55 protein-coding genes, 1 tRNA gene, 1 other RNA gene and 1 pseudogene (1 of these 58 cut by a window edge) are annotated in these 56,350 nt (G+C 69.7%); 26 read left to right on the top strand and 32 right to left on the bottom strand.

Going from position 1 to position 56,350, the window contains the following annotated elements; all coding sequences use genetic code 11:
* The 3 genes in view from AB0H49_RS24510 to AB0H49_RS24500 are tightly spaced (at most 9 nt apart) and all read left to right on the top strand, a layout consistent with a single transcriptional unit that may run on beyond the window.
* Positions 1-1,019 carry the 3' portion of a M20 family peptidase gene (locus AB0H49_RS24510; RefSeq protein ID WP_357254644.1) on the top strand. 358 nt of this gene lie to the left of the window's left edge, so the window shows 1,019 of its 1,377 coding nt (coding positions 359-1,377); its start codon lies off the left edge, out of view; the stop codon is at positions 1,017-1,019.
* Entirely contained in the window at positions 1,016-1,855 is an 840-nt protein-coding gene (locus AB0H49_RS24505; protein ID WP_355000604.1) for a lysophospholipase, read from the top strand. The genes AB0H49_RS24510 and AB0H49_RS24505 overlap by 4 nt, the downstream gene beginning before the upstream one ends.
* Before the next feature lie 9 nt (positions 1,856-1,864).
* Entirely contained in the window at positions 1,865-2,332 is a 468-nt protein-coding gene (locus AB0H49_RS24500) for a 6,7-dimethyl-8-ribityllumazine synthase (RefSeq protein ID WP_355000605.1), read from the top strand.
* A 21-nt stretch (positions 2,333-2,353) separates the two neighbouring features.
* On the opposite strand, the gene AB0H49_RS24495 is transcribed toward AB0H49_RS24500, so the two are convergent.
* The gene (locus tag AB0H49_RS24495) at positions 2,354-3,808 is read right to left on the bottom strand and encodes a metallopeptidase (RefSeq protein WP_355000606.1); all 1,455 of its coding nucleotides are present in this window, start codon (positions 3,806-3,808) and stop codon (positions 2,354-2,356) included.
* Positions 3,809-4,080: 272 nt separating this feature from the next.
* Positions 4,081-5,022 (bottom strand): endonuclease/exonuclease/phosphatase family protein, encoded by a 942-nt coding sequence (locus AB0H49_RS24490; RefSeq protein WP_355000607.1) that lies wholly within the window; start codon positions 5,020-5,022, stop codon positions 4,081-4,083.
* A 108-nt stretch (positions 5,023-5,130) separates the two neighbouring features.
* On the opposite strand from AB0H49_RS24490, the gene AB0H49_RS24485 reads away from it, so the two are divergent.
* The gene (locus tag AB0H49_RS24485) at positions 5,131-5,403 is read left to right on the top strand and encodes a hypothetical protein (protein ID WP_357254641.1); all 273 of its coding nucleotides are present in this window, start codon (positions 5,131-5,133) and stop codon (positions 5,401-5,403) included.
* Positions 5,404-5,409: 6 nt separating this feature from the next.
* Here the strand turns inward: AB0H49_RS24485 and AB0H49_RS24480 are convergent, their stop codons facing one another.
* The 3 genes from AB0H49_RS24480 to AB0H49_RS24470 all read right to left on the bottom strand — a co-directional run bounded on the left by AB0H49_RS24480 (position 5,410) and on the right by AB0H49_RS24470 (position 11,635).
* Positions 5,410-8,421, bottom strand: coding sequence for a bifunctional [glutamine synthetase] adenylyltransferase/[glutamine synthetase]-adenylyl-L-tyrosine phosphorylase (locus AB0H49_RS24480; protein ID WP_357254639.1), 3,012 nt, complete (start codon positions 8,419-8,421; stop codon positions 5,410-5,412).
* Positions 8,422-8,456: 35 nt separating this feature from the next.
* On the bottom strand, positions 8,457-9,797 hold the full coding sequence (gene glnA, locus AB0H49_RS24475) for a type I glutamate--ammonia ligase (RefSeq protein WP_357254637.1): 1,341 nt from the start codon (positions 9,795-9,797) through the stop codon (positions 8,457-8,459).
* Positions 9,798-10,102: 305 nt separating this feature from the next.
* Positions 10,103-11,635, bottom strand: coding sequence for an alpha/beta hydrolase (locus tag AB0H49_RS24470; RefSeq protein WP_357254635.1), 1,533 nt, complete (start codon positions 11,633-11,635; stop codon positions 10,103-10,105).
* Positions 11,636-11,844: 209 nt separating this feature from the next.
* Between AB0H49_RS24470 and panB the strand changes: the two genes are divergently transcribed.
* From panB to AB0H49_RS24450, 4 genes are all read left to right on the top strand, one after another.
* Positions 11,845-12,702, top strand: coding sequence for a 3-methyl-2-oxobutanoate hydroxymethyltransferase (gene panB / locus AB0H49_RS24465; protein WP_355000612.1), 858 nt, complete (start codon positions 11,845-11,847; stop codon positions 12,700-12,702).
* Between the two features lie 160 nt (positions 12,703-12,862).
* On the top strand, positions 12,863-13,309 hold the full coding sequence (locus AB0H49_RS24460) for a hypothetical protein (protein WP_355000613.1): 447 nt from the start codon (positions 12,863-12,865) through the stop codon (positions 13,307-13,309).
* On the top strand, positions 13,309-14,271 hold the full coding sequence (gene pip / locus AB0H49_RS24455) for a prolyl aminopeptidase (RefSeq protein ID WP_357254849.1): 963 nt from the start codon (positions 13,309-13,311) through the stop codon (positions 14,269-14,271). Before AB0H49_RS24460 ends, pip begins: the two co-directional genes overlap by 1 nt.
* A 3-nt stretch (positions 14,272-14,274) precedes the next feature.
* On the top strand, positions 14,275-15,144 hold the full coding sequence (locus tag AB0H49_RS24450; protein WP_357254632.1) for a CHAD domain-containing protein: 870 nt from the start codon (positions 14,275-14,277) through the stop codon (positions 15,142-15,144).
* Between the two features lie 162 nt (positions 15,145-15,306).
* Here AB0H49_RS24450 and AB0H49_RS24445 read toward each other — a convergent pair whose 3' ends face one another.
* On the bottom strand, positions 15,307-16,743 hold the full coding sequence (locus AB0H49_RS24445; RefSeq protein ID WP_357254630.1) for an RNB domain-containing ribonuclease: 1,437 nt from the start codon (positions 16,741-16,743) through the stop codon (positions 15,307-15,309).
* An 11-nt stretch (positions 16,744-16,754) separates the two neighbouring features.
* Positions 16,755-17,087, bottom strand: a complete 333-nt coding sequence (locus tag AB0H49_RS24440; RefSeq protein ID WP_141812492.1) for a hypothetical protein — start codon at positions 17,085-17,087, stop codon at positions 16,755-16,757.
* A gap of 416 nt (positions 17,088-17,503) precedes the next feature.
* On the opposite strand from AB0H49_RS24440, the gene AB0H49_RS24435 reads away from it, so the two are divergent.
* Positions 17,504-17,890 carry a hypothetical protein gene (locus tag AB0H49_RS24435; protein WP_357254627.1) on the top strand — a complete coding sequence of 129 codons (387 nt, stop codon included), beginning with the start codon at positions 17,504-17,506 and terminating at the stop codon, positions 17,888-17,890.
* Positions 17,891-18,004: 114 nt separating this feature from the next.
* Here AB0H49_RS24435 and rnpB read toward each other — a convergent pair.
* Positions 18,005-18,420: RNase P RNA component class A (gene rnpB, locus AB0H49_RS24430), an RNA gene on the bottom strand.
* A gap of 64 nt (positions 18,421-18,484) precedes the next feature.
* Here rnpB and AB0H49_RS24425 point away from each other — a divergent pair.
* The gene (locus AB0H49_RS24425; RefSeq protein WP_357254625.1) at positions 18,485-19,372 is read left to right on the top strand and encodes an alpha/beta fold hydrolase; all 888 of its coding nucleotides are present in this window, start codon (positions 18,485-18,487) and stop codon (positions 19,370-19,372) included.
* Positions 19,373-19,516: 144 nt separating this feature from the next.
* Entirely contained in the window at positions 19,517-20,035 is a 519-nt protein-coding gene (locus AB0H49_RS24420; protein ID WP_357254623.1) for a TrmH family RNA methyltransferase, read from the top strand.
* Between the two features lie 94 nt (positions 20,036-20,129).
* Here the strand turns inward: AB0H49_RS24420 and AB0H49_RS24415 are convergent, their stop codons facing one another.
* The gene (locus AB0H49_RS24415) at positions 20,130-20,450 is read right to left on the bottom strand and encodes a hypothetical protein (protein WP_357254621.1); all 321 of its coding nucleotides are present in this window, start codon (positions 20,448-20,450) and stop codon (positions 20,130-20,132) included.
* 87 nt (positions 20,451-20,537) lie between these two features.
* Here AB0H49_RS24415 and AB0H49_RS24410 point away from each other — a divergent pair, with 87 nt between their 5' ends.
* On the top strand, positions 20,538-20,789 hold the full coding sequence (locus AB0H49_RS24410) for a hypothetical protein (RefSeq protein WP_357254619.1): 252 nt from the start codon (positions 20,538-20,540) through the stop codon (positions 20,787-20,789).
* 198 nt (positions 20,790-20,987) lie between these two features.
* On the opposite strand, the gene AB0H49_RS24405 is transcribed toward AB0H49_RS24410, so the two are convergent.
* Both AB0H49_RS24405 and AB0H49_RS24400 read right to left on the bottom strand, forming a co-directional pair.
* On the bottom strand, positions 20,988-21,371 hold the full coding sequence (locus tag AB0H49_RS24405; RefSeq protein WP_357254617.1) for an SgcJ/EcaC family oxidoreductase: 384 nt from the start codon (positions 21,369-21,371) through the stop codon (positions 20,988-20,990).
* A gap of 125 nt (positions 21,372-21,496) precedes the next feature.
* On the bottom strand, positions 21,497-21,901 hold the full coding sequence (locus AB0H49_RS24400) for a hypothetical protein (protein ID WP_357254615.1): 405 nt from the start codon (positions 21,899-21,901) through the stop codon (positions 21,497-21,499).
* A gap of 108 nt (positions 21,902-22,009) precedes the next feature.
* Between AB0H49_RS24400 and AB0H49_RS24395 the strand changes: the two genes are divergently transcribed.
* Positions 22,010-22,924, top strand: coding sequence for a helix-turn-helix transcriptional regulator (locus AB0H49_RS24395; RefSeq protein WP_357254613.1), 915 nt, complete (start codon positions 22,010-22,012; stop codon positions 22,922-22,924).
* Here the strand turns inward: AB0H49_RS24395 and AB0H49_RS24390 are convergent.
* From AB0H49_RS24390 to cobC, 6 genes are all read right to left on the bottom strand, one after another.
* Positions 22,838-23,527, bottom strand: coding sequence for a hypothetical protein (locus AB0H49_RS24390; protein ID WP_355001137.1), 690 nt, complete (start codon positions 23,525-23,527; stop codon positions 22,838-22,840). The two genes, AB0H49_RS24395 and AB0H49_RS24390, sit on opposite strands and share 87 nt — an antisense overlap.
* Before the next feature lie 288 nt (positions 23,528-23,815).
* Complete coding sequence (locus tag AB0H49_RS24385; protein WP_357254611.1) at positions 23,816-25,204, bottom strand: bifunctional RNase H/acid phosphatase; 1,389 nt, start codon at positions 25,202-25,204, stop codon at positions 23,816-23,818.
* Positions 25,205-25,241: 37 nt separating this feature from the next.
* The gene (locus AB0H49_RS24380; protein ID WP_357254609.1) at positions 25,242-25,979 is read right to left on the bottom strand and encodes a C4-type zinc ribbon domain-containing protein; all 738 of its coding nucleotides are present in this window, start codon (positions 25,977-25,979) and stop codon (positions 25,242-25,244) included.
* Between the two features lie 427 nt (positions 25,980-26,406).
* On the bottom strand, positions 26,407-27,051 hold the full coding sequence (locus tag AB0H49_RS24375) for a hypothetical protein (protein WP_357254607.1): 645 nt from the start codon (positions 27,049-27,051) through the stop codon (positions 26,407-26,409).
* 54 nt (positions 27,052-27,105) lie between these two features.
* Positions 27,106-28,230 (bottom strand): Nif3-like dinuclear metal center hexameric protein, encoded by a 1,125-nt coding sequence (locus AB0H49_RS24370; RefSeq protein ID WP_357254605.1) that lies wholly within the window; start codon positions 28,228-28,230, stop codon positions 27,106-27,108.
* 358 nt (positions 28,231-28,588) lie between these two features.
* Positions 28,589-29,632 carry an Rv2231c family pyridoxal phosphate-dependent protein CobC gene (gene cobC / locus AB0H49_RS24365; RefSeq protein ID WP_357254603.1) on the bottom strand — a complete coding sequence of 348 codons (1,044 nt, stop codon included), beginning with the start codon at positions 29,630-29,632 and terminating at the stop codon, positions 28,589-28,591.
* 44 nt (positions 29,633-29,676) lie between these two features.
* Between cobC and AB0H49_RS24360 the strand changes: the two genes are divergently transcribed.
* Positions 29,677-30,180: a low molecular weight protein-tyrosine-phosphatase gene (locus AB0H49_RS24360; protein WP_355000636.1), complete on the top strand. Its 504-nt coding sequence runs from the start codon at positions 29,677-29,679 to the stop codon at positions 30,178-30,180.
* Complete coding sequence (locus AB0H49_RS24355; RefSeq protein WP_357254847.1) at positions 30,180-31,073, top strand: SURF1 family protein; 894 nt, start codon at positions 30,180-30,182, stop codon at positions 31,071-31,073. Before AB0H49_RS24360 ends, AB0H49_RS24355 begins: the two co-directional genes overlap by 1 nt.
* A gap of 376 nt (positions 31,074-31,449) precedes the next feature.
* On the opposite strand, the gene AB0H49_RS24350 is transcribed toward AB0H49_RS24355, so the two are convergent.
* Positions 31,450-32,268, bottom strand: coding sequence for a class I SAM-dependent methyltransferase (locus tag AB0H49_RS24350; protein ID WP_357254601.1), 819 nt, complete (start codon positions 32,266-32,268; stop codon positions 31,450-31,452).
* A 158-nt stretch (positions 32,269-32,426) separates the two neighbouring features.
* Here AB0H49_RS24350 and AB0H49_RS24345 point away from each other — a divergent pair, with 158 nt between their 5' ends.
* On the top strand, positions 32,427-33,269 hold the full coding sequence (locus tag AB0H49_RS24345) for an alpha/beta hydrolase (protein WP_357254599.1): 843 nt from the start codon (positions 32,427-32,429) through the stop codon (positions 33,267-33,269).
* A 211-nt stretch (positions 33,270-33,480) separates the two neighbouring features.
* Here the strand turns inward: AB0H49_RS24345 and AB0H49_RS24340 are convergent, their stop codons facing one another.
* A complete protein-coding gene (locus AB0H49_RS24340; RefSeq protein ID WP_357254597.1) occupies positions 33,481-34,422 on the bottom strand; it encodes a cobalamin biosynthesis protein in 942 nt (313 codons plus the stop codon).
* Between the two features lie 128 nt (positions 34,423-34,550).
* Between AB0H49_RS24340 and sigJ the strand changes: the two genes are divergently transcribed.
* Complete coding sequence (gene sigJ / locus AB0H49_RS24335; protein ID WP_357254595.1) at positions 34,551-35,495, top strand: RNA polymerase sigma factor SigJ; 945 nt, start codon at positions 34,551-34,553, stop codon at positions 35,493-35,495.
* 148 nt (positions 35,496-35,643) lie between these two features.
* Here sigJ and ald read toward each other — a convergent pair whose 3' ends face one another.
* From ald to AB0H49_RS24320, 3 genes are all read right to left on the bottom strand, one after another.
* Positions 35,644-36,759, bottom strand: a complete 1,116-nt coding sequence (gene ald, locus AB0H49_RS24330) for an alanine dehydrogenase (protein WP_357254593.1) — start codon at positions 36,757-36,759, stop codon at positions 35,644-35,646.
* A gap of 176 nt (positions 36,760-36,935) precedes the next feature.
* Positions 36,936-37,073, bottom strand: a complete 138-nt coding sequence (locus AB0H49_RS24325) for a hypothetical protein (RefSeq protein ID WP_357254591.1) — start codon at positions 37,071-37,073, stop codon at positions 36,936-36,938.
* 301 nt (positions 37,074-37,374) lie between these two features.
* A complete protein-coding gene (locus tag AB0H49_RS24320) occupies positions 37,375-38,142 on the bottom strand; it encodes an MBL fold metallo-hydrolase (protein ID WP_357254589.1) in 768 nt (255 codons plus the stop codon).
* 71 nt (positions 38,143-38,213) lie between these two features.
* On the opposite strand from AB0H49_RS24320, the gene AB0H49_RS24315 reads away from it, so the two are divergent.
* The 3 genes from AB0H49_RS24315 to AB0H49_RS24305 all read left to right on the top strand — a co-directional run bounded on the left by AB0H49_RS24315 (position 38,214) and on the right by AB0H49_RS24305 (position 40,030).
* The gene (locus AB0H49_RS24315; RefSeq protein WP_355000647.1) at positions 38,214-39,209 is read left to right on the top strand and encodes a helix-turn-helix domain-containing protein; all 996 of its coding nucleotides are present in this window, start codon (positions 38,214-38,216) and stop codon (positions 39,207-39,209) included.
* Entirely contained in the window at positions 39,206-39,721 is a 516-nt protein-coding gene (locus tag AB0H49_RS24310) for a gamma carbonic anhydrase family protein (protein WP_141812470.1), read from the top strand. The genes AB0H49_RS24315 and AB0H49_RS24310 overlap by 4 nt, the downstream gene beginning before the upstream one ends.
* Positions 39,722-39,892: 171 nt before the next feature.
* Entirely contained in the window at positions 39,893-40,030 is a 138-nt protein-coding gene (locus AB0H49_RS24305) for a hypothetical protein (protein ID WP_245910181.1), read from the top strand.
* Between the two features lie 10 nt (positions 40,031-40,040).
* Here the strand turns inward: AB0H49_RS24305 and AB0H49_RS24300 are convergent, their stop codons facing one another.
* On the bottom strand, positions 40,041-40,850 hold the full coding sequence (locus tag AB0H49_RS24300; protein ID WP_355000648.1) for an SDR family oxidoreductase: 810 nt from the start codon (positions 40,848-40,850) through the stop codon (positions 40,041-40,043).
* 247 nt (positions 40,851-41,097) lie between these two features.
* On the opposite strand from AB0H49_RS24300, the gene AB0H49_RS24295 reads away from it, so the two are divergent.
* Positions 41,098-41,715 carry a TetR/AcrR family transcriptional regulator gene (locus tag AB0H49_RS24295; RefSeq protein ID WP_355000649.1) on the top strand — a complete coding sequence of 206 codons (618 nt, stop codon included), beginning with the start codon at positions 41,098-41,100 and terminating at the stop codon, positions 41,713-41,715.
* Between the two features lie 1,152 nt (positions 41,716-42,867).
* Here the strand turns inward: AB0H49_RS24295 and AB0H49_RS24290 are convergent.
* Positions 42,868-43,491: pseudogene (locus AB0H49_RS24290) on the bottom strand (N-6 DNA methylase); the annotation flags it as partial.
* 462 nt (positions 43,492-43,953) lie between these two features.
* Between AB0H49_RS24290 and AB0H49_RS24285 the strand changes: the two are divergent.
* The gene (locus tag AB0H49_RS24285) at positions 43,954-44,649 is read left to right on the top strand and encodes a nitroreductase (protein ID WP_355000651.1); all 696 of its coding nucleotides are present in this window, start codon (positions 43,954-43,956) and stop codon (positions 44,647-44,649) included.
* Positions 44,650-44,677: 28 nt separating this feature from the next.
* On the opposite strand, the gene AB0H49_RS24280 is transcribed toward AB0H49_RS24285, so the two are convergent.
* The 8 genes from AB0H49_RS24280 to aceE form a co-directional block, all read right to left on the bottom strand.
* On the bottom strand, positions 44,678-45,142 hold the full coding sequence (locus tag AB0H49_RS24280) for a helix-turn-helix domain-containing protein (protein ID WP_355000652.1): 465 nt from the start codon (positions 45,140-45,142) through the stop codon (positions 44,678-44,680).
* Positions 45,143-45,295: 153 nt separating this feature from the next.
* Positions 45,296-45,526, bottom strand: coding sequence for a hypothetical protein (locus AB0H49_RS24275; RefSeq protein WP_357254585.1), 231 nt, complete (start codon positions 45,524-45,526; stop codon positions 45,296-45,298).
* A 70-nt stretch (positions 45,527-45,596) separates the two neighbouring features.
* Complete coding sequence (locus AB0H49_RS24270) at positions 45,597-47,030, bottom strand: carboxyl transferase domain-containing protein (RefSeq protein ID WP_357254583.1); 1,434 nt, start codon at positions 47,028-47,030, stop codon at positions 45,597-45,599.
* 123 nt (positions 47,031-47,153) lie between these two features.
* Positions 47,154-48,404 carry a KasA/KasB family beta-ketoacyl-ACP synthase gene (locus AB0H49_RS24265; protein ID WP_355000655.1) on the bottom strand — a complete coding sequence of 417 codons (1,251 nt, stop codon included), beginning with the start codon at positions 48,402-48,404 and terminating at the stop codon, positions 47,154-47,156.
* A gap of 9 nt (positions 48,405-48,413) precedes the next feature.
* Positions 48,414-48,713, bottom strand: a complete 300-nt coding sequence (acpM, locus tag AB0H49_RS24260; protein ID WP_014982996.1) for a meromycolate extension acyl carrier protein AcpM — start codon at positions 48,711-48,713, stop codon at positions 48,414-48,416.
* Positions 48,714-48,837: 124 nt separating this feature from the next.
* Positions 48,838-49,752 carry an ACP S-malonyltransferase gene (locus tag AB0H49_RS24255; RefSeq protein WP_355000656.1) on the bottom strand — a complete coding sequence of 305 codons (915 nt, stop codon included), beginning with the start codon at positions 49,750-49,752 and terminating at the stop codon, positions 48,838-48,840.
* Positions 49,753-49,880: 128 nt separating this feature from the next.
* Positions 49,881-51,215: a helix-turn-helix domain-containing protein gene (locus AB0H49_RS24250; RefSeq protein ID WP_357254580.1), complete on the bottom strand. Its 1,335-nt coding sequence runs from the start codon at positions 51,213-51,215 to the stop codon at positions 49,881-49,883.
* An 11-nt stretch (positions 51,216-51,226) separates the two neighbouring features.
* Positions 51,227-54,025 carry a pyruvate dehydrogenase (acetyl-transferring), homodimeric type gene (gene aceE, locus AB0H49_RS24245; protein ID WP_355001138.1) on the bottom strand — a complete coding sequence of 933 codons (2,799 nt, stop codon included), beginning with the start codon at positions 54,023-54,025 and terminating at the stop codon, positions 51,227-51,229.
* Between the two features lie 404 nt (positions 54,026-54,429).
* Here aceE and AB0H49_RS24240 point away from each other — a divergent pair, with 404 nt between their 5' ends.
* The 4 genes from AB0H49_RS24240 to AB0H49_RS24225 all read left to right on the top strand — a co-directional run bounded on the left by AB0H49_RS24240 (position 54,430) and on the right by AB0H49_RS24225 (position 56,169).
* Positions 54,430-54,987 (top strand): hypothetical protein, encoded by a 558-nt coding sequence (locus AB0H49_RS24240; protein WP_355000658.1) that lies wholly within the window; start codon positions 54,430-54,432, stop codon positions 54,985-54,987.
* A gap of 117 nt (positions 54,988-55,104) precedes the next feature.
* Positions 55,105-55,527 (top strand): DUF3052 domain-containing protein, encoded by a 423-nt coding sequence (locus tag AB0H49_RS24235; protein ID WP_067786218.1) that lies wholly within the window; start codon positions 55,105-55,107, stop codon positions 55,525-55,527.
* A 73-nt stretch (positions 55,528-55,600) separates the two neighbouring features.
* The gene (locus AB0H49_RS24230; RefSeq protein WP_355000659.1) at positions 55,601-56,065 is read left to right on the top strand and encodes a peroxiredoxin; all 465 of its coding nucleotides are present in this window, start codon (positions 55,601-55,603) and stop codon (positions 56,063-56,065) included.
* Between the two features lie 32 nt (positions 56,066-56,097).
* A tRNA-Val gene (locus tag AB0H49_RS24225) sits at positions 56,098-56,169 on the top strand.
* Positions 56,170-56,350: the final 181 nt, after the last annotated feature.

The raw sequence follows: 56,350 nt of genomic DNA, 5'->3' as shown, positions 1-56,350 counted from the left end.
ACAAGAGCAGGCTGATCGCCATCCTGGAGGCGGTGGAGGCCGCGCTGGCAGCGGGCCTGCGACCCCGGCACACCGTCTACCTCGCGTTCGGGCACGACGAGGAGATCTTCGGCGACGAAGGCGCCGTCCGGATGGCGGAGCACCTGCGGAAGGGCGGGGTCCGCGCGGATCTGCTGCTGGACGAGGGCGGTGTCATCACCGAGGGAGTCGCCGACGGCGTGGACCGGCCGGTGGCCTCGATCATGCTGGGCGAGAAGGGTTATGCCACCGTGCGGCTGCGGGTCCAGGAGACGGGCGGGCATTCCTCGATGCCGGGCAGGCAGACCGCCGTCGGCCGGATCGCCAGGGCGGTGGGACGGGTCCAGGACCATCCGATGCCGTTGCGGCTGACGCCGGTGATCGCCGACATGCTGTCCCGCCTGCGCGCGGCGATGCCGGAGACGCGCAGGCGGCTGCTCGGGATCGCCGGTCTCGCGGGGCCCATGATCACCCGGATCATGGCCGCCCGTCCGCAGACCGAGGCGCTGGTGCGCACCACCACCGCACCGACCGTGATCAGCGGCGGGGTGAAGGCGAACGTGCTGCCCCAGCGCGCCGAGGCGCTCGTCAACTTCCGCATCCTGCCCGGCGATTCGGTGGCCGGGGTGCTCGCGCACTGCCGCAAGGTGATTCGCGATCCCGGCGTGCAGCTCGAGCTGGTCGGGATGTCGTCGGAACCGTCGCGGACCACCGCGCCGGGCCCGGCGTTCGAGTTGATCGCCAAGCTCGCCGAGCGCATCGTTCCCGGCATCGCGGTCACCACCGGCCTGGTGCCCGGCGCCACCGACTCACGCCACTACGACGACCTCGCCGCCACCCGGTGCAACTTCGCGCCGATCGTGCTGACCCAGGCCGACCTGGCGACAATCCACGGAACGGACGAGCGCATCTCCCGGGTGAACTACGCTCGGCTCATCGAGTTCAATCGACGGTTGATCGAGGAACTCGCGCACGGATCGACCCGAGAGGAGCGCAGGTGACCCGCACCGAGGATGGCGATTTCGAGGGCACGGGCAGCCGGATCGCTTGGCGCGCTTGGCTTCCCGAGACCACGACCAAGGCGGCGATCGTGCTGGTGCACGGTATCGCCGAGCATTCCGGCCGGTACGGCCACGTCGGGAAGCGGTTGGCCGAAGCGGGTTTCGCGGTCTACGCGCTCGACCACCTCGGCCACGGCAAGTCGGCGGGCAGCAAGGCGAACATCGGCTCGATGGACGGCTCCGCCGACAACGTCGAGGGCATGCTCGACATCGCCGCCCGCGAACACCCCGACGTGCCGAGGTTCCTGCTCGCGCACTCGATGGGCAGCTTGATCGTGCTCTACCTGGCCACCCGCGCGCCGATCGACGTGGCGGGCATCGTGCTCTCCGCGCCGCCGCTGGACATCGAGGTCGGCAACCCGGTGCAGCGACTGGTGGCGCCGGTGCTGTCCAAGCTGACGCCGAATCTGGGTGTGCTGAAACTGGATTCGTCGATGATCAGCCGCGACCCCGCGGTGGTCGCGGCCTACGACGCCGACCCGCTGGTCTACCGCGGGAAGCTGCCCGCGCGCACCGGCACCGAGATCCTGAACGCGACCGCCACGGTCAAGGGGCGGCTGGACAAGCTCACCGTTCCGCTGCTGGTGATGCACGGCACCGCGGACGCCCTCGCCGCGCCGTCCAGCACGGATCTGATCGAGCGCGAGGCGGGGTCGAAGGACCTGACCGTCATCCGCTACGAGGGGCTCTACCACGAGATCTTCAACGAGCCGGAGCAGGATCGAGTGCTCACCGATGTGGTGGCATGGCTGGAGGCGCACGTTACTCAGCCGTAAGATCCGGTCATGGGAACCACACCAACCGGATCCGTCGCGTTCGTCCGCGCCACCTGGCACAGCTCGATCGTCGGCAAGGCCCTGGAGGGCTTCACCGCCGAGTACACCGACCTCGGCTTCGACCCGGCCACCATCGATGTGTTCGAGGTGCCGGGCGCGTTCGAGATTCCGTTGCACGCCAAGCGGCTCGCCCAGTCGGGCAAGTACTCGGCGATCGTGGCCGCCGCCCTGGTGGTCGACGGCGGCATCTACCGGCACGATTTCGTGGCCTCGGCCGTGATCGACGGGCTGATGCGGGTACAGCTGGACACCGACGTGCCGGTCTTCTCGGTGGTGCTCACCCCGCACCACTTCCATGAGCACAGCGAGCACGTCGACTACTTCACCGGGCACTTCGTGACCAAGGGCGCCGAGGCCGCCCGCGCGCTGGCGACCACGCTCAGCTCGCTGCGCGCGCTGCCCGCCGCGACCGGATAGGTCCGGCCGCGGCGGAACGGCTCACTTGAACTTCGTCATGCAAGCCTGCTCGCCGTCGAGCACGCCGGTGCGGAACGCCTCGAGCCGCTGGTAGCCGCTCTTGACGACCTTGCCGTCCACGTCGGCGGCGGCGAGCCCGTCGGCGAGCAGGCCGGAGACGGCCTCGTCGAGGTCGTTCGCCGACAGGCGCGGGTCGCTGGTCGGCTCGCTCAGCTTGGTGGTGAACGCGCCGCTGAGGCAGGCGGTGCGCAAGCCCGCGGTCTCCGCGCCGGTCAGCGAAAGCTTGCGGTCCTGCTGGACGGCGAGCATGTAGCGGGAGACGAACACCACGAAGGCGTTGTAATCGCCCTGCACGACGGCAGACAACGGCTCGTCGTCGCCGTCGAGCGGACCGCCGCGCTCGGCCAGGTCGGGAACATCGGTACCGATCTTGTTCGAGCTCGGGCAGTACGACACCGGTTCGGTGGTGGTGACCTTCGAGCAGTTGCGCACCACGCCGGAGTAATCGAACTGCGGCGCGTCGGCGATCGGGAAGTTCTTCAGCAGCGCCTGGCTCACGCTGGTCAGCGAGGCCTGGTCGACCGGGAGCTGCTGGCTCTCCTCGTCGTCCACCTCGAAGGTCACGGGCAGACCGCCGCGGCGCTGCTCGATCTCCTTCCTGTCGATCTTCTTGCACGCCTCGGCGCCGTCGGTGTAACCGAGCTGCACGGCGGTCACCCGCTCGAACGCCGAACCGTGCACGTTGTCGGGATCGCTGGGATCGGTGTCGCGCACCGCGATGGTGGCGCCGAGCACGCCGTCCAATCCGTCGGTCATGTTCATGGTGAAGTGCGGGGAATCGCCCTCGGCGACGTGCCGTAGGAACACACCCGCCAGGCAGTCGGCCTGCTGCTCCTTGACCAGTCCGCCGGTGAACAGACCGGCGATCTTGGCCTGCCCCTGGATGGCGTGGCCGTACTCGTGCGCGAGCACCATCACCACCGACATCGGACCGTACTTGTCCTCCAGCAGCGGCAGCAGCACCCTGCGGTCCCAGCCGATGGTGTGGTCGAGCCCGCAGTAGGCGGCATTGACCAGCTTGTAGGTGTCGGTCTTGCAGAACTTCACCGACTGCTCTTTGGGGGCGCGCGCGTCCCAGGAGATGTACTTGTTCGCCGGCTTGAAGGCGCCGGGAAAAGTCTTGGCGTACTCGGCTTTCCAGAACTCCTCGATGTCGGCGATGGCATTGAGGGCGAGCCGGTCGACCGGTCCACCGTCGCCGTTCTCCGCGGTCAGCGGCGCGTCGGGGACGCCGGGACGCGGGCCGCTCGGCCCGGTGCTGGTGGCCGCGCCCGCGACCATCCACGGGTTGTTCGGATCGATGGCGGCGGCGTTCTCCGAGCTCGTCGTGTTCTGCGAACTCCCGCACCCCGCGAGCGTCGCGCCGACCGCCGCCAGCACCGCGATAGCGGCGAACCGCAGCCGTTTGGTCCTCATCAGGTCTTCCTCCCCGGTCCTGCGCGGGCACCCGCCCGCGCCGCCGCCGGACGGTGGTCTACCCACACCGCCGGTCGAGCGTTCACATGGTAATCGCTGATTCCCGCGGACGCGTATCCCATTGCGCGCCCTCACTTCAAGCGCGACCACACAAGCATCCACGCGCGCACCACCTACGCGCCGGTGCGACGCCACACACCTTGCGCACGCCTCACACAGACGACGCCTATGTGGGGCGTGCATACGGGGTGTGGGAACGGCAGATCGGATGCTCAGGCGTCGAGGCGCAGCAGCGCGAATACCGCGCGGTGGTCCGATCCGGGGATCGACAGGCTCTCCATCTCCTCGGCCGTACCGCCCGCGACCAGGATGTGGTCGATCCCGATCACCGGTCCCCAGGATCGGTCGGTGGGATAGGTGGGCAGCGGGCCCGCGCCCGCGAGGTCGGCGGCGGAATCGAACCGGCCGCGCACCAGGTCGCGGAAGGCCGAATGATCCCGTGTCGCATTGAAATCCGCGCCGACTACGGCCGGACCGGTTTGGGCGTCGAGGATTTCGCGGATGCGGCGCATCTCCCAGCTCCACGCCGCGAAGTCCAGCGGCGGCGGCATCGGATGGAAGGCGTAGACGGCGACGGGCCCGCGCTGCGGATGCTCCATGATCGCCGAGAGGTTGTTCATGACGAATCCGTCGTATTTCCTGGTGTCGCGCAACGGGTATCGGCTGAAGATGCCGGTGCCCGCGCCCCATTTCCCGGGTTCCAGGTAGTGGTACGGGAGGTCACCGGCCAATTCGGTGGTCAGCCGCGCGGCCGATTCGGGTGTCAGCTCCTCGAGGGTGAGCACGTCGACGCGGCGCTCGCGCACCTCCCGCACCACCACGGGCAGGTCGGCGCCACCGAACAGCAGATTCGACTGGAGCAGCCGAATCTCCGGCCCGCTCGCCGCCCGCCCGTCCGGTACGAACAGCGGCAGCTGCGTCCACAACACCCCGACCACGACGACGCCCGCCGCGGCCGCGCTGCGCCACCCTCGCGCGACGACGAACAGCAGCAGTCCCACCAGCGCGCCCAGCATCAGATACGACGCCCCCGAGGCGACGAGCACCGGCAGCCGCCGCTGCCAGGAACTGAAGTAGAGCACGACACCCGCGATTCCGACGACGAGGGCACACCAGCCCAGACCGAGCAGCACCCGGTTCACCCAAACACGCATGCGACCGACCCTAGGCGGGTTCTCCTGGAGAAACCTTTCGCGCCGCATAACGCCACAGGATCCGCACAATTCCTACACTGGCGGCATCAGTCGCGGAAGGGGTTGCAGATGTACGTCGAAGAATTCACGGCCGCCGGGCCGCTGTCCGCCGACGAAGCCCAGGAACTCGCGGACATCGCGGGTCGCTACAGCTCGCGCATCACCGTCAGCTGCGGCGGGCGCGACGTGCACGCTCTGGTCCTGCCGGTCGCGTGGGACGAGCTGCCGATGACCGCTGGCAGCCGGGTGACGGTGACAGTGGAGGGCGGACGGCAGGGACCGGAGGAGGACCGCCAGGCCCTGCGCGATTTCGTCTGCCGGATGCAGCACGTCGACGAGTGACCTACGTCAGGCCCCGAAGACCCTCTCCACCACCGCTTTCGCCCGCCGCGTGACCCGCATGTAGTTGTCCAGGAACTCGCTGCCGTCGTCGTTGCGCCACCCCGCCACGCGCGCGACCGCCGAGAGCAGACGCCCCGGGCCGGGGAGCTGATCGGTGGCCTTGCCGCGCACCAGGACCAGCGCGTTGCGGGCCTTGGTCGCGGTGAGCCAGGCGTCGCGCAGCAGCGCCACGTCCTCGGCGTCGAGCAGCTTGGTCTCCTCGATCACGTCGAGCGATTGCAGTGTGGAGGTGTTGTGCAGTGCGGGCACCTCGTGGGCGTGGCGCAGCTGCATGAGCTGCACGGTCCATTCGATGTCGGCCAGACCGCCGCGCCCGAGCTTGGTGTGCGTCGCGGGGTTCGCGCCGCGGGGCAGACGTTCGGAATCGACCCTGGCCTTGATGCGGCGGATCTCGCGCACCGCCTCGGCCGAGACGCCGCCGACCGGGTAGCGCACCTTGTCGATGACGTGCAGGAAGCGCAACCCGAGTTCCTGATCGCCCGCGATCTGGTGGGCGCGCAGCAGCGCCTGTACCTCCCACGGCTGCGCCCACTGCTCGTAGTAGGCGCGATAGGCGGCGAGGGTGCGCACCAGCGCGCCGTTGCGGCCCTCCGGCCGAAGGCCCGCGTCGACATGCAGCGGCGGGTCGGTGCTCGGTGCGCCGAGCAGGCGCTGCACCTTCTCGGCGACGCCGATGGCCCATTTGACGGCCTTGGTCTCGTCCTCGCCCGGACGCGGGTCGCAGACGAACAGCACGTCGGCGTCGGAGCCGTAACCGAGCTCCATACCGCCGAGCCTGCCCATGCCGATCACCGCGAAATCGGCGGGCGCCGGCGCGCCGGTCTCCGCCTCACTCGCTCGGATCACCGCCGCCAGCGATGCTTCCAGCACCGCAACCCACACCGAGGACAGGGCACGGCACACCTCAGGGACCTCGAGCATGCCGAGCAGATCCGCCGACGCGACCCTCGCCAGTTCGTGGCGGCGCAGCGAACGGGCCGCCGCCACAGCGCGTTTCGGATCCTCGTAGCGGGCGGCCGCGGTGAGGATGCCGCGCGCGACGTCTTCCGGCTGCGGTCCGAGCAGCAGCGAGCCGCCGGGACCGTCGGCGTACATGCGAATCGTTTCCGGTGCGTTGATCAGCAGATCGGGCAGGTACTCGGAGGATCCGAGCACGATCATCAGCCGCTGCGCGATCGCACCCTCGTCCCGCAGTTCACGCAGGAACCAGATCTGGTCGTCCAGCCCTTCCGACACTCGGCGATAGGCGAGCAGGCCCGCGTCGGGATTCGGTGTGTCGCCGAGCCATTCGAGCAGGGTGGGCAGCAGCAGCGCCTGGATGCGGCCCTTGCGGGAGACCCCGCCGGTGAGCGCCTTGAGGTGGCCGAGGGCGTTCTCCGGCGCCGCGTAACCCAGCGCGGCCAGCTGCCGGATGGCGGCGTCCGGGCTCAGCCGCAGCGCGGCGGAGTCCATCCGCGCGACCGCGTCCAGCAGCGGACGGTAGAACAGTTTCGCGTGTAATCGACGCACCCGCACGGCATTTCGGCGGATCTCGGAGGCCAGCACGCCGACCGCGTCCTGCCTGCCGTCGGGACGGATGTGCGCGGCGCGGGCCAGCCAGCGCATCCCCTCCTCGTCGTCGGCCGCGGGCAGCGTGTGGGTGCGCTTGAGCCGCTGCAACTGGAGGCGGTGTTCGAGCAGGCGCAGGAATTCGTAGGAGGCGGTGAGGTTCGCGGCGTCGTCCCTGCCGACGTAACCGCCCGCGGCTAGCGCGGTCAACGCCTCGACGGTGCCCTGCACATGCAACGACTCGTCCACCCGGCCGTGCACCAATTGCAGGAGTTGCACGGCGAATTCGACGTCGCGCAGGCTGCCGTGGCCGAGCTTCAGTTCGCGCTCGCGCAGGTCGGCGGGGACCAGGTCTTCCACGCGGCGGCGCATCGCCTGCACGTCGGCGACGAAATCGGGCCGCTCCGAGGCGGTCCAGACCATCGGCATCACCGCGTCCCGGTACTGATGTCCGAGTTCGAGGTCGCCGGTCATCGGCCGGTTCTTCAACAGCGCCTGGAACTCCCAGGTGCGCGCCCATCGCTTGTAGTAGGCGATATGCGATTCCAGGGTGCGCACCAGCGCGCCCTGCTTGCCCTCCGGGCGCAGCGCCGCGTCCACCTCGAAGAAGGCGAGGCTCCCCACGCTCATCGTCTCGGCGGCCAGCCGGGTCGCGGTGGCGTCGGCGGGTTCGGCGACGAACACCACGTCCACGTCGCTGACGTAATTCAGTTCGCACGCACCGCTTTTGCCCATCGCGATCACGGCGAGCCGGACCGGGCACGGCCCGTCCTTGCAGACCCGCGCGACCGCGACCGCGAGCGCCGCGGTGAGCGCCGCGTCGGCCAGATCGGTGAGATGCCTGCCGACGGTCTGATACGGCAGCACCGGCTCGTTCTCGACGGTGGCGGCCAGATCCAGCGCGGCGAGCAGCATCAACTGGTCTCGGTAGCGTCTGCGCAGCAGCGCCACCGCTTCGGGTCCGGCGATCCCAGCCCGGAACAACATGGGGCCCGCGTAGGGCCCTTCCTCGGGCACCGCGTCGATGGCGTCGAGCAGATCCGCGAGAATTTCCTCGCGCTTCGGCAGGTCCCCGCGGCGCAGCAGCTGCCACGAGGCGGGCTCGGCCACCATGTGGTCGCCGAAGGCGCTCGACGAGCCGAGCAGCGCGAAAAGCCTGCCGCGCAAGGACTTATTGGTGCGCAGCGCGGAATCCAGTGCGGCCCAGTCGCTTCCGAGCCCCTCGCGGAGGCGCATCAGGGTGCTCAGTGCCAAGTCGGCGTCGGGCGCCCTGGACAACGACCAGAGGACCGGGATACTTTCGACGTTGTCCCAGCCCAATTCGCGCAGCGAGGCTGCGGCCGTCGGCTCGAGCAATCCGAGCCGACCGACACCGGGAACAGCGGAGCGCGCAGACGGTGGCCGGACCATAGTCTTAAACTACATGCCCCGGCCGCGCGTCTATGTCACAGTCCGAGGTACTCCTTGAGCTCGAACGGGGTCACCTGGCTGCGGTAGTCGGCCCACTCCCGGCGCTTGTTGCGCAGGAAGAAGTCGAAGACGTGCTCGCCGAGGGTTTCGGCGACCAACTCCGAGCGCTCCATCGCCTGCAGCGCCTCGTCAAGGGTGCCAGGCAGCTCGCGGAAGCCCATCGCGCGCCGCTCGGCGGTGGTCAGCGCCCACACGTCGTCCTCGGCCTCCGGCGGCAGGTTGTAGCCCTTCTCGATGCCGCGCATACCCGCGGCGAGCAGCACCGCGAATGCCAGATACGGGTTGCAGGCGGAATCTGGGCTGCGGATCTCGACGCGCCGCGAGGACGACTTGTTCGGCGTGTACATCGGCACGCGCACCAGCGCCGAGCGGTTCGACCGGCCCCAGGAGGCCGCCGTCGGGGCCTCGCCGCCGTGGATGAGCCGCTTGTAGGAGTTCACCCACTGGTTGGTGATCGCGCTGATCTCGGGCGCGTGCTCCAGGATGCCCGCGATGAACGCGCGGGCGGTCTCGGAGAGGTTGATCGGGTCGTCGGGGTCGGCGAAGGCGTTGTTCTCGCCCTCGAACAGGCTCATGTGCGTGTGCATCGCCGAGCCCGGGTACTGCGCGAACGGCTTGGGCATGAAGGTGGCGCGCACGCCCTCGTCGATGGCCACTTCCTTGATCAGGTAGCGGAAGGTCATCACGTTGTCGGCCATGGACAGCGCGTCGGCGTAGCGCAGGTCGATCTCCTGCTGACCCGGCGCGCCCTCGTGGTGGCTGAACTCCACCGAGATGCCCATCGACTCCAGCGCATCGATCGCGTGGCGCCGGAAGTTGGGGGCCGAGTCGTGCACCGCCTGGTCGAAGAAGCCGCCGGAGTCGGCGGGCTCGGGCGGCGTGCCGTCCCGCGGGCCGTTCTTCAGCAGGAAGAACTCGATCTCGGGGTGCACGTAGCAGCTGAACCCGACATCGCCCGCCTTGTTCAGCTGCCGCCGCAGCACGTGGCGCGGGTCGGCCCAGGACGGCGAACCGTCGGGCATGGTGATGTCGCAGAACATGCGCGCGGAGTGCTGGTGGCCCTTGCTGGTGGCCCAGGGCAGCACCTGGAAAGTGGAAGGATCCGGACGCGCGACCATATCCGCCTCCGACACCCGGGCGAAGCCCTCGATGGCCGAGCCGTCGAAGCCGATACCCTCCTCGAAGGCGCCCTCGAGCTCGGCGGGAGCGATGGCGACCGACTTCAGGTAGCCCAAGACATCGGTGAACCAGAGCCGCACGAAGCGGATGTCCCGCTCTTCGAGCGTCCGCAGCACGAATTCCTTCTGGCGATCCATGTCCGCGAGCGTAAGCACCTGGCGTTAAATCCGTGTTACGTACGGCCTCGGGATTGCGTTTCGGGTCCGCGAGGGGCCGTTCGGGACGAAGTTCGCAGGCGTGCGGACCGGTCGGTGAGCAGTCTCCCGGGATTCGGCGTTCGCCGGGACGTTCGCCGCCGATCGTTCCGGAAGTGCTGTAGCGACAACGTCTGCGGGTGCGCACGGAACAGTATGACCACCGATCTCCGTTCGCACCGGACACCCCCGGCGACTTCGGTGCGGCCGCCGACCGGCACCGAGGGTGGCGACAAGTCGACTTGACGTCAGCAGGTCAGGCCGGGCGCGGGAACCTTCAGATCGACCAGGTAGGCGATCACGGCGGAGTCGAGGCACTGGTTGCCCGCCACCAGCGCGGCGGTGTGGCGGTTGCCGTTGAAGGTGATCAGCGCGGCGTCCAGCTGGGCGGCCAGGTCGACGCCCGCCTGGTACGGCGTGGCCGGGTCGTCGGTCGTCGAGACCACCACGACCTTCGGCAGACCTTCGACGGCGATCCGGTGCGGGTTGCCGCTGTTGGGCACCGGCCAGCTCGAGCACAGCTCCAGCGGGGCCTGGCCGGTGCCGCGGCCGTCGTCGAGGAACGGGGCGGCCTTGCGGTACTCGGTGTCCTGGCGGCCCGCGACCTCCGGATCGGTGACCCGCGGATCGTCGACGCAGCGGATGGCGTTGAAGGCGTCCTGGGTGTTGTTGTAGGTGCCGTCGTCGCGGCGGCCGTCGTACATGTCGGCCAGTTGCAGGAGGGTGTCGCCGCGGCCGTCGCGCAGTTCGTCCAGGCCGAGGGTCAGCACCTGCCACAGGTCGTCGGAGTAGAGCGTCTGGGTGACGCCGGTCATGGCGTCGTTGTAGCTGAGACCGCGCGGGTCGGTAGTCTCGGCGGGCCTGTCCACAAGCGGGTTCACCAGGTCGCGGAAACGGGCCACGGCCTGGGCCGGGTCGGTGCCGAGCGGGCAGTCCGGTTCGGTCGCGCAGGCCTGGGCGTAAGCGTCGAACGCGGTCTGGAAGCCCGCCGCCTGGCGCAGCGACTCCTGGACCGGATCCTGCGAGGAGTCGACCGCACCGTCCAGCACCAGCGCCCGCACCCGGTCCGGGAACTTCTCCGCGTACAGCGAGCCGAGCTTGGTGCCGTACGAGTAGCCGAGGTAGGTCAGTTTCGGGTCGCCGAGCACCGCCCTGATCACGTCCATGTCCTGGACCACCTCGCGGGTGCCGACATGCGCGAGCAGCTCGTCACCGGTGCGCTCGACGCACTTGTCCGCGTACTCCTTGTTCTCCGCCTCCGAGGCCGCGATGCCTGCGGGCGTGTTGTCCTCGGGGCGCTCGGCGCGCTCCGCGTCGGCCTCCTGCGGCGTCAGGCACGCGATGGCGGGCGTCGACGCGCCGACACCGCGTGGATCGAACCCGACCCGGTCGAAGCGCTCCGACAGCGGCGTCCGATTCGCGATGCTCGACATCGACAACCCCGACACCCCTGGCCCGCCCGGATTCATCAGCAGCGAACCGATCTTGGCCCCCGACGCGGGCACCCTGCTCAGCGCGACCTGCGCCGTCGGCCCCGCCGGATCCGCGTAATCCACCGGCACCGTGATCCGTGTGCACTGCGCGTTCGGCGGAAACCGATCATCCGCACTCGCGAACCCCGCGCACTCCCCCCACTCCGGCGTCTGCTGGTAGAACCGCTCCAACCCGGCCTGCGGTGCGGGCATCGGCCCCCGCGGCTCCGCCCGCTCGATCGCGCACCCGGCCGCGACCATGGTCAGCACCGCCGCCACCAGCACACCACACCCACGCCGCAATCCCATACTCCGATCCTGCCAGGAAGGGTTTGCCAGGCGGTTCCTCCCCCATCCGCGAACAGCGGCCATGTGCGCCCGAACCACCGCACGTCGCTGTGACCAATCGCACCGATCGACGCCCTTAAGCGACCGCCGAGACGGGTGGCACACTGGAACCGTCAGAAGACCCGGGGACCCGGCCAGGGCCTCGAGGCGACAACACGAAAGGGACGATGATGTCCGTATCCGATGCGGAAACCCCTGCCTACGGCGCGGCTCCGGCCGAGACCAAGAAGGCGCGGCGCAAGACGCGTGTCCCCCACCTTCAGCAGATGAAGGCCGACGGTGAGCGCTGGGCGATGCTCACCGCCTACGACTATTCCTCCGCGCGCCTGTTCGAAGAGGCGGGCATCCCCGTACTGCTGGTCGGCGACTCGGCCGCCAACGTGGTGTACGGCTACGACACCACCGTGCCCATCACCGTGGACGAGTTGATCCCGCTGGTGCGCGGCGTGGTGCGCGGCGCACCGCACGCGCTGGTGGTGGCCGATCTGCCGTTCGGCACCTACGAGTCCTCCCCGCAGCAGGCGCTGGCGACCGCGACGCGGTTCATGAAGGAGGGCCTCGCGCACGCGGTGAAGCTCGAGGGCGGCGAGCGAGTCGCCGAGCAGATCGCGCTGATCACCTCGGCCGGTATTCCGGTGATGGCGCACATCGGCTTCACACCGCAAAGCGTCAACACCCTCGGCGGTTTCCGGGTGCAGGGCCGCGGCGACGGCGCCGAGCAGCTCATCGCCGACGCCATCGCGGTGCAGGAGGCGGGCGCGTTCTCCGTGGTCATGGAGATGGTTCCCGCCGAGCTGGCCGGGCAGGTCACCCGCAAGCTGACCATCCCGACCGTGGGCATCGGCGCGGGCGCCGACTGCGACGCCCAGGTGCTGGTCTGGCAAGACATGGCGGGTTACACCAGCGGCAAGACCGCCAAGTTCGTCAAGCGCTTCGCCGAGGTCGGCGACCAATTGCGCTCCGCGGCAGCGGCTTACGCCGACGAGGTGCGCCGCGGAACGTTCCCCGGACCCGAACACAGCTTCTGATCGAATGACCGGTCGAGCGGCGCGGACTGCCTGTCCCGCCGCTCGATTCGTTGTAGGCGGCGCTCCTGCGTCGGGCGGCGCGGAAACGAGCGGTGCGGGCCGCGCGCGGCAAACAATGGCAGACTCGATGCCGACATTCTCGACACGAGCAGAGGTACCGATGCCGCACAGCCGTTGGATTTTCCGCAGCACCTCGCTGGTGGTCGCCGCGTTCGCCGCCGCGACACTGGCCGCGTGCGGGACGAACGGGAACCCCGAGCCCACCGGTAGCACGGGATCGACCACCTCGGCGCCCACGTCGGCGACCACGACCGTCCAGGCCACCGGCACCCAGAAGCCGACCCCGACGGTCACCGACGCCGCCGCCACACAGTTGTGCGACGCGATCCGCCCCGAGCTGTCCAACTTCCGGGTGCAGGGTCCCACGCTGGGCCGGGTCGGCCTCAACCTGATCGTGCACCCGTGGGGCCTGCAGAACGGCATCGACGTGCTCGGCAACAAGGCCGTCGTCGACACCGTCACCACCAAGAGCTGCCCGGACGTGCGCCAGCAGGCCATCGAGGCGCTCCAGACGCCGGACCTGGCCTCGATCATCGTCGGCCTGTGATGCGCACCCTGTATCCCCCGATCGAGCCGTACGAGTCGGGCATGCTCGACGTCGGCGAAGGTCAGTCGGTGTACTGGGAGGTCAGCGGCAATCCCGAGGGCAAGCCGGTGGTGTTCCTGCACGGCGGCCCCGGCGGCGGCACCGCGCCGTTCCACCGGCAGTTCTTCGACCCGTCGGCCTACCGCATCGTGCTGTTCGACCAGCGTGGCTGCGGCCGGTCCACCCCGCACATCGCCGACGGCGCCGATCTCGCGCTCAACACGACCTGGCACCTGGTCGCCGACATCGAGGCGCTGCGCGAACATCTCGGCGTCGCCCGCTGGCAGGTCTTCGGCGGCTCGTGGGGGTCCACGCTGGCGCTGGCGTACGCGCAGAAGCATCCGGAGCGGGTCACCGAACTGGTGCTGCGCGGCATTTTCCTGTTGCGACGCAAGGAGATCGACTGGTACTACAACGGCGCCGCGGGCTACGTCTACCCGGACGAGTGGGAGAAATTCCTCGCGCCAGTGCCGGAGGCCGAGCGCGACGGGGATCTGGTGGAGGCCTATCACCGGCTGCTGCACTCCCCCGATCCCGAGGTGGCGACGGCCGCCGCGATCGCGTGGTCGGTGTGGGAGGGTTCCACCAGTTCGCTACTGCCCCATCCGGATCGGGTCGCCGAGACCGGCGAGCCGCGGTTCGCGCTGGCCTTCGCGCGCATCGAGAACCACTACTTCCGGCACGGCGGTTTCCTGGAAGAAGGGCAGCTGCTTCGTGATGTGGACGCGATCTCGCACCTGCCGGTCGTCATCGTGCAGGGTCGCCACGACATCGTCTGCCCGGCCGTGAGCGCCTGGGATCTGCACCGCGCCTGGCCCGGCTCGCAGCTGCACATCGTCGACGACGCGGGGCACGCGGCCAACGAGCCCGGCATCGTCGACCGGCTGGTGCGCGCCACCGACGGCTTCGCGAAGGTGGGCTGAGCCGTGGCGGCCGCTGCCGGAGAAGCCCTGATCGCCGCGCTGCGGGACGACGTCGACCGGTTGCTGGCCGCCGAGCCCGAGGTGCGCGCGGACGCACCGGATTCGGTGCACCAGATGCGGGTCGCCACCCGACGGCTGCGCAGCGTACTCCGCTCGTATCGCGGCGTGTTCGAGAAGGCTCCGGCGGCCGAGATCGGCGCGGAGCTGAAGTGGCTGGCTACCCTCCTCGGCGTCGCCCGTGACGCGGAGGTGCGGGCCGACCGCTTCGCCGACCTGCTCGACGAGCAGGGCGAGGAAGTGCCGGAGGTGGTCGCCGAGCGCCTGGTCGGCGCCGAACGCGCACGCTACGACGCCGCGCACGCCGAGGTGCTCACCGCACTCGACACCGACCGCTATCGCGCGTTGCGCGAGCGACTGACCCGCTGGCGCACCGACCCGCCACTGCGCCCCGCCCGCGCCGCGGCGCCCGCCGCCGACTTCTTCGGCGTCGTGCTGCTGCGCGACCACGAACGGGTGGCGGCGCTCATCCGGCACGAGCCGACCGTGCCCGGTCCGGAACGCATCGAGGCGCTGCACGATATTCGCAAGAGCGCCAAGCGTTTACGCTATTCGTGTGAGGCCGCCGAACAGGTCATCGGCGAGTCCGCCGCCGATCTCGGCGGTCGCGCCAAGCGCCTGCAAACCGTGCTCGGCGACCACCGCGACGCGGTCGAATCCGGCGCGGCGATCATCGCGCGCGCGGCGGAAGCCGAGGCCGCGGGCGAGGACATGGACGTCTATCGCCGTCTCACCGTCGCGGAGAACGCCGCGGCCGACCGCGCCCTTGCCCGCTACCCTGAAGCCGCCGAAGCACTTTCGACCAGCCTCTGGTGACTTCGTGACTCCGGCGCGCGCCGCGGTGACAGCGGCTGCGTAGCAGGCAAACCATCCGCGAAGGGACAGCGACTGCGCAGAGCGCGAACGGTCCGCGAGGGGACAACGACTGCGCAGGGCGCTGAAGGCCTGTGACGGCGTCGGTGAACGCGCTGCGAGCAGTCAAGCGGGGAAGGCGAAGCCGACCTTGCGGGTGACCGGGTCGGCGGAGACGAGCCGCACTCGGACGGACGCGCCTTCCTTCGGGCTGCCGGTGCAGCGTCCGAGCACCGGAGGGTCGGCGATGAAGACCACCGCGGGCCGGTTGCCGTTGGCCTCGCGGATGACGACCGCGTCGAACACGGCGTCGGGTCGTTGGGCGAGCAGGCTGGCCTCGGTGAGGTCGATGCAGGCGCGGTCCACCTTGCCCGAGACGCCGTCGGTGCGCTTCATGGTGTCGGCGGTCGGCTCGAGCCCGTCCCGAACCCATTGCGGCACCGGCGTTCCCGCACAGTGGGCCAGGCAGATCTCGGTGGCGAAGCGGTCGGCGAGGCGGCGCAGCGGAGCGGTCACGTGCGCGTAGGGCGCGCCGATCCCGCTGTGCGCCAGAATCTCCGGCGTCGACCCGTTCACCACGGTGTACGCGGCGCCGCGCAGCAGGCCGGTGGCCTCCGACATGAGCACGAGTGCTGCGGGACTATTGGGATCGAGTCCGGCCAGCATGCGGCCGACCGGCTGATCCGCGGGCCAGGCCACGGCCAGCGCGGCGGCGGTGCGGCGCATGGAGGCGATGGCGGATTCGGAGGGCTGCGGCATGGTGCGCAGCAGGCCGATCCGCCGCCCGTCGGTATCGGCGCCGTCGAGCATGATGCGCGCCGCGCACATGCCGGTCAGCAGGGAGACCTGCTCGTTCCAGTCGTCGGCCGCGGTGCGCGGCTCCACGACGAGCCGCCAATGCCCGTCGTTCGCGTCGTCGCGGATGACGCTCTGAGCGGGCAGGCGCAGCCCGATCGCGCCGCGGGCCAGTCCGGCCTCGATGCGCCTCGTGCCGAATTCCGGCAGGGCCGCGATCGAGGGGTGCAGGGTGCCCGCGTCGGCGTCGGCTTGGACGCCCGCGTAGTCGAGTCGCGCGCGGGAGCGGACGGTCGCGCGCACCACCGAGTAGGCCAGCGGTTCGCAGTTCTCGTCCAGTTCGATGGTCCACAGGGCCGCGGGCCTGGTCTGGTCGGGCAGCAGGCTCGCCGCGCCCTCCGAGAGGACGGTCGGATGCAACGGCACCGTGCCGTCCGGGAGATAGAAGGTCTGGCCCCGGACGCCCGATTCTTTGGCGAGCGCTCCGTCGGGGGCGATCACGGCGCCGACGTCGGCGATCGCGTAGTGCAGTGTGAAGCCGGAGCCGGTGCGCTCCAGATGCAGGGCCTGGTCGAGATCCAGGGCGCCCGGCGGGTCGATCGTCACCAGCTCGATGTCGGTGCGATCGATCCGGTCGCCCGCGAACGCGTCCACCGCGCCGCGGGCTTCCACGGTGGCCTCGGCGGGGTACGCCGAGGCCAGACCGAATTCGGATCGGATGGCGCCGAAATCGACCGGCGCCGAGATGATCCGCTGGTGCAGTTCCACGTAGAAATACGTTACTGCAGTGCCAGCATCGTGCCGTTCAGCTCGTTGAACGGACCGAACACCGTGAACGTCACCCGCCCGGTCGGGTAGGTCGACGACAGGTCGGCCGCGGCGTCGAGCGCCTCACCGAACGACGCCGCCGACGGGTGCGGAAGACCGGCGAGCGTGCGGCCGAAATTGTTGTCGGCCACCCACCTGGTGTCGGCCGGGCTGAGATCGACCTGCACCCCGCCGGGAAGCGGAGTCACCGCGACCGCATTGGCGGACCCGGCGCCCAGCGCGGCGAAAACCGATGCGGCCCCGGCGATGAGCGCACCGGCGACCAATGAACGAACTACCCGCATAGAGTTGAGACCTGCTTCCGCAATCGAAGTATGAATGGCCCGCTGCTGCCCGGCATCGGGCCTGCCAACGGCGACTACTGTATGACGTCGGTCACGATCTAGGCCAGTTCCATACAAATCGCCCGGCCCGACTCGTCGTGTCGCGATCGACTGCTACTGTTCGGGGCCGGTGCGGGCCGTGATCTCGCCGCCCATTCCGAAGTGACCCCGTACGTCGACAATTGGGAGTTATGCACTGATGTCATCGATCATCTTCGACTACCTGATGCCGCTGCTCGGCCCGGAGCAGGCCGCATACTGGGCGCAGGTCTTCATGGTCGATCCCACCTGATCTCACAGAGAACGCCACACGCCGGTCGCCTTCCGTTAACCGTACGGAAGGCGACTTTCGTCCGGTGCCGATAGCATCCGGCACCGTGAGAAGAACTTCCGCCGCGATCGCGGTCACTACCACCCTGTTCGCCCTGCTCATCGCTGGTTGCGGCAGCGACGACAAGGACACCGCCGCGGCGTCGTCCACCTCCGCCTCCCCCGCCGCTCAGCCCAGCGGCGCCGCCGTGCCCGACAGCGCCAAGGCCGGCATGTTCGTGGTGAGCTACCGCAGCGCCTTCCCGAAGCTGGCCGAGGGCCGCAGCGACGCGCAGATCGCGGAGATCTTCACCGCCACGTGCAAGGATCTCGAGGACGGCAAGGCCGAGGACGCCATCGTGCAGTCCACCGTCGACCGCACCAAGTCCGGCCCGACCGCCGCGAGCAAGGAAGAAGCCCAGGCCATCTTCACCACGGCCAAGTACCTCTGCTGAACCGCGCCGCCGATGCGGGCCCGGAGCCCAGGGCGCGGCCCGCATCCGGCGGTTCGACTTCGTTCCGTCGACACCGATCCTCGCGGCTCGGCGCGGGCCACCCGGGGCGTGTGGCGGACGAGTTGGTCTGTAAGCCGGATCCTGTTCCCGGTTCGCACCGGGCGGCGACCATCCATCTGGGCACACCGTCGCCGGGTGCCTCGAGCGGCCCACCCGCAGGCTCGGGCGAGCAGCCCTCGAACGCCTGCGCAGCCGCACTCCGAGAAGTGCGACCTTCGACCTTGCTCCGGGCGGGGTTTACCGAGCCGCCCCGGTCACCCGGGGCGCTGGTGCGCTCTTACCGCACCGTTTCACCCTCACCGCGCGTCCCCGAAGGGACACGGGCGGTCTGTTTTCTGTGGCACTGTCCCGCGGGTCACCCCGGGTTGCCGTTAGCAACCGCCCTGCTCTCTGGAGTCCGGACTTTCCTCGGCGACAGGCGGCGGCACCGAGGTGCCCGTTCCCATCGCCGCGGCCGCCCGACCAACTCGTCCGCGCGTGCCAGGATACTCCCCGGCAGGTGAGCGGCCGCTCGCGCCAGTACGGTTAGACGTCATGGAACGTCTCGAGGTCAGTTTTCCCTCAAGTGGCCAGCAATGCGCCGCCTGGCTGTACCCTCCCGCAGGCGTCCCCAAGCCCCGTCCGCTCGTGGTGATGGGGCATGGTCTGGGGGGCACGCGGGACATGGGTTTGGACAGGTACGCCCGTCGATTCGCCGCGGCGGGCATGGCCGTGCTGGTGTTCGACTACCGACATTTCGGTGCGAGCCAAGGTGATCCGCGCCAGCTGCTGAACATCGCGCGGCAGCGGGAGGACTGGCGGTCGGCCATCGCGTACGCGCGCACGCTGCGCGGCATCGACAAGACCCGAATCGCGCTGTGGGGCACCTCGTTCGGCGGCGGTCACGTGCTGACGGTCGCGCCGGAGGACGATTACATCGCCGCCGTGGTCGCCCAGGTGCCGTTCACCAGCGGGTGGGCTTCGGCATGGGCAAAGGGGCCGATCAGCATGACGAAGGTCGCCACCCTCGCCGCCACCGATCTGCTCATCGGGCCGTTGCGGCGCAAGCCGATTCGCGTCCGGCTGGCCGGGCGCAAGCGGTCCGCGGCGCTGATGAGCGCCACCGACGTGCCGGAGGGTTTCGGCAGGCTGGCCGAGGAGAGCGAGACCTACGACCCGAAAGTGGCCGCGCGCGTGGCCTTTCCCGCGCTCTTCGACTCACCGGGTCGGCATGCCAAGGCACTGAAGATGCCGGTGTTCTACGCGGTGGCCGACAACGATTCCATCGCGCCTGCCAAGCCCGCGTTGAAGGCGGCCGAACGCACCAAGCACGCGGTCGTGAAGCGTTATCCCGTCGGGCATTTCGACGTGTACTTCGACGACGTCTTCGAGCAGGCGGTCTACGACCAGACCGATTTCCTGGTCTCGGTACTGCGGCCGTGAGTCTCGTCCCCGGCGCACTTTCGGTGCGCCGGGGCGGGTATCGTTTCTGGAACCGGATTCCTTCTGCGATGGCCCCGATGCGCCGCGAAGCATCGTCGTCATGAAACTCTCTGTCTCCCTTGGGAAGGGTCTTCCCGTCCACCGATGAGCGCCGCGCGGGTACGCACCCGCCCGGAACTGCGCCAGCAGCGGCGGCAACGCGCGCACGGCTGCTGGAACCATCTGATCGCCGCGCCGCTGTGGCCCAAGCACGGCGCCAATCTCGGCACCCTGTTGCGCACCTGCGACGCCGTCGGCGCGTGCCTCGCCGTGCCGCGCCGCCCGTGGGTGCCCGACGCGTTGAATCAAGGAAACACGTTGCGCCATCGGCAGTGTGTGCACTGGGTGGACGGGCGCGTGGACCGCTGGCTGACTCGGCAACGGGCGGGCGGTTCGGCCGTGGTCGGTGTGGAACTCACCGACGAATCCATCCGGCTGGCCGATCTGCCGACGGCCCGCAAGCGCACGGTCATGGTGCTCGGCCACGAGCTCGACGGGATTCCGCCCGAGGGATTGGAGTTGCTCGATGTGGCGGTGGAGATCCCGATGGTGGGCACCGGGCACAGTTTGAACGTGGCGGTGGCGGGGTCGCTGGTGCTGTACAAGCTTGCGGGGCTTTGCTGATGCACGATCGCGTGGGCGCAGGTGTCGGCCGCGTCGACGTGAGGTGCGCTGCGTTCGCCATCGACAAGCAGTCCGGCGCAGGGCAACCGGCGTGTCAGCGTGAACGGCGCAGGGTCCGCCACAGGATGAGCAGCGCGGCGAGGGTGGCCAGCGCGAACGGAAGTGGCTGTTGGCGGACGGCGGCGGCGATGTCGCGACCGCGCTCGGCGACCGGTTCGGGCAGCGCCTCCTCGCCGTGCTCGGCCGCGTCGCGGACCCGGGTCCTCGCACGGTCCACCAGATCGGTCGCGGCGAGCGCGGCCGCCGCGCTGCGGTCCTCGGCGCGGTGTTTGGCGTCGGTGGCCTTGTCTTTGGCGGTGTCGACGAGGTCGTGCAGCTTGTCGGTGTCCGGGTCGGTGGGGCGTCGCGGGTCCATGGGTACCTCCTTGTCGCTTCGAGGTCGCGTACCCGGGTGGGGGCGGAACAAACAGGTTGTCGGTGGCCGCCGCTACAGTCGCGGGCCATGAACGCAGCGACTGCCGCGGTCGCCGAGACCGTCCGCGGGATCGACCCGTGCGACGAGCTCGAGCGCGAGCACATCGCGACGACCCTGGACTGGCTGGCGTCGACCGACGACGTGTTCCGCAGGGAGAAACCGGCGGTGCCACCGCGGCATCTGGTGGCGTACACGGTGCTGGTAGACCCGGCGTCGCGTGCGGTGTTCCTCGGACGGCATCGGCTGGCCGGTTTGGACTCGGACCCCGTCCCGGCGTAGATCTTGGGCGATCGGCCGGGATCTACTCGGGTCGCCAGGTTGGCGAGAACCATACCCCCGCTCGCGAAGTCCCGCCTGATACCGACCGCGCGTCCCGCCTCGTCCATTAGGTCGACGGGGCAGGGCCTCGCGGTCGGTCGACGGCTGGGCGAGGGTCTCGGTCACCTCCCGCGTGACGAATCCTGACTGTGGCCGGTGTCAGGGTGCTCGCCAGATGCGGGTGTTCTGGAAGGACGTGAACAACCACTCTCCGTTCTCGCGCACTGCGATGCGGGTTTGGATCGAAAGGTCTTCCGGGCGGCAGGTATTCGCGCCATCCCGCAGCACACAGACGCCATTGGTGACCAGCACGGCCACATCCGGCGCCGGAAACCGGATCGTGGCTTCCCGCGGAGACGAGAGGCGCGTGCCCTTCATGAAGCCGTCGAATCCCTGCTGCATGACCTCGGCCAACTCGGCTCGGCCGCGGACGAATTCACCGATGACCGAGACGAAGTCGGCGTCCTCGGTGAACGTCGCGGCGAACGCCACACCGTCACCCGCGGCCCAGGCGGCGGCCTGTGCGGCCAGCAGTTCCAGCAATCGGCCTTCGTCCGCCGTATCCGTAGTGTTCGGTGCGGCAATCCCCGTGCGTTCCACCGAATCCGCTGACGCGGCCGTCGAACGCCCCACCGCGCGCTTCGATGCACGCTCGGCATCCGGGGCGCTCACAGCGCGACCCGTCGCAGCGCGTGGTATTCGGTCGCGGCGAAGGCGGCGACCACGGCGGCGCCGATCAGCATGAACACCACACCCAATCCGGTCAGCTCGACAACCCCCGAGAACGCCAACGTCACCATTGCCACCGCCGACAGGGTATTCACCGCCACGACCGCCTTCGCGTGCCGCGCGCGGATCCGCGGATACCCCGCGATCAGCAGGAGTGCCAGCGCACCGCCCACCATCGCGACCCCGAACGGAATCGACCACGCCGTCGGCAGCCCGAGCGGGTCGCGCAGCGCGCCGGCTCCGCCCAGCATGACGACGCCGAACGCCCCGGTACTCCAGCCGTCGACGCGCAGTGCGGTGCGCAACGGGTCGGCGGGTGGGGCGGCGAGTGCTGCCGTGCTCATGTCCATCTCCTGTCGGTCGATCGTGTCCGCCACCACGATGCCGGGGCGCGGTAAGCGTCTCAATAACCTCGGAGGTCATGTGAGCGGGGCGGTGGCTACCCTGCTGACGTGGAGAACGGTTCGCGGATCGGCCCGCTGCTGCGCGACTGGCGACAGCGCCGGCGGCTGAGCCAGTTGGATCTGGCGCTGGCCGCGGACAGCTCGGCCCGCCACGTGTCCTACCTGGAGAACGGTCGCGCGGCACCGAGCAGGGCGATGGTGCTTCGGCTGTGCGAGGCGCTGGATGTGCCGCTGCGGGAACGCAATACGCTGCTGCTGGCCGCCGGTTTCGCGCCCGCCTACCGCGAGTCCAGCCTCGACGACGCCGAGCTGACCGCGGTGCGCTCGGCGGTGGCGACCATGCTCGCCGCGCACGAACCCTACCCGGCGGTGGTGGTGGACCGGTGGTGGAATGTGGTCACCGGCAACTCCGCGATGTCGGTGCTCACGGCGGGCGTTCCGAAGCATCTGCTGACGCCGCGTCCCAACGTCTACCGGCTGGTGCTGCACCCGGACGGCCTGATCGCGCGGCTGGCCAATCCCGCACAGGTGCGCGAGCTGTTCCTGGAACGGCTGGGCCGCCAGGCGGACGCGACCGGCGACGAGCGCCTGCGCGCGCTGCACGACGAGGTGCTGAGCTACCCGGCGCCGTCCGATCCGGCGGCGGATCACGCGGCGCCGACGGGCCCGTTCCAGGTGCCGGTCCGGATCAAGACGCCGCTCGGTGAGATGGCGATGTTCAGCACGATGGCGACGTTCGGGGCGCCCGCGGACGTGACGCTCTCCGAGCTCGCCATCGAATTGTTCTACCCCCTGGACGAATTCACCGCCGCGGCCCTGCGCGGTCTGGGAGAGCAGCGCGGGGACGCGACGGTGAACGGTTCGGCCGGAAACGACTCAGATCGGACGGAATCCGGCGCCGACGCCACCGATGGCGTTGACGGCGGCGAGGATCACGTCGATCGGCGCGAAGAACGCCGGTGAGTGGATCGGGTTGGCCGCGGTGGTGCACGGCACGTCGAAGCCGATGCCCGCGAGGCCGGTCAGCCTGCCCTGGTTCATGCCGACCAGGCGGTCGCCGACCGTCACCGGACCGCCGGAGTCACCCGGCTTCGAGCAGGCCTGGTTCAAGGTGATGGTCTCGTCCAGGTTGCCCCAGACGACACCGCAGCCCGGGCCGCTGGTGCGACCGTTGGAGCACACGGTGGTGCCGGGACCCGGCGTCGGGCCGATCCCGTTGATCGTGGTGGCGCCGACCGTGCGAACCGGCGTCACCTTCGCCGGATCGAACTGCAACACAGCGAAATCCAGCCCCTCCCCGTTGTCGGAGTAGGCCACCACACCGACTCCGCCCACATCCAGCGCCGCCTCCGAGGCCAGCCGCGTACCGGCGGGCGCGCAGTGGCCCGCGGTGAGGCCCACCAGACGACCGGCGTTGTCGTGGCCGATGGCGGTGAGCGAGCACGCGGAGTTGTTCTCGAAGACGAGGCCGGAGCTTCCGCCCAGCACCGCACTCCCCGGAGCGGCCTGCGCGGCGCCCGAGACAGCGGCGCCCACACCCGCGACGACGGCCGTCACGGCCGCCATCCACCTGAATCTCACAGCAGAAACTCTCCTTCTCGAAAGACACAGGCCGACACTCGATTTCGATCGAGGAATCGACCCACCCCACACATCGTGCGGCATCGCACCGACATCAACGGTGACGCGATGCTCGTTCCGGCCCTTTCCGCGCGAAGGCGGAGCGAACCGAGTACGCGGCCTCGGTCGACTGTCGGTTACCTCAGCGTTGGGGTAGCGGCCGGTGCGCGCAATGCGATGTGTGCCGCGCCACCGTACCCGGAGACGGCCGCCGATGCGTCGGTAAGGGGGCGTTCAGGACAGGTAGGAGGTGTCGTTGACCAGACGCACCGAGGACCCGCCGTCCGGGTAGAACTCCGCGATCGACAGCGACGCCAGATCCAGGTGCAGCCGGTACAGCAGCGACGGACCCACCCCGAGCGCCAGCTGCAACAGCGTCTTGATCGGCGTCACGTGGCTGACCACCAGCACATTCCGGCCCGGATACAGCGCGACCAGGTCGCGGCGCACCGCCTCCACCCGTTCGCGCACCTCGTCGAAACTCTCCCCGCCTGGCGCCGCCACCGACGGGTCGCCGAGCCAGCGCGCGTGCAACTCCGGATCGCGTTGCGCCGCTTCGAGAAACGTCAGGCCCTCCCAGGCGCCGAAATCGGTCTCGATGAGCCCGTCGTGCGTGCGCACCGGCACATTCAGCGCGGCGCCCGCGGCCTCCGCGGTCTCCCGGGCGCGTCCGAGCGGCGAGCTCAGAACCGCGGCGATATCGCCTTTGGCCGCAATCATTTTCGCCGCGCGCGCGGCCTGTTCGCGACCGAGCGCAGTGAGCGGCGGGTTACCGCGGCCCGAATAGCGGCGTTGCACTGAGAGTTCGGTTTGGCCGTGGCGGAGCAGGAGCAGGCGGGTAGGGCGGCCGATCGCGCCGGTCCAGCCGGGGCTACTGGAGGCGGCCTCGGTGTTCGCGGGGTCTACGCGAGCCTCTCGGACTTCGTCGATCCAGCTGGGGCCATTCTGTTCGGCGCCGTGGGCGGAAGGCTCAGCGGCAGGGCCGCGATCACCGCTGGCTTGAAGCGCCGGGCGGTCGTGCGAGGTTTCCGCGGCGGCAGCGTGGTACACCGGGGCGTCTGGCTCGGCTACGGCGGCCGAACTCGCGGCGGCGTCCGCTTCCGACTCACCGTGCACTGTGCCAACGGATGTCCCCGCTGGCGCGCGACCGACAGTGTCGCGCAGCGGGGTCTCATGTCCTGCCTCGCGGGCCGCCCGCACCTCGTCGACCAGGGTGGCGTCGTCCATCGCCTCGTTGGCCAGGCGGTCGGCGTGCGAGTTCTGGGCGCGCGGAATCCAGGTGAAGCCGACCCGGTCGAAGCCCGCGACCAGACGGCGAGCTCGATCGGCCAGCGGGATCATCGCCGCGTGCTTGACCTTCCAGCGGCCCGACATCTGCTCGACCACCAGCTTGGAATCCATCCGCACGTCCACCGTGCGCGCGCCCAGCTCGGCGGCGGCCTCCAGGCCCGCGATCAGCCCGCGATACTCGGCGACATTGTTGGTGGCGATGCCGAGGCTTTCCCGCCGTTCGGCGAGCACCGCGACGTGGTCGGCGGCGAAGACGACCGCACCGTAGCCAGCGGGGCCGGGGTTGCCGCGCGAACCACCGTCCGCCTCGACGATCACGTGCTCGTAACTCACCGGACCTCCTCGGCATCCGGACGATCGGACCCGCAGGTCACAGACCGGATTCCTTGGTGCGCACCAAGATCGCGTTGCATTCGGGGCAGCGCACCACCACGTCGGGCGCAGTCTTCGCGATACGCGCGATCTCACCGCGGTCCAGCTCGATCCGGCACGCGCCGCACTTGCGCGCTTGCAGCAGCGCCGCGCCGACACCGCGTTCGGCCTTCTGCTTGTCGTAGGCGTTCAGCAGCTCCGCGGGGAACAGTCCGACCAGGTTGGAGCGATCGTCCGCGCAGCGCCCCTGCGCCACCTCCAGGTCCGCCAGCGCTTCGTCGCGCAGCCGTTGCGCCTCGGCGAGCTCCTCTTCGGTCTTGCTCAGCCGGGCGCCCGCGTGGTCGTGATCGGAGGCGGACGCCTCGCGGCGCTCCATCACCTCGAGCAGTTCGTCCTCCAGGACGCCGCGCCGCCGCTCCAGACTGCCCAGCTCGTGCTGGAGCTCCGAAAGCTGTTTGGCGTTAACGGAACCGGCCGTCAGCAAGCCGCGGTCGCGCTCCTCGCGCTTGCGGACCGCCTCGATCTCGCCCTCGAGTTTGCGGATGTCGCGATCGAGGTCGTCCAGCACGATCTCCACCGCCACCGCGGCGTCCTTGTGCTTGTTGCGCTCCCCCTCCAGCCGCGCCACCTCCTGCAGCTCGGGCAGCACGGTGCGCCGATGCGCGATCCGCGTCAGTTCGGCGTCGACAGCCGCGAGCTGAAGCAGCTTGGCCTGGATCGGTGGTTCGACATTCAACGCGGACAAACTCCTGAACACTGTGGACGGGCCGGGGGTATCCGCCGGGCGGCGAATGCCAGTGCTCAACCGTACCCCGGCCACGGGGCGGTTGGTTCCGAGACCGGGCCGAGGAATGTGCGGGTCGCGTGGTGCGAGTGCGCGGCCGCCTGATCAGGTCGGACATGCGCGCGTCGCTCAGGAATAACAGCCGGGACCGGCGACATCGCGTGTCGCTCGGCGAGAACACACACCGGTCTGCACGGGCAGTATCTGCTAGTCGACCACAGCAGGAACGACTTCAGCATCGCACCGGGCCTGACCGACGAGATCATCCGGCGACTTCAGGACCGAATCGACGTGGTGAACCGGGAGCGCACGAACGCGTGGTGACGCCCGGTGCACACAGACGGCGTAAATCGTCGGCAAACCGCGCGGTGGCGGCAGTTCAACTTCCGGGCGCGCGGGTCTTGATGGCGTCGCGGGAGATGTAGACGTCGTATTCGCCTGGGGTCGCGATGACGGCGTTGCCGTAGGCGGAGCGAACGAAGGGGTCGGTCCACCACCTTCCGTCGCGCATGTCGGCGAAGAAGCCGGCGTCGTCGCCGTTGAGGAAGATGTGGTTCTGGGTGGTGGCGACGCCGTCGAGGCGCTGGCCGTACAAGCGGCTGACCTTGTAACCGGAGTGGAAGCCGAGGGCGTTCACCCAGGGTTCCAGCTCGACGATGTTGGCTTGCAACACCCACAGATCGCCCTGGACGCGGAACTTCTCGCGGCGCTCCGGATTGTCATCGTCGCCGTAGAGCGTGAGGTCGACTTCGAGCTGATGGTCTTCGCCCGCAACCTCGCTCACCACCACGTGCGCGGCTTTGATCTCGCCGCTCAGTCCGAGGTAGGTCTGCATGAGGGTCGCGACCCACAGCAGCAGCACCGCGACGACGAGGAGCACGAGCCCGCCCGCACCCCGGCCGAGCAGCACCCGCGGACCGACCCTGCGCACCTTCACCAACGCCGAAACGAGCAGCGCGACCGCGATCAGGATCAGCAGGATCAACCCGATCTGCACGATCCCGAAATCCACCGGGTAACTCATGCGGTAGTTGTACCCGCTTCCGGCCCTTCGATTCCCGGGAACGGCGCGGAACTGTCAGTCGGCGGCGGTCACGGTCCACGGGTCGGTGCGGATGGTGGAGACGCGGGTCTCCACGCCGGGAAGCGCCGCGGCGACAATGCCTTCCGCTTGCGCGCACCAGGGGAACTCGGTGGCCCAATGGGCGGCGTCGACGAGAGCGGGCCCGCCTGTGCGCAGGTGTTCGTCGGCGGGGTGGTGGCGCAGGTCGGAGGTGAGGTAGGCGTCGACGCCGAGGCGGGCGGCCTTGGCCAAATAGGAGTCGCCCGCGCCGCCGCACACCGCGACGCGCTCGATCATCCGATCCGGGTCGCCCGCGGCGCGGACGCCCCAGACGGTGGACGGGAGCGCTGCGGAGACGCGAGCGGTGAAGGCGCGCAAGGGTTCCGGTTCGGGCAGGGTTCCGATGCGTCCGATGCCGAGCCCGGACGGCAGGGCGGCGCGCTCGGTGACGTGGTAAGCCGGGTCCTCGTACGGGTGCGCCGCGCGCAGGGCGGCCAGCACCGCGCTGCGGGCGGCGGGCGGTGCGACGACCTCGATGCGATCCTCGTCGACGCGTTCCAGTTCGCCGATCGTGCCGATCGCCGGATTCGCGCCCGGCATGGGACGGAACTGTCCGGTGCTCGGCGCCCAGCTCGCGCAGTCGTGATAGCTGCCGCTACCGCCCGCACCCGCGGCGAACAGGGCGTTCAGCACCGCGTCGGTGTGGGTGCGCGGGACTTGGACGACCCAGTTGTCCACCGCGGCAGTGGGTTTCGGGTCCAGTGGCGCGGTGACCGTCAGACCGATCGCGGCGGCGAGCGCGTCCGAGACGCCGGGGTCGGCGGAGTCGGCGTTGGTATGGGCCGTGAACAGGGCGCAACCGGAACGGATGAGGCGGTGCAGCAGAGCGCCTTTGGCGGTGTCGGCGGCCACGGTGTCGACGCCGCGCAGCAGCAGCGGATGGTGCACCACCAACGCCTGGGCGCGCCAATCGATGGCCTCGTCGACGACCTCGGCGGTCGCGTCCACCGCGAACAACACCCTGGTGACCTCGTCTTCGGGATCACCGCACACCAACCCGACCGAGTCCCACGACTCCGCCAGCTTCGGCGGATACGCCGCGTCCAGCACCCCGATGAGATCCGCCAGCGTCGTCACCATCCGCCTACCCCACTCTCCCGAACTCCCGTCCCGGCGGGCGCCGGTCGCCCTCCATCATCCAGCCTCGGAGTTCGGCGCGGACAACACACCCGATGCTCTGTCCACTCGAACGAGCCGCCTCGTCTCTGCTGAGGAGACCAGGCGTCTCGACTCGAATGCGCTCCAGACGCCTTGTTCTCGAACGAGATGACCCGGCGGTCGCACGAGCGCCGCGTGGAGGCCAGCGCGAATTCCACCATCGACATGTCGAGCGGAGCACACGGCCCGATGGACCGCGATCGGCCGGTTGCCCGCCCCGCGCCGTACACACTCCGGCGAAGACCCGATCAGCTATCGGGGCCGCACGCGGGCTCGCCTGCTAAGCGCGATCGGGCGCGGTGCGGATGGCAGCGCACAAACGGTCCACCGCGGCATCGTCCCGCACCGCCACTCGCAGGTAGTCGGGTCCGAGCCCAGGGAACGTATCGGCCCGGCGCACCGCGATTCCTGAATCGGCGAGGTGCTTGCGCAAGGATTCGCCGTCGGCGACCCGCAGAAGGAGGAACGGCGCGTGCGCGGGCGTGTGGACGTGGACGCCGAGCGCGGTGAGGCGTTCGACCATCGCCGCACGGGCAACACCGAGGACGGTCGCGTGACGCTCGGATTCGGCGACGGCGGAGGGAGAGGCGGTCGCGGCGATCGCCTCGAGCTGGAGGATGCCGAGGGGCCAGTGCGGGCGGCCGTGGTCGAGGCGGGCGAGCACGTCGGGAGCGCCGAGGAAGTAGCCGCAGCGGAGGCCCGCGAGCGCCCAGGTCTTGGTGAGGCTGCGCAGGACGAGGATGTCGGGGGTCGCGGTGGCCGCGAGGGATTCCGGTTCGCCGGGGACGGCGTCGGCGAAGGCCTCGTCGACGACGAGGAGGCGGCCGGGGCGCCGCAAGGCGCGGAGAGTTTCGGCGGGGTGCAGGACCGAGGTCGGGTTGGTCGGGTTGCCGAGGACGACGAGATCGGCCTCCTCCGGCACGGCGAGGGGGTCGAGGGTGTAGGGCGGTTCGAGCAGCACCCGCGTGACGGGGACGTCGGCCTGACGCAGCGCCAGTTCCGGCTCGGTGAACGACGGGTGCACCACCGCCGCGAGACGAGGAGCGATCTTCGGCAGGAGAGCGAACCCTTCGGCCGCGCCCGCGAGCAGCAGCACCTCGTCCGGGCGGCGGCCGTGCCGGGCGGCGACGGCGGCGCGGGCGGCCAGGTCCTCGGCGGCGCTCGGGTAGCGGGCGAGGTCGGTCAGCCGGGCTGCGAGACGTTCGCGCAACCACGACGGCGGCTCGCTGCCCTGCACGTTGACCGCGAAATCGAGCATGCCCGGGCACGCGTCTACGTCGCCGTGATGGCGAAGCAGCGCGGGGTCGACTGTGTCGGAGGGCACGAGATCACACCCTACGTGGCGGGCGTACTGGGTGACCGGCCAGAATGGCTGTCGTGGGTGACCTGCACGTCTCGTTCGTCTGTACCGGCAATATCTGCCGATCGCCGATGGCGGAGAAGATGTTCGCGCACCACTTGCGCCTCGCCGGCTTGGCCGACCGGGTGCGGGTGAGCAGCGCGGGCACCGGCTCCTGGCACGTCGGCGACGACGCCGACCCGCGCACCACCGAGACGCTGCTGAAATACGGCTATCCGGCGGGTCACGTGGCCGCCGTCGTCGGCGCCGATCACCGCGAGGCCGACCTGCTCATCGCGCTGGACACCGGGCACGAGCGGGCACTGGCCCGACTCGGCGTCCCGTCCGATCGCCGCAAGCTGCTGCGCAGTTTCGATCCCGCAGCCGACGGCCCGGACGTGCCCGACCCGTACTACGGCACCGCCGCCGACTTCGAACTCGTCCGCGCGCAGATCGAGGCCGCGATCCCCGGCCTGCTGGACTGGGTGCGCGCGGCGCTGGACCGAGTCGCCGTCGCGGACGGGCGGCCGTGATGCGCCGCCTGGCGTTCCTGCTGCGCCCCAGCTGGCTGATCCTCGCCGCGCTGGTGGCCGCCTTCGCCTACCTGTGCTTCACCGTGCTCGCGCCGTGGCAGCTCGGCAAGAACACCGCCACCGAGCACCGCAACCAACTGATCGCCGACTCGGTGCGCGCCGACCCGGTCGACGTGACCACGGTGCTCGACGCCTCCGGTGCCGAGCACACCGAATGGCGGCGCGTCACGGCCACGGGCAGCTACCTGCCCGATTCGACGGTGCTGGTGCGCCTGCGGCACCTGGACGGCGCGCCCGGCTACGCGGTGCTCGCGGCGTTCCGCTTGGACGACGGGCGCACGTTGCTCGTCGACCGCGGTCTGGTCGCCGGGGTGGACGGATCCTCGCGGCCGCCGCAGATCCCGGAACCACCGGCGGGCCCGCAGCGCCTCGAGGGCCGGGTCCGAATGTCGGAGGGCGTGAGCGCGGACAAGACGCCGCTCACCCAGGACGGCTACCGCCAGGTGTATTCGATCGACACCACGCAGGAATCCGACGTGCTCGGTCAGCCGCTCACCCCGATCCCCGCGGGCGAGCGCGGCGGGTACCTCCAACTCTCGGAGAACCAGCCGGGCGCGTTCACCCCGACCCCGCTCCCCCAGCTCGACGCGGGCCCGTACCTCTCCTACGGGTTGCAGTGGCTGGCCTTCGGCATCATGGCGCCGCTGGGCCTCGGGTACTTCGTCTACGCGGAAATTCGCGAACGCCGCAGGGAGAAAGCCGCGGCTGCGCAGTCGACGCCGACGGAGCCCACGCCGACCGAGCCCACCGCGACCGAATCCACCGCGCCCACTCCGGCCCAGCCGACGACCGAGGCCAGACTCGCCGACCGCTACGGACGCAACCGCTCCTGATCGCGATCGGCATCGCGAGCCGCCACGCTCGCACTCGGCCAGCGCGCCCCGGCCCGCGAAACCCCACCCGGGCCCGCCGACTCCATCCCGCCGTTTCGCCGCGAATTCGTGCAGAACGCATGCGATCACACTGGCGATGCGGCGGCATCGGGTCGGGCCGAGGCGGCTCGGATCACGGTCAGCCGATCCGGATCGGCTCGTTGCCCGCACAGCCGCGCCGAGTCCGGACCGGCGGATCGGCGCACGACGGCGATGTTCAACCCGTTGCGGCGGTATGGACCCGCCCGCGCGCGCGGAGAGGATGCCGAGTCCCGCGTTCTCCCGCCGGTTCAGCACCACGGTCTTGCCACCGTGCGCGCCCAACGACTCTCGCTCGCTAGACGGCTGTGGCGGCCAACGAGTACAGCAGCGGCAAGCGTCGGGAAGGCTCCGGATACCGGAACCGCGGCCCGTCGGCGACGAGCGTTCCGTAGCGCCGGAACGGGATCACGTCGTGCTCGTGCACGAACTCGATGCGCAGCCCGGCGCCCGCGACGGCGCTGACGACATCACCGAGCGTGTGGTGCCACTCGGTGACGGTGTTGTGCGTGGTCTGCGCGTTCCAATCGGCGTAGGAGCCGCGCAATTCGTACGTGCGGGCGTCGCGCGCGAAGTAGTCGCCCGCGACGGTGGTACCGGTGGCGTCGTCGAGGACGTCGGTGACGGGGTGCATTTCGACCAGGTAGAGCCGTCCGCCCGGACGCAACAGACCGGCGACGGTGCGTGCCCAGCGCTGGATATCGGACAGCCACATCAGCGCGCCCATGCCGGTGTAGACCAGGTCGAACGCGGCGGCGCCGAGCACGTCGACGGCGTCGAATACGTCGGCCGAGACGAATGTGGCGCGGTCGGCGAGGCCGATCTCGTCGGCGAGCTCCGCTGCCGCTTCGATCGCCGGTGCCGAGAAGTCCAGACCGCTGACCCGCGCGCCACGCCGTGCCCAGGACAAGGTGTCCAGGCCGATATGGCATTGCAGGTGAACGAGATCGAGACCATCGACGTCACCGACCTCGTCCAGCTGAAACCGATCGAAGTCCTCGTCTCCCGCGCGAAACCCGTCGAGGTCGTAGAACGAACTCGCGGCGTTGATCGGGACACGCTCGTCCCAGTGGCGTTTGTTCTGCTCGACCAGGTCGGCGGCGCTGGTATCGGTCACCCGGCCGATCTTAGGAGGGGCCTCGGGGGCGCGGGCAAGTCATTTTCCGGCGCCCGGCAGCAGGATGGGTCTGGACGAAATCGGATGGTGCGATGAATTTCCGCCGCACCGGCGGTCTACCCAACCGAACACCCATGCCTGTCGCTCGAGGAGGACCCATGCATCCCACATCGACTGCCGCCGCCGTGCGGACGCTCGAAGTTCCCGGTGCGCGCCTGCATTACGAGGTACGCGGCGCGGGACCGCTGATCGTGCTGATCGGCGCGCCGATGGACGCCGCAGCGTTCGCGCCGCTGGCCGATCTGCTCGCCACCGAACACCTGGTGCTCACCACCGATCCGCGCGGCCATCAGGGGAGCGTGCTCGATGACCCGGACCAGGATTCGACGCCCGAGCTGCGCGCCGACGACCTGGCCCGGCTCATCACCCACCTCGACGCGGGCCCCGCCGTGGTGTTCGGCTCGAGCGGGGGTGCGGTGACGACGCTGGCGCTGGCGCAGGACCATCCCGAACTGGTCAGCACCGCGATCGCACATGAACCGCCGCTCCACGCGGTGCTCGATGATCGCGACGCATTACGTCAGGGTGTCGAGGACTTGATCGCCAGCTACCGCAGCGGCGATGTGATCGGCGCGTGGCGACAGTTCTTCGTCAACGCCGATATCTCGATGCCCGAGCCGGTCTTGGCGCAGATGTTCGGCGGCGATCGAGATCCGGCTCAGGTAGCCAGCGAGAGTTACTGGTTCAACCACGAAATCCGCGGCACCACGTCGTGGGAGCCGAACCTCGAGCGGTTGCGCTCGATACCGACGCGCCTGGTGATCGGTATCGGCGAAGAATCCGCCGGGCAGTTCTGCGACCGCTCGTCGCGGGCGCTTGCGGATCTGCTCGACCTCGAACCGACCCTGTTCCCCGGCGATCACACGGGTTTCGCGGGGGCGCCCATGGGTGATCCCGTCGCATTCGACGCCAGATTGCGCGAGGTGCTGACGGGCGCGTGAGCGAACGAACCACAGCGACAGCGCCTTCGCGCACGACCAGCCGAATAGAACAGCCGCTGTGGTGTCCCTCGACTTCTTCGCGGTGACATGCCATCGCTTGCCCCTCGCCGTCGGTAGATCCGACGCCGAGGGGTTTCGGGGTTCGGCCACCGAAGCGGACACGCGAAAGCCACAGCAGCGGAAAGTCGGCGTACGGCCGAGCACCCAGAACTCAGCGCGAGAGCCGCCGAAGCAGCGTCGGCAGACCCCATGCCGCCCCCGCCGCGAACACCACCGCCCCAACCTGAACGGCCTCCGACATCCGCACCGCCCGGCGCAGATCCGGAACGGTCGGCGCGGGCCCGTCGCCGAGTGTGGGCCGCAGTTCCGTCCCGTACCGGTACTGCGTGCGCCCGCCGAGCCGAACCCCGAGCGCACCCGCCATCGCGGCCTCGACGACGCCCGCGTTCGGGCTGGGATGTCTTGCCGCGTCGCGCCACCAAGCGCGCAGCACCGCGCCGGGGCGTCCGCCGACCAATGGCGCGAGCCCTGCGGTGAGCAGTCCGCTGACGCGGGCGGGAGCTAGATTCGCGACGTCGTCGAGCCGGGCGGCCGCCCAGCCGAAGCGGTGGTAGCGGTCGTTTCGGTAACCGACCATCGCGTCGAGGGTGTTGATCGCCCGATAGCCGAGCAGACCGGGCACGCCGGCCACCGCGCCCCAGAACAACGGTGCGACGGTGGCGTCGGAGGTGTTCTCGGCGATGGATTCCAGTGCGGCGCGGGCCAATCCGTCGGCGTCGAGCACCGACGGGTCTCGCCCGCACAGCGAGGGCAGTAGCGCGCGGGCCGCGGTCAGATCGCCCGACTCCAGATGATCGGCCATGGCGCGACCGGCGGCCGCCAGGCTGCGTCCGCCGAGCACGGTCCAGGTGGCGAGCGCGGTGGCGACGAGGCCGCCCCGCCGCGCCGCGAGCCCGAGACCGACCACGGCCCCGACCGCGACCGCCTCGTGCAACACCCCCGCCGTCCGTCGATCGGCGTAGGTCAGGGATTCGAGCGCGCTTGCCGCCGAACCGAATCCGGCCACCGGATGCCACCGGCGCGGGTCGCCGAACGCGCGATCCAGCGCGAAGCCGAGCAGCAGACCGCCACCGGCCGAGATCCCCGTGTGCACCTGGCGAGAGTAGCGGGCGCACGACCGCAGCGACCGCCGGGATGTCACACTCAGTGGTCCTGCCTCGTCATACCGATGACGCCCGCTACGACCCCGCCACGGGGCCGCCCGACCGAACGGTGGTTGCAGTGACAGCCGAGAAGCCCGAGCCCCTCGACGCCGCCGAGCTGGCGCGCCGCTTCGAGGAGCATCGGCCGTATCTGCGCAGGCTCGCCTACAGCACGCTGGGCAGCCTCGCCGACGCGGACGACGTGGTGCAGGAGGCCTGGCTGCGGTTGCAGCGCCAGCACGAGGCAGGGACCGCGGCCGAGATCGACAACCTGCGCGCCTGGCTGACCACCGTGACCGGCCGGTTGGCGCTCGACCAGCTCGGCTCGGCCCGCGCCCGCCGCGAACAGTACGTCGGGGACTGGCTGCCCGAGCCGGAGGTCACCACCGTGGACGATCCGGCCGATCGGATCACCCAGGACGAGCGGGTCACCACCGCGCTGCTCGTCGTGCTGGAATCCCTCTCCCCCGCCGAGCGCACCGCGTTCGTCCTGCAAGACGTGTTCGGGATGAGCGGTCCGGAGGTCGCCGAGGTGGTGGGGCGCACCCCGGCCGCGGTCCGTCAGCTCGCCTCGCGCGCCCGCAAACGGGTCGAGGACGGAACGCCCCGCTTCCCCGCCTCGCCCGACGAGCAGGAGAAAGTGGTGTCGGCGTTCGCGGTGGCGTGGCGGTCCGGGGATCTCAGCGCACTGCTCGGCGTACTCGACGCCAACGTCAGCCTGACCGCCGACGGCGGCGGCAAGGTGCCCGCCATCCGCAAGGGCGTGCGGGGCGCCGAGCTGGTGGCGAAGCTGCTGCTCGGTTGGTACAACGCGCCGTCCGCGCGCGGGGCGTGGGGCCGCTCGGTGCTGGTCAACGGCCAGCCCGGCCTGGTCGTCTTCGACGGCGCCCACACCGGCGTCTTCTCCTTCACCGTCGACGAGGGCCGCATCGTCGCGCTGCACATCGTCCGCAACCCGGACAAGCTGCGCGAACTCCCGGCAACCGACACCCCCGATTGGTTCCTCGGCCCGGACCAGAGCTAGCCGCGGGTGGTCCCACACAGTCGCCGCACGCCTCGCATAGGCATCGACTCTGTGAGGCGTGCGGCCGATGTGTGGGAGCGGGCCGCCGGTGCATTCGTGCGCGTGCACCGTGCGGGTGGTGCGGGAGTGGCACTGCTTTTTCTCTCGGTCAGCCGGCGAGGCCGACCGTCGGCGTGACGGGATAGCCGTGGGCCGCCGCGACTTCGGCGGAAAGCAAGCGTCCACCATCGGCGGCAAGGCCGTGGGCGAGGTCGGGGTGGGTGGTGCACGCGTCGCGCCATCCCTGGTCGGCGATGGCGCGCACGTACGGGAGGGTGGCGTTGGTCAGGGCGACGGTGGCGGTGTGCGGGACCGCGCCCGGCATGTTCGCGACGCAGTAGTACAGCGCGTCCGCCACCCGGAAGGTCGGATCCGCGTGCGTGGTCGGCCGCGAACCCGCGAAGCAGCCGCCCTGATCGATGGCGATGTCGACCAGCACCGTGCCGGGCCGCATCGCCGCGACCATCTCCTCGCTGACCAGCTTCGGGGCGCGCGCACCCGGCACGAGCACCGACCCGATGACCAGATCGGCGCCGAGCACCGCGCGCTCGACCTCGGCGGCATTCGACGCCACCGTGGTGATCCGCCCCTGGAACCGCTCGTCGAGTTCGCGCAGCTTCACCAGGTTGGTGTCGAGCACGCTGACCCGCGCGCCCATCCCCGCGGCCATGGTCGCGGCGTTGGTCCCCGCCACGCCGCCACCGAGGACGACCACCTCGGCGGGCCGCACGCCGGGCACTCCGCCGAGCAGCACGCCGGACCCGCCGAGCGGCGCCATCAGGTGATACGCGCCGACCTGCGGACCCAACCTGCCCGCGACCTCGCTCATCGGCGCGAGCAATGGCAACGAGCCGTCGGCGGCGCGCACCGTTTCGTAGGCGAGGGCCGTGATGCCGGAGCGCAGAATGGCCTCGGTGCAGTCCCGCGAGGCGGCCAAGTGCAGGTAGGTGAACAGCACATGGTCGCGGCGCATCCGCGGGTACTCCTGCGCGATCGGCTCTTTCACCTTCAGGATCAACTCGGCGTCCGCCCACACCGCGTCGGGTCCGTCCACCAGGGTGACTCCCGCGTCGGCATAGTGCCGATCGGCGAACCCCGACCCGACGCCCGCGCCCGATTCGAACAGCACCCGGTGCCCGTGCCGAACCAACTCCCCGGCACCCGCGGGCGTGAGCGCGACCCGGAATTCTTGCTCCTTGACCTCCCGCGGCACTCCGATCCTCATATCGCCATCGTGGCCCACCCGCGGACGGTTCGCCACGACGGCGCGCATAGCCGGGCGGAGAAGTTCCGTCCGACACGCCCGGAACCGCGGCTCCGCACGCCATCGCGACCCCACGGCCGAAAATTGTTCGCCGTCCGATCAACGGGCGGCCACGGCTCCCGCTACCGAAGGAGGGGTCAGCGGATCGCCGGGACGGCAGGCAGCGCGGCCGGGCAGACCGGAATGCCGACGCACACACCGCCACCACCGGGGTACGGATCGACCGGCGCGGTCGGCACGGAGGGCACGGTCGGCACCGATGGCGGCGACGGCACGGGCGGATCGGATCGGCGGGCAACCGGCCCGGAACCCGCCGCAACCGCCGCCACCGGAGTTGGGATCGACGGGGACCGTCGGGACCGGCGGCGTGGTCGGATCGACCGGCGGGCACCCGGCCCGGAACCCAACACATCCGCCGCCACCGGAGTTGGGATCGACGGGGACCGTCGGGACCGGCGGCGTGGTCGGATCGACCGGCGGGCAACCGGCCGGGAACCCGACACATCCGCCACCACCGGGATTCGGATCGACCGCGGCCGTCGACGTGGACGGGATGCTGCCCGAGGACGATCCACTTCAGACGCTGATGACCTCCCCGGTGACCGGAACGCGCAACCGATCGGCCAGACCCGCGTACCCGAAAACTCGCGCCAGGTAGTCGAGCGTTTCCGTGAAGTGCGCCCACCCTTCCGCGTGCACCGGAACGATCACCGCTTCGCCGAGCAACTTCGCCGCCCGCACCGCGGTCCGCGCGTTCAGGGTCAGGTCGCTGTCGCCGAACCGTCCGACGTTCGCCGCCCCGACGTTCAGCAACGCGATGTCGATCCGCGGGAACCGCTGCGCGATCTCGGCGACCACGTCCACCGACGCGTTGTCGCCGGATACGTAGATGGTCGGTTCCCCCGCGGCCTCCAGCACGAAACCGGTGACCGGCCCGCTCAGCGGCTCGCATCCTTCCGGCCCGTGCAGCGCGGGCACGCCGGTGACGGTAACCGCGCCGACCCGGAAGCTCTCCCAATTGCGCAGGCCCCGGACGCCATTCATTCGGGTGGCCGCTTCGGTGGTGGAGAGCACCGTGTCGACGGTGGCCAGGAAGGCACGCCCCGCGGTGTCCAGGTTGTCGGCGTGCTGATCGTGCGAGAGCAGCACGACGTCGACCGGGCCGACCTCCTCGACCGGCACGGCGGGGCCGGTCAGCTTGTGCAGGGTGACCAGGCCCGGGTAGTCGCCGGGTTCGTCGAAGGTGGGATCGGTCAGCCAGACGCTACCGCCGTAGCGGAAGCGGATGGTCGGGCCGCCGATGTGCAGGACTTCCAGGGCGGTGCGTTCGATCGTTTCGGTCATGACGTCGATCGTCGCCGCCGGACGATCGCGCAAACAGTGGCCCGCGAGCCGTGTACCGCTAATATCGGGCCATGCATACGGTGACCGTGCTCGCCTACGACGGGATCAGTCCCTTCCACCTCTCCGTACCCGGTCTGGTCTTCGGCCGGGTCGGCGCGGGCGGACGGGCGCCGTACACGGTGGGGGTCTGCGCCGAACATCCCGGAATCCTGCGCACTCCAGGCGGTTTCGACATCCACGTCGCCGACGGCCTCGCCGCCTTCGAGCGCGCCGACACCGTCGTCGTGCCCAGTTGGACGCGCGGCGCGGGCATCTCCGAGGACCTGCGGGACGCGCTACAGCAGGCGCACGCGCGCGGTGCCCGGATCGTCGGCCTGTGCCTCGGCGCCTGGGCGATCGCCGCGAGCGGTCTCGTCGACGGCCGGGAAATCACCACGCACTGGGCCACGGCCGCCGACCTGGCACGCGCCTATCCCGCGGTGCGGGTGCGCGCCGACACGCTGTGGTCCGATCTGGGCGACGTCATCACCTCCGCGGGCGTGGCCGCGGCACTGGACTGCTGCCTGCACCTGGTCCGGGAGGATCACGGCAGCCGCGCCGCCACCGAGCTGGCCAGGGCGCTGGTCACCGCGCCGCACCGCAGCGGATCACAAGCGCAGTACATCCCGGTGGCCGTACCCGACCAAGCCGAGAACGATCCGATCGAGCGCGCCATGGTCTGGGCGCGAACGCATCTCGGCGACCCGATCGATCTGGACGCGTGGGCAGCGGTCGCGGTGATGGCGCGGCGGACCTTCACCCGGCGTTTCCGCGAACGCACCGGAAGCAGCCCGCAGCAGTGGTTGCTGCACCAGCGCGCCGACCGCGCCCGGCTGCTCCTCGAGTCCACCGACGACACCGTGGACCGCATCGCCGCCGAGACCGGCTTCGGGACCGCGGTGAGCCTGCGCCACCACTTCCGCCGCCTGCTCGGCGCCAGTCCCGCCGCACACCGCGCCCTCTTCCGCGCCGCGGCCGACGCCCCCGTGCGCGACGGTGGGCGTCGCGCGGCTACGTTGCCAGCATGAGGATTGAGGTCGGCGGTTTCGCGCCGGAGATCGATGAGAGCGCCTGGCTCGCCCCCAACGCCACGGTGATCGGGCGCGTGCGACTCGGCGCCGAGGTGAGCGTGTGGTACAGCGCGGTGCTGCGCGGCGACTTGGAACAAATCACCGTCGGCGCGCGCACCAACATCCAGGACGGCTGCGTGCTGCACGCCGACCCCGGTTTCCCGCTGACCGTCGGCAGCGGAGTGTCGGTGGGACACAACGCGATTCTGCACGGATGCACCGTCGGCGACGACGTGCTCGTCGGCATGGGCGCCACGGTGCTCAACGGCGCGGTGATCGGCGCGGGCAGCTTGATCGCCGCCAACGCGCTGATTCCCGAGGGCGCGCAGATCCCGCCCGGCTCGCTCGTGGCCGGTGTGCCCGGCAAGGTGCGCCGCGAACTGAGCGAGGCGGAGCAGGACGGCATCCGGCTCAACGGCGCGGTCTACCTACACAACATGGCCAACCACCGCAGCGCGAAAGTGCTGTGATACAGCACACACTGATCAAGTGTCCAGCAAGAACGGCTGATAGCATTTTGCCTGCATGCTCGGCGTGCGGCGGCTCGACGAGACCGTCGGCACGGCGAGCGTGATGCGTGACAGGCAGGAGGTATCACGGTGTCGTACTCGAGTATGCACCGGCCGAAGGGGCGGATCAGCGTGGCCGACATCGCGGCCCAACCGGGCGGGATCGAGGCGCTTCATCGTCGCGTCCACGAATTGCGTTCCCGCGGGGTGGATTTCGCCGCGAACGCGATCGAGAAGGAAATGGCGGATTTGGATCTGCCCCGGCAGTGACCCCGCGACTTCAACGGAAGACCAAGTCGAGCACCCGTTCGTGACAGGACCCGGCGTACCGGGTGACCAGGTCGGCCAATAGCGCGTCGAGTCCGACGAGCACCTTCGCGTGCCCGCGCGCAGCGCCGCGCAGGATGGTGCGGGCGGCGGCCTCGGGGCTTGTTCGCGCGACTTCGTCCTCGAACCGCCTGGCCACCGCGGCCCCGTCGATGCCCGGCGCGAACTGCGCCGTGCGCGCGATGGTGGTGAGGACGCCGCCGGGATAGACGCCGGTCACCCGCACCCGCCCGCCCGCGGCGCGCATGTCCTGGCGCAGCGATTCGGTGAACCCGCGCACCGCGAACTTGGCCGAGTTGTACGGTCCGTGCCCCGCCACCGCGACCAGACCGAACGCCGACGACACATTGACGACGTTGGCGCGCTCGGCCGCCTGGAGATAGGGCAGAAACGCCTTGGTGCCGTTGACCACTCCCCAGAAGTCGACGTCCATCACCTGCTCGAAATGCGCGAACGGGGATTCCGCGACCCCGCCGACGTGCAGGATCCCGGCGTTGTTGAACAGCGCCTCCACCCGCCCGTAGTGCGCGGCGGTCCCTTCGGCGTAGGCCAGCACCGCGTCCCGGTCGGTGACATCGAGGACGGTCACGGTGGGGGTGAAACCGACTGCGGCGCAAAGCTTCCCAGTCGTCGCGACGGCGTGATCGGACTTGTCGGACAGCGCGAGGCGCGCACCCCGGTGCGCCAGCCCGAGCGCCAACTCCCGCCCGATCCCCGAACCGGCGCCAGTGACGACCACCACCTTGTCGGCGAAATACCCCACGGTGCAACCCCTTTCACCCCAATACCCGAATCGGGCACGCGACCAGGTTATCCAGAAGGAAGGGGCTCGGGAAAGATCGATTACCGGATCCGCGCCGCGGTTCGAGAACTTCCATACCGCCCGGTCCCATACCTTCGAGACCATCTCCGACCCCGACCCCGCGCGCTGGTGAAATAATGAACGTCCATCACCCGCACCGTCGCGGCGCCGTAGCGCACCGGTTTCCGCGCGAACGACTGGAGAATCGATGCCCACCGTTCCGTCCATGCTCCAGCGCATCCTCGACAAGCCCGTCACCGACGGCGAGAAACTCCTGGAGAGCGCGCTCTCGGCGTTCCTGGACTTCGGGATCAAGCGCACCAGCATGGGCGAGATCGCGCGCCGGGCGGGTATCAGCCCCGCGACCCTCTACCGGCGGTACGAATCGAAGAACGACCTGGTGGAGGCGGTGAGCGTGCGGGAGGCGCAGCGTTTCGTCGCCGAGATCGACAAGCGGGTACGCACCGTCGAGGGCACCGAGAACCAGCTGGTGGAGATCTTCGTCGCCTTCATCACGGCGATCGCGGGCAACGAACTGCTGCGCAGGCTGCTGCGCACCGAGCCGGATCTCATCCTGCCGCGACTCACCACCGAGGGCGGTCCGATCCTGGCCGTCGGTCGTGGCTACTTGGCGGAGAAGCTGCGCGAGTTACGCGCCGGGGACGCCGACTTCGACGCCGATCTGGTCGCCGAGATCATGGCCCGCTTGGCGCTCTCGCTGGCGCTCACCCCCGACGGGCTCATCCCACTCGGCGACGCGGAGGCCGGTCGCGCGTTCGCCCGGCGCACTCTGCTGCCCATGGTCGGCGTCCGCACGTCCGCCTGAGCTCAACCCGAACGCCGCGTTCACCAGCTCGTCGAGCCAGTGCCGCGCGGCGTCGTCGGGTGCGCGGTCGCCGTCCACGAGTTCGGCGACCAGCGTCGCGATCTCCCGGGACGCCGCCAGATCCGGATCGGGCAGCGGCAGCCGGGACACGTACTGGGTGATCCACCGTCGCCGTCCCGAGTACAGGCGGTTACCGCACACGGCGTCGTAGTAGCGCAACCCGAGCGCCGAATTGGCCACGCCCATCAGGAGATACGCCAGCCGCTCGGCCCGCTCGGCGACGCCGAGGTCCTCGAGCGAGATCCAGTAGCAGTCCCCGTTCACCACCGCACCGGACCGGTCCAGCGCGAAACGCGGCCGTTCGCTGATATCGGGGAACACCAGTTTCGGCACCCGCCACAGGTTGGGCCGCTGCGGCACCCAGATCTCGAACCACTCGCGGCCGCTGTCGGTGAGGTATTTGCGTGCGGCCAGCGTGGGCTCGTGGCTCCGCAAATACGCTGCCGCGCCCGGGAATTCGCGCAGGTCCACGGGGACACGACGCGGGGCGGCGGTGTCGTAGGGGTAGAGCACGCGGGTGTCGGCGGCCCGCTCGATCCGCCACGGCGCCAGATCGTGGTGGGTGATCAGCTCCAACAGCAACTCGGCCTCCGGTCGCGGGCGCACCTGGGCCCAGCGATCGGAGATGAACACCCGGTCCGCGGTCGTCTTGATGCCGACGCGAATACGGGCCACCTCACCGAAGCTCCGCCAGGTGCCCGCGCCGACGCGGGCGAGCCAGGAGTCCACGCTCGGCCGCGACATTCGCCACGCGGTGTGCGAACCTCCGCGCTCGCTTCGGCCATGCGCTGGGCTGTCGACGGACACATCAGGCGTATCTCCCCCGCCACTCGGGCGAGCCGCGGAGTCGGCAGCGGTTTGTGCGGCGGGTCCTGTCGGCGTGCCGGTCGACAGGGTGCCGACCTCCACCGCGAAGGTCCGCCCATTGTGCCGGACGAGGGAACCGGACTCCGCTGTCAGCGCATCGAAAAGCTCCATCGAGCCGAGTGTTTCGCTGAAAGACACCTCATACGCCGAGACGTGGCGACACACCGCGCCGCTCCCGCCGCGGGTGGCGATGGTGACGGCGGGCAGCACCGCGGCCGTGAAAAGCTTGGTGTCGCCGAGGTCGTAGAGCTCGACCGGAGTCAGTTCGGCCAGCAGGACGGCGCGAATGTTCGCACCCGCCTTGGTCGTGAGAAAACGGTTGGCGCACAACAGCGCCAGCACGCCACCCGGTGTGAGCAAGCGCGGCGCGACGGCGACGAAAGGATGGGTGAGGTCGATCCGGCCGCGCAGCCCGTACTGCCTGCTGAGCAACTGAGCGGTGGCGCCGCCGAGCTGCTGGGTGCGCACGTAGGGCGGGTTGGTGATGATCGCGTCGAACGCGGCGTCGTCCAGGCGTGCGGCGTCGGCGAGGAAGTCGCCCGCGTGCCAGTCGACCTCGACGTCCTCCGCGGTTGCCCGCGCCCGCGCGACGGCGAGGCCGGATTCGTCCAGGTCGTACCCGGTCAGCCGGAGACGGACGCCGGGCAGGCGGGCGGCGGCTTCCCGGTGCACGGCCAGCAGGAGTTCCCCGTCACCGCATGCCGGGTCCAGCACGCGCAGCTCGCCACCGTGGCCGGGATGCGGCACGTGTGCGAGCAACCGCCGCGCCAGGAAAAGCGCCAGCGTGGGCGGGGTGTAGTGCCGCCCATGCCGTTTGCGCTCCCGCGCCGTGCGGGTGTGCGAACCCATGGGTGGGATTGTGCCTCGTCAGGGGGCCGCGGGAGTGCTGATGCCGGGAACCGGCGCGCGCGTCGCCCGCGGCCGGGCGTCGTCCGGCGAACCTGCGCATCAGCGGCGCGTCCACCCAGTGGTAGATCGCCGCCGCGGCCGCGGTCGAGAGCACCAGGCACAGCGCGGCGAACCCGACCCAGCCGATCGGCCCGAACTGGCGTCCGCCGATGAGCAGCCTCGTCACCAGCACCATCCCCAGGTCGCCACATAGGCCACCGCTAGCGCGAGCAGCGGAGTCAGCCTCGTGTTGCGCCACGTGCCGTCGAGCACCAGCCGCGCAGCCAACACCCCGAGGAAGAACTCGGGCAATCGCGAGAGATGAGGCCGCCAACGAACCCCACCCCCGTCCTGGTTCCAAAACGAGACCACACCCGCTAGCATTCAGTCTCGAAATAGAACCAAAACAAAGGAGGCGGGTCCATGAGCCCGACCACTGCGCCCACCGACGCGTTCGAGTCCCTCGCCCGAATCCTCGACGACCGATGGACCTGCCGACAGTTCCTGCCCGACCAGGTGCCGCGCGAAACCATCGAGTCCCTGCTGCGCGTGGCCCAGCGCACCCCCTCCTGGTGCAACACCCAACCGTGGCAGGTCGCGGTCACCGAAGGCGCCGCCACCGACCGATTCCGCAAGGAGTTGCTGGAACACGTCCAAAGTTCCGCCCCCGCACCGGATTTCGCGTTTCCCGCGCAATACACCGGCGTCTACCGCGACCGCAGGCGCGAATGCGGCCTGCAACTGTACGAGAGCGTCGGAATCGTCAAGGGCGATCAGGCGGGCACCATGCGGCAGGCGATGCGGAACTTCGAACTGTTCGACGCCCCGCATGTCGCGATCGTCAGCACCGAGGCCGATCTCGGCGTCTACGGCGCCGTGGACTGCGGCCTCTACATCGGCACTTTCCTGCTCGCGGCCCAGAGCCTCGGTCTCGGCGCCGCACCGCAGGCGGCCCTAGCCTCGTACTCCCCTTTTCTCCGTGAGTATTTCGAGTTCTCCGAGAACCGGAGAATCGTCGCCGCCATCTCGTTCGGCTATCCCGACAGCGACCATCCCGTGAACGGTTTCCGCACCCGCCGCGAAGAAACCGATCAGGTCGCGACCTGGTTCACCGACTGAGCGAACCACCGCTTCCAGCAAGAGCGGATCAGCCGACCCGGCGATTCTCGGTCAGCCCCGGCCCCGGCTCGGGGCTGACTTCGCGGGCGGTGATTTCGCTTCCGCAGGCGTCGCATTCGAGCCGCGCGTGCGCCTCGCCGGTGCAGTCGCGGTGCCGGTAGTGCACCGGCGGCCCGTCCGGCGCCATGTAGGCGTCGCCCCAATCCCGGATCGCCATCAGGATCGGGTAGATGTCGTGGCCCTTCTTGGTGAGCCGATACTCCTCGTGCGCGCCGACCGCGGCCGGTCGCTTCACCAGAATGTCGTGCTCGATCAAGCGGTCCAGCCGATCCTGCAACCTGCTGCGGGAAATGCCGAGCGCGCTCTGAAAGGCGTTGAACCGGCGAATCCCGGAGAACGCGTACTTGAGGATGACCAGCGTCCACCGGTCACCGAGAACCACCAGCGGCCGCGTTATCGAACACGGCTCGTCGGCAAGATCCTCGTAACGCATCCCTCGATGCTACCCAGCCCCGCCAGGGGGCGCGGTCGGACGCGGACCGCGCATAGCCGCAGCGAATGCGGGGCACACCCGGTAGGCGCCGTCGGACGCGGTCCGTCATCGAACCGCTCATAGCCACAGCGAATACGAAGGTACGCCCTCGAGTCAGGCGTCCGCGCGCCGGTGGATGACGTACTCGAAGTGCCCGTCCTCCGGATCGGCACGCAACGGCCACGGCTCCGCCGCCAGCACGCGCTGCCATTCCAGCGGCCGATGCGCGTCCTGTTCGGCGAGCGACTGCGCGTCCGCGAGGGCGGCGCGAGAACCGATCGTCTGCTCCTCGGTGCCGCAGAATTCGCAGCTGTGCACCTTGCCGACCTCGTAGCGTTCCGGCACGACGCTTCTCCTTCGGGCGAAAAAGCTTGGGCCCCGGGATATTTCCCGGGGCCCGAGCGGAGTCCTCACATCACAGCGGGATGTTCTTGTGGTGACTCTTGCGCGCGGGCGCGGCGGCCAGCGCGGCGGCGATGACACTGCGGGTCTTGGCCGGGTCGATGACCTCGTCCACCACCCCGATCGCGATGGCGCGCTCGACGCCGCCCGCGATCTTCTCGTGCTCGGCGGTGAGCCGGTCGTGCAGCGCCTCGCGCTCCTCCTCGGGAGCGGCGGCCAGTGCCTTCTTGTGCAGGATGCCGACGGCGGCCTTGGCGCCCATCACGGCCACCTCGGATCCCGGCCAGGCGTACACCGCGGTCGCGCCCAGCGAGCGGGCGTTCATGGCGATGTAGGCGCCGCCGTAGATCTTGCGGGTCACCAGGGTGACGCGCGGGACGCGGGCCTCGGCGAAGGCGTGCAGCAGCTTCGCGCCGCGGCGCACCACGCCCTCCCACTCCTGGCCGACACCGGGCAGGTAGCCGGGCACGTCGGTGACCACGATCAGCGGGATGCCGAACGCGTCGCACAGCCGCACGAACCGAGCCGCCTTCTCGGCGCTCTCGGAGTTCAGGCAGCCGCCGAGGCGCAGCGGGTTGTTGGCGAGCACGCCGACGGTGCGTCCGCCGAGACGGCCCAGGCCGACCACCATGCTGCGGGCGTATCCGGCCTGCAGTTCCTCGAACGTGGACTCGCCGTCGACGTTGTCGAGCAGCTCGTGCACGAGCGGCTTGACGTCGTAGGCGCGCTTGGCCGATTCCGGCAGCATCGCCTTCAGGTCGACGTCGCCGTGCGCGGCGGCGTTCAGGTCGAATTCGCCCTGCTCGGCGAACATCGACACCAGGCGGCGGGCGCGGTGCATAGCGTCGGCCTCGTCGTCGGCGACGATGTGGCACACGCCGGACTTCTTGCCGTGCGTCTCGGGACCGCCGAGGGTCGCCATGTCGACCTGCTCGCCGGTCACACTGCGCACCACGTCGGGGCCGGTGACGAAGACCCGGCCCTCGGGGGCCATGATCACGATGTCGGTGAGGGCGGGACCGTAGGCGGCGCCACCGGCGGCGAAGCCGAGCACCACGGAAATCTGCGGGACGAGACCGGACGCGCGAACCATGGCCTCGAAGACCAGGCCGACCGCGTGCAGGGCCTCGACGCCCTCGGCGAGGCGGGCGCCACCGGAGTGCCAGAGGCCTACGACGGGAACGCCGGAATCGATGGCGGTGTCGATCGCGTCGACGATGTGCTTGCAGCCCTCGACGCCCATCGCGCCGCCCATGACGGTCGCGTCGGAGCAGTAGGCCACGGTGCGGACGCCGTCCACCTCGCCGATCGCGGCGAGGACGCCGGACTTGTCGCGCGGGTGCAGCGGAAGAACGGTGCCGGGATCGAAGAAACGCTGGAGCCGGCCCAGCGGGTCACGCGGATCGGTCGCGGTTTCTGGTTGAAACGCGGGAGCCACAATTGTCATCGCGTTTTCTCCTCTGTCACGAGAGTGCCGCTACTGCGGCTGCGTATGTCGAACCACCGGTGGGGTCGGGCCAGTTCTGTTGGCCGACCCCACCGGGGATCGTTGTTGCAGTCAGTCGTGCGGCTATGCGCGACCGAAGGCGAGCGCGACATTGTGCCCACCGAAACCGAAGGAGTTGTTGATCGCGTACTCGATCTCCTGGCGGCGGGCTTCGCCCTTCACCACGTCGAGGTCGATCTCCGGGTCCTGGTTCTCCAGATTCAGCGTCGGCGGGACGATGCCGTCCCGGATGCTGAGCACGGTGAGCACGGACTCGAGCGCGCCGACGGCGCCGATCGAGTGGCCCAGCGCCGACTTGGGCGCGTACACCGAGGGGTGGTTGCCGACGGCCTTGTTGATCGCGTTCGACTCCGCGGTGTCGCCGATCGGCGTCGCGGTGGCGTGCGCGTTGATGTGAGTGATGTCCTGCTTGGACAGGCCCGCGGTCTGCATCGCGCGGGTCATCGCGCGAGCGGCGCCAGTGCCTTCGGGATCCGGGGCGACCAGGTGGAAGCCGTCCGAAGTGATGCCTGCGCCGAGCAGACGGGCGTGGATGGTGGCACCGCGCGCCTTGGCGTGCTCCTCGGTCTCGAGGGTCATCAGCGCACCGGCCTCGCCGAAGACGAAGCCGTCGCGGTCCTTGTCGAACGGACGCGACGCACCCTTGGGGTCGTCGTTGCGCGTGCTCATCGCGCGCATCATGGAGAACGCCGCGATCGGCACCGAGTCGATGAAGCCCTCGACGCCGCCGGTGACGACCATGTCGGCGTCACCCATCACGATCATCCGCCACGCGTTGGCGATGGCTTCCGATCCGGACGAGCACGCCGAGACCGGAGTGACCACTCCTGCCCGGGCCTTCAGCTCGAGTCCGACGCAGGCCGACGGGCCGTTCGGCATGACCATCTGAACAGCGAGCGGCGAGATCTTGCGGTAGCCGCCGTTCTTCAGCTTGTCGACCGAGTCGATCAGCGCGTCGCCGCCGCCGAGACCGGTGCCGATCGCCACGCCCAGACGGTCGGGGTCGACCTCCGGGCTGCCGGCGTTCTTCCACACCTCGCGGCCGAGGACGGTCGCGAGTCGCTCGACATAGGCCATGCGACGGATCTCGACCCTGCTCAGCAGGGTGTCGGGGTTGACCTTCAGGTGGCCGCCGATGCGGACCGGCAGGTCGTATTCCTCGACGAAGGAATCCTCGAGAACGTCGATGCCGCTCTCGCCGTTGAGGAGTCCCTTCCACGTCGCATCGACGTCGCCCGCGATCGACGTGGTCGCCGCCAGGCTCGTTACGACGACGTTGGGGAAATTCCCGTTCAAGGTGGAAGGAGTGGTCACTTTTCGGCCCTACTCGGCGTCGAACTTGGCCTTGAGCTCCGCGGCCGCGTCAGCGTTCTCGGCCTCGAGCTTCTGGATGTAGGCGACAGCGTCGCCGACCGTCTTCAAGCTGGCCAGATCCTCGTCCGGGATCTTCACACCGTACTTGTCCTCGGTCTGCACAGCGATTTCGACCATGGACAGCGAGTCGATGTCCAGGTCATCGACGAAGGACTTCTCGATCGTCACCTCGGAGGGCTCGATGCCCGTGACCTCTTCGATGATCTTGCCGAGTTCCTCGACGATTTGTTCCTGGGTCAGAGCGGCCACTTGGTGGCTCCCTTCTTGTTACTTTGTAGGGCTTCTTCTGTGTTTTTCGGGCCGAGGCCGCCGGGGGTTACCGTCGGTTCGGTCACGACCTCGCATTTTTTCGATGCGCGGTCGCGGAGGAAAGCTAGCCGGAGGTCGACAGTTCGGCCAACGCGGGGAGGTCCTCGGGGGTTTTCAGCGCCAGGTTCGGCGTGCCCTTCAGCTCTCGTTTCGCGATGCCGACCAGCGTTCCGGCCGGTGGCAGCTCCGCCACCGCCGAGACACCGGCCTGTCGGACGGTCTCGGTGCACAGATCCCAGCGCACGGGTCGGGTGACCTGTGCGGCGAGCTTTTCGATCGCGTCCTTGCCCGAGGCCACCGGTTGCCCGTCGAAGTTCGACAGCAGCACCCGGGTCGGGTCCTTGGGCGTGATCTTGGCGATGGCCTCCGCCACCGCGTCCTGGGCCGGGGCCATGAACGCGGTGTGGAAGGCGCCCGCCACGGGCAGCGCCCGAATCCGCGCCTTTTCCGGCGGATTCGCGGCGAGTTCCGCGAGGGCGTCCAACTTGCCCGCGGCCACGATCTGGCCCACCGCGTTGCGGTTGGCCGGAACGAGGTCCAGTTCCGCGAGCCGCGCGAGGACAGCGGCTTCGTCGCCGCCCAGCACCGCGGACATCCCGGTCGGTTCCAGCGCGCACGCCTTGGCCATCTCCGCACCGCGGATGGCGGCCAGGGTGACCGCCTCGTCGGAGCTGATCACTCCGGCGACGGCGGCGGCGGCGAACTCGCCGACCGAATGTCCCGCGACGATCGTAGCGGCCGGAAGCGAATCCTGATCGATCTCGGCGTACGCCAGCAGCGCGGCCGCGACGACCAGCGGCTGGGTCACGGCGGTGTCGACGATCTCCTCGGCCGTCGCGGTGGTGCCGAGACGAACCAAGTCGAGGCCGGCGGCCTTGGACCACAAGGCGAGGCGATCATTCGCGCCGGGAAGGTCGAGCCAAGGCGCGAGCATGCCGGGTGTCTGGGACCCCTGTCCAGGGGCGAACAACGCGATCACGCCTCTAAGAAAACACTGTGAGCCCCGCCGCACGAGATGTCGGCGCGAATGAAGCTTTCCGATGGGTTTTGTGGGGGTCCCACAAAATCCCACGTGAGTCGGCCCGATCGACAGACTCCCCTTCGGCGTTACAGGCCGTCGTGACCGATCGAGATCGGAGTTACCTCTGTGCCTGGAGTCGACGATTCGTTACGCGTTCGTGTCAAACGACCCACCGTTGCCGCGATCCGGAGTACGTAGGCGTCCCGCGGATTCATCGGATCCCGGCCCGTTATCTCGGCGATCCGTTTGAGTCGGTAGCGAACGGTATTTGGATGGACGTACAGCTGACGGGCGCACGTCTCTACGGCTCCCCCGCAATCCAGATAGGCATCGAGGGTATCCGCAAGCGCCGATCCAGCTGCGGCCAACGGGAGGACAAGATACTCGTTCAGCGCGTCGACCGCACCTCGATCACCCAACAAAGCGCGTTCAGGTAGCAACTCGGCCGCGTGCACCGGCCGCGGCGCCCCGCGCCAGCCCACCACGGCCTCCATACCCGCCAACGCCTCCACGGCGCTCGCGTGCGCCGCGCCGAGAGTTCGGGTGGTCGGCCCGATGACCACCGGACCATCGGAGAACACCTCGGCGAGCAGGTCGGCGAGGAACGGTGAGACGTACCCCGCGTCGCCGAGATGTCCGCTCACCACCATGACCAAGCGGGTGCCCTGCACGACCGCGAGCGCCGCGCGCCCGTGCCTGGCCGCGATGGCGTGCACCGAGCCGACGGAGGAGACGCCCTGCTCCCCCGGCGGCGTGCCGACGAGGACGGTGGCGGGCGCGGTGGCGTCCCAGTTCAGCGTTGCCGCCCTGGAGAGCATGTCGGGGCCGGTGTCGCCGCGCACCACCGCGTCCACCACGAGCGCCTCGAGGCGGGTGTCCCACGCGCCGCGCGATTCCGCGGCGCTGGCGTACACCGAGGCGGCCGCGAAACCGAGCTCGCGCCCGTATCGCAGCACCGCCTCGGTGAGCGCCACCAGCTGCCGGTCGTTGCGCGCGAGCGCGGGCAGCCACTGTTCGAAGAACTCCATGGCCACGCGGACCATGTCGACGGTCTGGCGCAGCGTCAGCCGCCGCGCCAGATCCTGCGGAATGACTTGGAAGGCGTCCAGGCTGAACCGGATGTCGCTGTCGGGATCCTGCAGCCACTCCAGGAAGTTCACCACCGCGGTCTGCACCAGCATCTGCACGCCCGCGCGCTGCGCCGCGTCCAGATCGGCGAAGAACGGCAAACGATCCTGCATCGACCCCACCGCCTCGGTGGAGAGCCGTCCCGAGAACTGCTTCACCCGTTTGAGCAGCGTGTCCGGGAGCGGATCGCGGTTTTGCCGGTTCGGGGAGAGCGCGCCGGTCGGCAGATACACCTCGTGCTCGGAGGAGCCTTCGGTGATCCGACGGGGCCGCGGCGGTTTACGTTCCACCATCCAATATTCCGCTATGCGAGATCTTCGTCCGAACTCACCGCCGCCTTCGGCGCGGCGTCCACGTCGTCGATGCGGTACTTCGCGGCCGCTTCCACCGCCTTCGACGCGTCGATCTTGCCCGTCCGCGCCAGCCCTTCCAGCGCCGCGACCGCGATCGACTGCGCGTCCACGTTGAAGACGCGCCGCGCCGCGGGCCGGGTGTCGGAGAAGCCGAAACCGTCCGTGCCGAGCGTGGTGAAGTCGCCGGGCACCCACTTGCGGACCTGATCGGGCACGGCGCGCATCCAGTCGGTCGCCGCGACGTACGGGCCCTCGACCCGCGACAACGCCTCGGTGACGTACGGGACGCCGGGATCCTCGCCCGGCTTGCGCAGCGCCGCGATCTCCTTGGCCAGCGCCTCCTTGCGCAACTCGCCCCAGGACGTCACCGACCAGACATCGGCCTGCACACCCCACTCGTCGGCGAGCAGCGCCTGTGCCCGGAGGCCGTCGGGCACCGTGACGCCGGAGACGAGGATCTGGGCGCGCACGTCGCCCTCGCCCCCGCGCCGGTACAGGTAGATGCCCTTCAGCAGACCGGCGACGTCCAGGTCGTCCGGCTCGGCGGGCTGCTGGTACGGCTCGTTGTAGAGGGTGATGTAGTAGAAGATGTCCTCGCCGCCGAAGGTGTCGGTGTCCGGCCGCTCCATGGGCTCGGTGCCCGGCAGCGCTGCCTGATGCGGCGGCGTGACGCCACCGCCGTACATCCGGCGCAGACCGTCGCGCACGATGTGGGCGATCTCGAAGGCGAAGGCCGGATCGTAGGTCACCACAGCGGGATTGGTGGAGGCGAGCAGCAGCGAATGGCCGTCGTTGTGCTGCAGGCCCTCACCGGTCAGCGTGGTACGCCCGGCGGTAGCTCCGAGGACGAAACCGCGCGCCAACTGGTCCGCGGCGGCCCACAGTCCGTCGCCGGTGCGCTGGAAGCCGAACATCGAGTAGAAGATGTACAGCGGGATCATCGGCTCGCCGTGAGTCGCGTAGGAGGTGCCCGCCGCGGTGAACGACGCCGTCGAACCGGCTTCGTTGATGCCCTCGTGCAGGATCTGCCCGACCGCGCTCTCTTTGTAGGCAAGCATCAACTCGGCGTCGACCGATGTGTACAACTGGCCGTTGCGGTTGTAGATCTTCAACGAAGGGAACCACGAGTCCATACCGAAGGTGCGGGCCTCGTCGGGGATGATCGGCACGATCCGCTTGCCGATCTCCTTGTCGCGCAACAACTCCTTCATCAGGCGCACCAGCGCCATCGTGGTGGCCACGTTCTGCTTGCCGGAGCCCTTGCGCACCGAACGGTACGCCTCGTCGCCCGGCAGTTGCAGCGGCTTTGCCAGACTGCGCCGCTCGGGCAGGAACCCGCCGAGCGCTTGGCGCCGATCCAGCATGTACTGGATCTCGCGGGCCTCCATACCCGGGTGGTAGTACGGCGGCAGGTACGGATCCTTCTCCAACTCGGCGTCGGTGATCGGGATCCGCTGCAGGTCGCGGAAGTCCTTGAGGTCCTGCAACGTCAGCTTCTTCATCTGGTGCGTGGCGTTGCGGCCCTCGAAGTGCTTGCCGAGGGTGTAGCCCTTGATGGTCTTGGCCAGGATGACCGTCGGCTGACCCTTGTGCGCCATCGCGGCGGCGTAGGCCGCGTACACCTTGCGGTAGTCGTGGCCGCCGCGCTTGAGGTTCCAGATGTCCTGGTCGGACATGTTCTGCACGAGCGCCTTGGTGCGCGGATCGCGGCCGAAGAAGTGGTCGCGGACGTAGGCGCCGTCGTTGGCCTTGTAGGTCTGGAAATCACCGTCGGGCGTGGTGTTCATCAGGTTCACCAGCGCGCCGTCGCGGTCGGCGCCGAGCAGCGCGTCCCACTCGCGGCCCCAGATCACCTTGATGACGTTCCAGCCCGCGCCGCGGAAGAACGACTCCAGCTCCTGGATGATCTTGCCGTTGCCGCGCACCGGGCCGTCCAGGCGCTGCAGGTTGCAGTTCACCACGAAGGTCAGGTTGTCCAGGCCCTCCATGGCCGCCACGTGCGCGAGGCCGCGCGACTCCGGCTCGTCCATCTCGCCGTCGCCGAGGAACGCCCAGACGTGCTGGTCGGAGGTGTCCTTGATACCGCGATCGTGCAGGTAGTGGTTGAACCGCGCCTGGTAGATGGCGTTCATCGGGCCGAGACCCATGGACACCGTCGGGAACTCCCAGAAGTTGTTCAGCAGCCGGGGGTGCGGGTAGGAGGGCAGCCCGTGGCCGAGGCCGCCGTGGCTGTACTCCTGCCGGAAACCGTCGAGCTTGTCGGTGCTGAGCCTGCCCTCGAGGAAGGCGCGCGCGTAGATACCGGGCGAGGCGTGACCCTGGATGAAGATCTGGTCGCCGCCGCCCGAGTGGTTCTTGCCGCGGAAGAAGTGGTTGAAGCCGACCTCGTACAGCGCCGCGGAGGACGCGTAGGTCGAGATGTGACCGCCGACGCCGATACCGGGCCGCTGCGCGCGGTGCACCATGATCGCCGCGTTCCAGCGGATCCAGGCCCGGTAGCGCCGTTCCACCTCCTCGTCGCCGGGGAACCACGGCTCGTTCTCGGTGGGAATGGTGTTGACGTAGTCGGTCGAAGTCAGCGAGGGGATCGCGACCCGGCGCTCACCGGCGCGCTCCAGCAGGCGCAGCATGAGGTAGCGGGCCCGGCCGGGGCCCTCGCGGTCGAGCATTTCGTCGAAGGATTCGAGCCATTCGCTCGTCTCCTCCGGGTCGATGTCCGGCAGGTAGGACGCCACCCCTTCGCGGATCACCCGCACACGCCCACCCGACTGCGGCTGCGAACCGTTCGATTCGCGGCCCGCGGTGGGGGCGGGGGCGGCATTGGTTCCTCCAGCGGATTTCGCTGGAACGGAAGAGTCGATCAGGTCGGTCAAATCTGCTCCTCGTACAGGGGTGGACATGCTGATGGCGTCTGTTTCCCCGAGCGGGCACGCTGGTGTGCGGACCACCCGTTACGTAAGGTTCGGGCGCACCCTCCATCCTTGCCGAGGATGCGTCCCAGGTCATCATGTCAGCAGGAAATCCAGTACCGTTTGCAGGAAATGGGTTACTCCCGAGTTGCCCCGGTACGCGCCGGGAACCTGGCGTCGCCCAGCTGGCCTGACCACCTGTTTTTCGATTACCGCCGATGGACGAAACAAGAGCGGGGAGGACGATGAAGCTGCTGAACCCACGCGGGTTCGGACTGGTGTGCGCGACCGTCGTGGTCGCGGCCGGATTGACGGTCGCGGGCTGCGCCGAACGGGTGGCGGGCACCGCCCATCCGAACACTTCGGACCTAGCCGCGTACAAGACCGAGGCGGCGGCTTCGTCGGCCGCGGCCACCTCCTCGCGGCGGGCCGCGGCGCAAGCGCAGGCGATCACCGACAACTGCGCGCAGTTCCCCACCACCACCGGCGTCGGGGTGACGACCTACAACGACTTCGTCGACGCGCACGATTCCAACGCTCCCGACTACGCGGCGAAGCGCGATCTGGCCGCGCAAACCCTCGAGGACGCCGCGACGAAGGTCGAGACCGGCGTGAACACCGCCGCGGGCGCGCTGCCCGACGACCTCGTCGTGAAATTGAACGAATACGTCGCCGCCGCACGCGCGTTGGCCGCGGAGACCCGCACGATGACCTACACCGCGCCGGTCGGCCCGCTCAACGAGGCGAGCAAACGGGTGAACGACGCGCGCAACGCGGTCCGCGACGCCTGCCCGAAACGCTGACGACACGGCGGCCGACGCGACATTCGGTGATCATTTTCGGCCGATCGGCTTGCGCTCGAGCCGATAACCATGTTCGCTTGCAACTATCTACTGTCGGGAGTTGAGGAGGACACCACCGTGGTCGCCGCGGCGGACGCGCAGAACTACGCTCAGAAGCTTGGCATTACACACGGCATGGTTGTCCAGGAACTGGGCTGGGACGAGGACACCGACGACGACCTGAGGGCCGATGTCGAGGACGCCAGCGGTGGGGAGATGGTCGACGAGGACTCCGACGAGGTGGTCGACGCCGTGCTGCTGTGGTGGCGCGAGGGCGACGGCGATCTCGCCGACGAGCTGATGGAGGTCATCAGCCCGCTCGCCGACGACGGTTTCATCTGGGTCCTCACCCCCAAGACCGGTCAACCTGGGCACGTCGACCCGAGCGAGATCGCCGAAGCCGCACCGACCGCGGGACTCACGCAGACCTCGGCGATCAGCCTCGGCGGTTGGACCGGCAGTCGCTTGGTGCAGCCGAAGGCTCCGTCGAAGCAGCGCTGAGCCTTTCGCTATGGTTTCGCCGGGCGGTGTTATCGCCGCCCGGTGGGAACCCGAACCGATGGAGGATTCGCGTATGCCGCTCGAGGAGGGCACCCTCGCGCCGGATTTCACGCTGCGGGACCAGAACAACCAGCACGTCACGCTGTCGGACTACCGCGGCAAGAAGAATGTGCTGATCGTTTTCTACCCACTGGCGTTCACCGGCATCTGCCAGGGCGAGCTGTGCAAGGTGCGCGACGAGCTGCCCAAGTTCCAGAACGACAACGCCGAGATCCTCGCCATCTCCGTCGGCCCGCCGCCCACCCACAAGATCTGGGCCGCCGAACAGGGCTACACCTTCCCCCTGCTCTCCGACTTCTGGCCGCACGGCGCCATCGCCCAGGCCTACGGCGTCTTCAACGAGAAGTCCGGCTACCCCAACCGCGGCACCTTCGTCGTCGACCGCGAGGGCTACATCCGCTTCTCCGAGATGAACGGCCCCGGAGAGCCCCGTGACCAGGCGGCTTGGGAGAAAGCGCTCGCCGCGCTAGATTCATAGACCGTTGCCCGTCGGCCCCCGCCGACGGAGACGGGCGTATAGCTCAGCGGTAGAGCACTGGTTTTACACACCAGCGGTCGGGGGTTCGATCCCCTCTGCGCCCACCTCACTCGATGCCCGGCCCATGCCCACGGAGGGCGTGGGCCGATTCTCGTTCCGTCGTGTTTTGTGGGGGCGCAGCCCCCACGCCCCGCCCCGCCGGCGTCGCCCCCCGACCCCCCCCACCAGCTAGCCCACAATCCGCCCCGCGGCGCCCCGGGCTCCCCCCCGCGGCGCCGGCCGCGG

It is taken from the genome of Nocardia sp. NPDC050713 (assembly GCF_040654315.1).
GTDB lineage: Bacteria > Actinomycetota > Actinomycetes > Mycobacteriales > Mycobacteriaceae > Nocardia.
The sequence above is the reverse complement of the archived record's forward strand: the minus strand, read 5'-3'. Positions and strand labels throughout refer to the sequence as shown.

Bases quoted from the DNA above. Each gene is read 5' to 3' on its own strand.
- AB0H49_RS24500 (WP_355000605.1), top strand. From the start codon at position 1,865: ATGGGAACCACACCAACCGGATCCGTCGCGTTCGTCCGCGCCACCTGG.
- AB0H49_RS24495 (WP_355000606.1), bottom strand. From the start codon at position 3,808: ATGAGGACCAAACGGCTGCGGTTCGCCGCTATCGCGGTGCTGGCGGCG.
- AB0H49_RS24490 (WP_355000607.1), bottom strand. From the start codon at position 5,022: ATGCGTGTTTGGGTGAACCGGGTGCTGCTCGGTCTGGGCTGGTGTGCC.
- AB0H49_RS24485 (WP_357254641.1), top strand. From the start codon at position 5,131: ATGTACGTCGAAGAATTCACGGCCGCCGGGCCGCTGTCCGCCGACGAA.
- AB0H49_RS24480 (WP_357254639.1), bottom strand. From the start codon at position 8,421: ATGGTCCGGCCACCGTCTGCGCGCTCCGCTGTTCCCGGTGTCGGTCGG.
- glnA (WP_357254637.1), bottom strand. From the start codon at position 9,797: ATGGATCGCCAGAAGGAATTCGTGCTGCGGACGCTCGAAGAGCGGGAC.
- AB0H49_RS24470 (WP_357254635.1), bottom strand. From the start codon at position 11,635: ATGGGATTGCGGCGTGGGTGTGGTGTGCTGGTGGCGGCGGTGCTGACC.
- panB (WP_355000612.1), top strand. From the start codon at position 11,845: ATGTCCGTATCCGATGCGGAAACCCCTGCCTACGGCGCGGCTCCGGCC.
- AB0H49_RS24460 (WP_355000613.1), top strand. From the start codon at position 12,863: ATGCCGCACAGCCGTTGGATTTTCCGCAGCACCTCGCTGGTGGTCGCC.
- pip (WP_357254849.1), top strand. From the start codon at position 13,309: ATGCGCACCCTGTATCCCCCGATCGAGCCGTACGAGTCGGGCATGCTC.
- AB0H49_RS24440 (WP_141812492.1), bottom strand. From the start codon at position 17,087: ATGCGGGTAGTTCGTTCATTGGTCGCCGGTGCGCTCATCGCCGGGGCC.
- AB0H49_RS24425 (WP_357254625.1), top strand. From the start codon at position 18,485: ATGGAACGTCTCGAGGTCAGTTTTCCCTCAAGTGGCCAGCAATGCGCC.
- AB0H49_RS24420 (WP_357254623.1), top strand. From the start codon at position 19,517: ATGAGCGCCGCGCGGGTACGCACCCGCCCGGAACTGCGCCAGCAGCGG.
- AB0H49_RS24415 (WP_357254621.1), bottom strand. From the start codon at position 20,450: ATGGACCCGCGACGCCCCACCGACCCGGACACCGACAAGCTGCACGAC.
- AB0H49_RS24410 (WP_357254619.1), top strand. From the start codon at position 20,538: ATGAACGCAGCGACTGCCGCGGTCGCCGAGACCGTCCGCGGGATCGAC.
- AB0H49_RS24400 (WP_357254615.1), bottom strand. From the start codon at position 21,901: ATGAGCACGGCAGCACTCGCCGCCCCACCCGCCGACCCGTTGCGCACC.
- AB0H49_RS24390 (WP_355001137.1), bottom strand. From the start codon at position 23,527: ATGGCGGCCGTGACGGCCGTCGTCGCGGGTGTGGGCGCCGCTGTCTCG.
- AB0H49_RS24375 (WP_357254607.1), bottom strand. From the start codon at position 27,051: ATGAGTTACCCGGTGGATTTCGGGATCGTGCAGATCGGGTTGATCCTG.
- AB0H49_RS24370 (WP_357254605.1), bottom strand. From the start codon at position 28,230: ATGGTGACGACGCTGGCGGATCTCATCGGGGTGCTGGACGCGGCGTAT.
- AB0H49_RS24360 (WP_355000636.1), top strand. From the start codon at position 29,677: ATGGCTGTCGTGGGTGACCTGCACGTCTCGTTCGTCTGTACCGGCAAT.
- AB0H49_RS24355 (WP_357254847.1), top strand. From the start codon at position 30,180: ATGCGCCGCCTGGCGTTCCTGCTGCGCCCCAGCTGGCTGATCCTCGCC.
- AB0H49_RS24345 (WP_357254599.1), top strand. From the start codon at position 32,427: ATGCATCCCACATCGACTGCCGCCGCCGTGCGGACGCTCGAAGTTCCC.
- ald (WP_357254593.1), bottom strand. From the start codon at position 36,759: ATGAGGATCGGAGTGCCGCGGGAGGTCAAGGAGCAAGAATTCCGGGTC.
- AB0H49_RS24320 (WP_357254589.1), bottom strand. From the start codon at position 38,142: ATGACCGAAACGATCGAACGCACCGCCCTGGAAGTCCTGCACATCGGC.
- AB0H49_RS24315 (WP_355000647.1), top strand. From the start codon at position 38,214: ATGCATACGGTGACCGTGCTCGCCTACGACGGGATCAGTCCCTTCCAC.
- AB0H49_RS24310 (WP_141812470.1), top strand. From the start codon at position 39,206: ATGAGGATTGAGGTCGGCGGTTTCGCGCCGGAGATCGATGAGAGCGCC.
- AB0H49_RS24295 (WP_355000649.1), top strand. From the start codon at position 41,098: ATGCCCACCGTTCCGTCCATGCTCCAGCGCATCCTCGACAAGCCCGTC.
- AB0H49_RS24285 (WP_355000651.1), top strand. From the start codon at position 43,954: ATGAGCCCGACCACTGCGCCCACCGACGCGTTCGAGTCCCTCGCCCGA.
- AB0H49_RS24280 (WP_355000652.1), bottom strand. From the start codon at position 45,142: ATGCGTTACGAGGATCTTGCCGACGAGCCGTGTTCGATAACGCGGCCG.
- AB0H49_RS24270 (WP_357254583.1), bottom strand. From the start codon at position 47,030: ATGACAATTGTGGCTCCCGCGTTTCAACCAGAAACCGCGACCGATCCG.
- AB0H49_RS24250 (WP_357254580.1), bottom strand. From the start codon at position 51,215: ATGGTGGAACGTAAACCGCCGCGGCCCCGTCGGATCACCGAAGGCTCC.
- AB0H49_RS24240 (WP_355000658.1), top strand. From the start codon at position 54,430: ATGAAGCTGCTGAACCCACGCGGGTTCGGACTGGTGTGCGCGACCGTC.
- AB0H49_RS24230 (WP_355000659.1), top strand. From the start codon at position 55,601: ATGCCGCTCGAGGAGGGCACCCTCGCGCCGGATTTCACGCTGCGGGAC.